The following is a 57671-nucleotide window of genomic DNA, read 5'->3' as shown; positions in this document are numbered from 1 at the left end:
TTCCGCACCCGCGCGCACCGGCCGGGCATCGGAGCGGGCGGCCACCACCAGATAACCGCCGTGCGGCGGCAGATTGAGCTCGCGGGCGGCGCGGGCGGCGAAGGTGGCGTCGTGGGCGCGGCCGGCGAGCAGATCCTCGATGAGCGCGTGCCGGCGGCGTTCGTCGCGGCGAACCTGTTCCAGCTCGGTCTTGCGATACGAGGTGACCAGCGCCGAGGACAGCCCGTCGATGACCGTCCACATCGCGGTGCCGGCCTCGCGGATCTCCTGCGGGCCGACCTGGTTCTCCGGGGTCAGATCGGCCTTGTCCAGCAGCGCCGCCCACACGATGCCGCCGCCGAGCCGGAACGTCCGCTGCATCGCCTCCAGCGGAACACCCTGTTCGGCGCGTTCCCGGCCGATCGAGGCCGCCACGTCGTCGTGTTCCGGATCGGAGGTCTCGCCACCGAGCAGATCCAGGATCCGGGTCAGGTATCGACGGCAGCCGTCGCGCAGCGCCGCGCGGGGAACGGAGGTGTAGTCGGTCCACTCCGGGTTGTCGGTGAAGATCGCGGACAGCAGCCGCTTGGTCAGCTCCGGGATCTCCGGCCGGCACGCCTCGGCCAGCCTCCGGGTACCGGAGGTGGACAGAACGCGGTGCGGAACGGCCATAACGCCTCACGCTACCTGCGCCGACCGTGCCGCCGGACGGCGACGTTGGAGATTCCGCCGAGTCGCGGACGGGATAACGGGCGTGTTTCGGGCGGATCGGTGACTGGCGACGGCGAGCCGATACCGATGTACTGGCCCGGCGGGCAATCGTGGTGCGGATACCGCGGTCCCGCGAGCCGGAAGGAGTGGCGGTGCTGGTCATCGAGAACGGATATCTCGCGCCGGTGGTGGGTGCGGAGATCGCGTCCGGACATGTCGTGGTGGCGGACGGCCGGATCACCGCCCTGGGCCCGGGAGCCGCGCCGCCGCTGGCCAGGGCGCAGCGGATCGACGCCACCGGCTGCCTGGTCACACCCGGCCTGGTGAACACCCATCACCACCTGTACCAGTGGGCCACCCAGGGCCTGTTCCAGGAATCCACCCTGTTCGAATGGCTGACCGGCTCGTACCGGATCTGGGCGGGGATGGACGCCGAGGTCGTGCACGGCGCCGCCGCGGCCGGGCTGGCCTGGCTGGCCCTCGGCGGCTGCACCACCTCCAGCGATCATCATTACGTGTTCCCCACCGGGCGCGGCGACCTGTTCGAGGCGGAGGTGCTGGCCGCCCGTGAGGTCGGGCTGCGGTTCCAGCCGTGCCGGGGATCGATGGACCGCGGCGCCGCCCAGGGCGGCCTGCCCCCGGACGAGGTGGTCGAGGACCGCGACACCGTGCTGGCCGCGACCGCCGCGGCGATCGACCGCTTCCACGATCCGGCGTTCGATTCGATGCTGCGGGTGTCGGTCGCACCGTGCTCGCCGTTCTCGGTGAGCGAGGGCCTGATGCTGGATGCGGCGGAACTGGCCCGTTCCCGCGGCCTGCGCCTGCACACCCATCTCGCCGAGACCCTCGACGAGGAGCACCTGTGCCTGCGGCAGACCGGCCGCACCCCGGTGGACTATCTGGACGAACTCGGCTGGCTCGGCCCGGATGTCTGGTTCGCCCACGCGATCCACCTGCACGACAAGGACATTCGCCGCTTCGCCGAGGCCGGCACCGGGGTCGCGCACTGCCCGAGCTCCAACGGCCGCCTGGGCGCGGGGATCGCGCGGGTGGTGGATATGCTGGCCGCGGGCGTGCCGGTCGGGCTCGGCGTCGACGGCGCCGCCTCCAGCGAACTGACCTCCTTGGCCGGTGAGATGCGCCAGGCCCTGCTGTTCCAGCGCGCCCTGCACGGTCCCGCCGCGCTCACCGCCCGGCAGGCCCTGGAACTGGGCACCCTCGGCGGCGCGCGAAACCTGGGCCGCGAGGCCGAGATCGGCAGCCTGGAGCCCGGCAAACTGGCCGACATCGCGATCTGGCGGGTGGACGGTTTCCGCGATGCCGTGGCGGACCCGTTGTGCGCCTTGGTCTTCGGGCCGACCCCGCCGCTGGCGCGCCTGCTGGTCGGCGGCCGCACGGTGGTGGCCGACGGCGAATTGCGCACCGCGAACCAGGAAACGATGGCCCGGCTCGGCGTCGCCGCACGGGACAGATTGCTGCGCAACGAATCCCGGTAGACGCCGATTCAGTGGCTGGCGAGATAGTCCGCGCCGCCGACGTAGACGGTGTGTCCGGGTCCGGCATCGGCGATGGTCGCGTCCGCGACGGCGGCCGCGAACTCCGTCACGGTGGGCAGCGGGCCGTGTTCGGTGCGGGCGCTGACGGCGTCCGGATCGCGGCGCTGCAACAGCCGGACGATGATCGTGCCGTCGATCATGTCGCCGGACACCACGGTGAAACCGATTCCGCGCGAGCCGAATTCGGGTATCATCGCGCGCAGCGCGTCCTCACCGGCGCGCTTGCTCGCGGCGATCGGCAGGTAGGCGTCGGGCACCGGCTTGCGGCCGTGGAAATGCGCCTGATGGCTGGTGACGAACACGATCCGGCCACCGACCGGCAGGTGCGGCAGCGCCAGCCGGACCAGGCGCGACTGCGCGTCCCGGTTCACGGTCATCGGATAGTCGTCCGGCGCGCCGAGTTCGAGACCGCCGGATGCGTTGAGCACCAGCACATCCAGGCGGCCCAGCTGCCGGACCACACCGTCGACGAGTTCCGCGGCCGCGGCGGCATCGGTGAGATCCGCCCCCGCGATCGATGCGCTGCCGCCGGCCGCGGTGAACTCGGCGGCGAGTTTCTCTGCGCGCGAGCGCTTCTCGCGATAGTTGAGCACCACGTGGTCGCCGCGGGCCGCGAGGATCCGGGCGGTCTCCGCGCCGATGCCGCGGGACGCACCCGTCACCAGAACCACTCGCCTCGGGGTCATGGTCGCACTCCCTCCGTCATCGCTTCTATTTCAGAATCACTATCGTGGTTCGGAATGAGAAGTGCAAGACAGCCGGCCATACCGCGCCGGGCGGATCCCGCCGCCGTGTCCGCGCAGGCCGCCATGGAATTGCTGGGCCAACGCTGGATGCTGCGGGTGATCTGGGAGCTGGAGCCGGGCCCGCTCGGTTTCCTGGAGCTGCGCCGCCGGATGGGCAACTGCTCGTCGAGCATGTTGTCGGTGCGGTTGCAGGCGCTGCAGAACGCCGGGCTGGTGGTGAAGCGGCCGGACAAGTCGTACGAACTGGCCCGGCCCGGAACGGAACTCGGCCGAGCGCTGGAACCGCTGTGGAGCTGGTCGCAGCGCTGGATCGCCGACGCCGCGGGCGCGGACCCCGGCGCATCGTGATCGGACCGGCGGTGCGATGTCACCGGCGGTGACGGCATCGGCCGGAGTTCCGACAGCGAATTCCGACCGCCGGGTCGGCAGCCGCCGGGTGCGCTAGTCTTCCCGCAAGACCACGCCCGCCGGGTCGGCAATTTCGATTGCGATAAATTTGCGGAGCCTCCGAGGCGGGGGAGTAGCCTGACGTGACGGCAGTGATCGGACGGGCTCGACGAAGGGGTATGGGGTGCGGACGACCGGAATTACCACTGTTCGCGAATACCGGCGCCTGGGTGCGATGGCGTTGCTGGCGGCCGCGGCGATGATCCTCACCGGCGGCTGCGGCTCCGAATCGAACGGCGCCACGCTGACCGCGCACACCGCCGGCGTGCCGCAGGTCATCGACTGCCCGTTCAACCAGGCGGTGACCCGGCCGGACAAACTCATCCTCGCCTGCGCCGACCTCGGCGCGGTGGTTGAGCAGATCACCTGGAGCTCCTGGGGTCCCGAGGGCGCCGAGGGCGACGGCACCGAGCGCGACAACCTCTGCGATCCGAACTGCGCCGCCGGCAACATGGTCACCAAACCGGTGCACGTGGTGCTCTCCGGGCTGATCCAGCCGGGCAATGTGTTCACCCAGGCGACCACCGTCGATGCCGAGGGGCAGCAGTTGGTCCGCCCGTTGACCAAGCGCTGACCGGCCGACTCTAGCTGTAACTCCGGGTTCCATATAGCGGGGCATTATTGCTACGCTCGTGTAGCAACGGCGATCCTCGCCGGAAACGAGCACCTGGAGTACCGATGAAGTTACTTCCCCTTCGGGCACTTCCCGCGATCGGCGATCCGGGGGAGGTGGCGCTGCAGGCGCGGAACGTGCGGTTCGACTGGACGGATACGCCGCTGCGCTGGATGCCGGCCGAACCGATCGCCTCGCACGTCGTCAACGCGCTGAATCTGTTGCTCCCCGAGGGGGAACGGATGTTCTGCCAGGCCTTCGCCGAGGCGCTGCCGCTGGTTCGCGACGAGCGGTTGCGCGAGCAGATGCTCGGCTTCGTCGGCCAGGAGGCGATGCACGCGCAGACCCACCACGGGGTGCTCGAGGAGGTGTTCGCGGCGCACGGTGTCGACGTGGAACCCTATGTGCGGCAGATGGAATACCTGTTCCGCACCACCCTCGGCCCGCGTCCGGGCCGCAATCCCCGGGCGGAGTACCAGATCCTGGTCGAGCGGCTCGGATTCATCGCCACCCTGGAACATTTCTTCGCCTTCCTCGGGGACTGGGTGCTCAACGCCGAGCTGGAGCGTTTCGACGCGGATCCGCGAGTGCTGGACCTGTTCCGGTGGCACGGCGCCGAGGAGGTCGAGCACCGGTTCGTCGCCCACGATGTCGCCTGCTATTTCGAGATCGGCTATCTGCGCCGCGGCGCGCTGATGCTGATCACCTTCCCGATTTTCCTGGCGCTGGTCTTCCGCGGCGCGAGATACCTTGTGCGACAGGACCCCTCGCTGCCGGATCGGAGTTACCCGCGGCTGCTGGCGGAGGTCTGCGGCGCGATGTGGCGCGGTGCGCTGCCCGGGGTGCCCGCGCTGCTGCGCAGCGCGCTGTCCACCTTCCGGCCCGGCTACACCCCGGCCGGCGTCGGCTCCACCGCACAGGCGGTCGCCTATCTGGCGAAATCCCCTGCGGCCCAGGCGATGGCCTCGTGACGTCCGTTCCCGCCGACCTGTTCGGCCGCCGCCACCCGGATCGCGCGATCCGGGTGTTCAGCGGGGTGGCCGAGACGCGGCTGCGGTGGTCGGCGCTGATCCATCGGCGCGTTCCCGGCGGCCGGGTCGACGATCACCGGCTCGTCCTGACCGTGGCACAGCGGCGGGTGGAGGCCCGCGACGCCGACGTGGTCGGGCTGCTGCTCGTCGCACCCGGCGGCCGCGCGTTGCCGCCGTGGCGGCCCGGCGCGCATCTGGATCTGGAACTGCCTTCCGGACGGTTGCGGCAGTACTCGCTGTGCGGGGATCCCGCCGACCGGCACGTCTATCGGATCGCGGTCCGGCGCATCCCGGACGGGGGCGGCGGCTCGATCGAGGTGCACGACGAACTTCCCGTCGGCGCGCGGGTCACCGTGCGCGGCCCGCGCAATGCCTTCCCGTTCGTGCCGCCGGGACGCGGATCCGCCGCTGCCCGAGTGCATTTCATCGCCGGGGGGATCGGGGTCACGCCGATCCTGCCGATGGTGCGGGCGGCGCATCGGCTGGGCGCGGACTGGTCCCTGGTCTACACCGGGCGGCACCGCGACGCCCTGCCCTTCCTGGACGAGCTGACCGGCTTCGGTGACCGGGTCACCGTCCGCACCGACGACGAGTCCGGCCTGCCCGCCGCCGCCGACCTGCTGGCCGGCGCCGGTCCCGGCGTCGCGGTCTACTGCTGCGGACCGGCGCCGATGACCGCGGCCGTCGCCGCGCTGGTGCGCGAAAGACCCGGCACCGAACTGCATTCCGAACGATTCTCCGCGCCACCGGTGCTCGACGGCCGGCCGTTCCGGGTGCGGCTGGCCCGCACCGGCGAGGAGTTCACCGTGCCCGCCGACCGCACCCTGCTGTCGGAAGTGCTTGCCCGGCGGCCGGATACGCCGTACTCCTGCCGGCAGGGTTTCTGCCGCACCTGCCGGGTCCGGGTGCTGGCGGGTGCGGCCGAGCACCGCGACACCGTGCTGACCCCCGCCGAGCGCGCCGCCGGCGACCTGCTGCCCTGCGTCTCCCGTTGTGCCGGAGACCTTCTGGAATTGGATCTGTGACATGCCCGCGCGTACCACTTCGAGTGCCGAGGAGATGGCGTTGACCGACTCGACCCCCGTCCCGGATGCCGAACGGATCGTCCACCACGACGGATTCGACCTGGCCGTCTACGAATACGGCGATCCCGCCGCCGACACCGTGGTGCTGGTCCACGGCTGGCCCGACGACCACCACCTGTGGGATCGGGTGATCCCGTTGCTGGCCGGGCGTTTTCACGTCGTCGCCTACGACACCCGCGGCCACGGCCGGTCCACCCGCACCGACCGCACCGCGGACTACCGGCTGGATCGGTTCGCCGGGGACTTCTTCGCGGTGGCCGCCGCGGTCAGTCCGGATCGGCCCGTGCACGTCCTCGCCCACGATTGGGGTTCGGTGCAGATGTGGACGGCGGTGTGCCTGCCCGAGGCGGCCGGCCGGATCGCGTCGTTCACCTCGGTATCCGGACCGAACCTCGATCACCTCTCGCGCTGGGCGTGGCGCAAACTCTTCCGCGGCGCGGTGTGGGCGCCGTTCACCCAGATGGTGTCCTCGGCCTACACGCTGCTGTTCATGACGCCCGGACTGCCGCGCGTGGTGCTGCGGCCGGTGGCGACCGAGCGGGTGTGGCGGCAGTTCGTCGCCATGATGAACGAGACCTCACCGGCGAACGTGACCCTCGGGCCGCTGTTCCGCCAGGACTTCTTCGACGGTATGCGGATCTATCGGGCGAACATCTTCCGCCGCGCGTTCGTGCCGCGCCGCCGCCACACCGAGGTGCCGGTACAGCTGATCATCGCGCGCCGGGATGTCGCGGTGCGCCCCGCCGGATACGAGGACACGCCCCGGTGGACCGCCCAGCTGTGGCGCCGCGAGGTGGGCGGCGGGCACTGGCTGCCGTTCTCCCATCCGGAGCTGCTCGCCACGGCCACCACGGAACTCGTGGAATCCCTGGCCGGCGGCGCCGCGCCGCGGACCCTGCGCCGTGCCGAGGTGGGCCGCCCGGGACGGCCGTTCGACGATCACCTGGTGGTGATCACCGGCGGCGGCAGCGGGATCGGCCGCGAGACGGCCCTCGCGTTCGCCCGGCTCGGCGCCGAGATCGTCCTGTCCGATATCGATCCCGACGCGGCGAAGGACACCGCCGCCCTGGTGGCCGCGGCGGGCGGCGTCGCCCACCCCTACGCCGTGGACGTGGCCGACGAGGCGGCCGTCGCGGCGCACTGCGCCACCGTGACCGCCACTCACGGCGTGCCGGACATCCTGATCAACAACGCCGGCGTCGGGCAGGCGGGCGACTTCTTCGACACCACCTCGGCCGACTTCGACCGGGTGCTGCGCATCAACCTGGGCGGTGTGGTGCACGGCTGCCGCACCTTCGGCGCGGCGATGGCCGAGCGTGGCCTCGGCGGCCACATCGTGAATCTGTCCAGCATGGCCGCCTACACCCCGCAGCGCGGTTTCAGTGCGTACTCGACGAGCAAGTCGGCGGTGTTCATGTTCTCCGACTGCCTGCGCGCGGAACTGGCCGGCCGCGGGATCTCGGTGCACACCGTGTGCCCGGGTATCGTGCACACGAATATCGTTGCCACCACCCGATTCTCGGGCCTGTCCGCGACCGATGAGGCCGACCGCCAGGCCCACTACGACGCCCTGTACCGCCGTCGCGGCTACGGCCCGGAGAAGGTCGCCGAGCAGATCGTGCGGGCGGTGGCGAACGACCGGGCGGTCGTCCCCGTGACCCCGGAGGCGCATCTCCAGTACCACGTCAACCGCCTGGCCCCCGCCCTGGTGCGGTTCGCCGCGTCCCGGGTGAAGCTGACCTGAGTCGGGTTGTGCTGTCCGGCAACGATTCTCAGAGTTTCGTATAGCCCGGATGCAGCAGCGGCGTCAGCCCCTGTTCCGCGGCCACCCGTTGCAGCAGGGACTGCAGGGTGGTGCGCTCCTCGGCGCTGAGCGCCGCGCACACGGCCTGTTCGTGGGCCATCCCGACCTCGCGGAGGCGGCCGAGTAGCGCCTCGCCCCGCGCGGTCAGATGGATCGCGTGCAGCCGCCGGTCCTCGGGGTTGCGGCGGCGTTCGATGAGCCCGCGCTGTTCCATCGCGTCCGCGAACGGGACGAACCGGCTCGGTGGCAACCCCAGCGCATCGGCGAGTTCGCGCTGGCTGCGGCCCGGTGTCGCGGCCAGCAGCCGCAACAGTCCGGCCTGCGGCGGGGTCAGATCGAGTTCGGCGACCCGTTCGGCGAATCGGGTGGTGGCGTGCGCGCCGAGCTGCGCGAGCAGGAAGGCGACGCCACCGCCCCGGGGCGGCCCACCGGTCTCACTGTTCGTTTCCACCCGGGCATCATAGCGCCTTGACAATCGTTACAGATTGTAATCATTATTTCTGTATACGGTTGTTCCCGCTCGAGCCAGGAGGACTCCATGACCACCGACACCGCGCCCCGCACCCGCCGCCGCCCGCAGGCCGGGCCGCCGCTGTGGATACCCACCCTCGCGTTCACGGCCCTCACCGTCGCGTACGTGATCCTCAACCGATCCACCCCGCATCCCGACGCCTCCGGCGCCGACGTATTGCGTTATGCCCTGGACCATTCGGGCACGCAGAAGGCAGGCGCATTCCTGATCCTGGTCTCCGCGATGCCGCTGACGATCGTCACCGCGGTGGTCTACCGCCGGCTGCGCGCCCTCGGGATCACCGCACCCGGTTCGGCCATCGCGCTGCTCGGCGGCACCCTCGCCGCCGTCGCGCTCGCCCTGTCCGGCCTGTTCGGCTGGGCCGGGGCCCGCCTGGGCGAGGATGCGGGCCCGGCGTTGGCCCGCGCCCTGGCCGATCTGTCGTTCGTCGCCGGCGGCCCGCTGTACGCGGCGGGTTTCGGCCTGCTCATCGCCGGTATCGCGGTACCGGGACTGCTGGCCCGTCTGGTGCCGCCCGCGCTGGCCTGGATCGGCCTGGCGATCGCCGTGGTGGGTGCGGTCGCCACGCTGGGCCTGCTGGTCGACGCGCTGACCTATCTGCTGCCCGTCGTGCGGTTCGGCGGCCTGCTCTGGTTGCTGGTGACCGCCTTCCGCCTGCCGCTGCACCGCCGCGACGCCTGACCCGAAACCGGTTGCCCACGAGGGGAATTCCCATGCTCAGCACCTATTCCGACCTCGACGGCAAGGTTGCCGTCGTCACCGGTGGCTCCCGGGGGATCGGCGCGCGGACCGCTCGCCTGCTCGCCGCCCAGGGCACCGCGGTCTGCGTCGTCGGCCGCGACGAGAACGCCCTCGCGGGGGTCGTCGCCGATATCACCGCCGCGGGCGGCACCGCGCTCGGCAGAGTCGCGGACGTGACGAATCCCGATGCCCTGGCCGAACTGGGCCCGATCGTCGAATCCGAACTCGGCCCGGCCGACATCCTGGCCGCCTTCGCGGGCGGACAGGGGTTCCCGACACCGAGTCACCGGCTGAGTGTCGAGCGCTGGTACGAGGTCCTCGACTCCGATCTGACCTCGGCCTTCCTCACCATCCGGACATTCCTGCCGGCCATGCTGGAACGCCGGCGCGGGGTGATCGTCACCATGGCCTCCGCCGCGGGCCGCCAGCCCAGCCAGGCCAATCTGGCCTACGGCGTCGCCAACGCGGGCCTGATCATGCTCACCCGCCACCTGGCCACCGAACTGGGACCCGACGGGATCCGGATCAACGCCATCGCGCCGTCGTCGATCCGTACCGAGAAGGTCGCCGCGAACATGCCCGAGCCGGTCCAGCAGCGGGTGGCCGAGATGCATCCGCTGCGCCGCCTCGGCACCACCGACGACGTCGCCCAGACCGCCCTGTTCCTTGCCTCGGACGCCTCGGCCTATCTCAGCGGAATCACCGTCGACGTCGCCGGCGGCCGGATCACCAACTGAGTACGGCGTTGCGCGGCAGCCGATCCCGGTTGCCGCGCGGCACGGCGCTCACCGGGTCCGGGCGGTTCCGGAATCGGTTGCGCGCAGGGCCTTTTCGATGGCGTCGACCCGCTCGCGGGGGACACCCCAGGGCCGGTCGACGCCCACCACGGTGTCGAGATCCCACAGCACGCATCGCTCACCGGGGTGGGCCACCAGCGACCAGGCGACCACCGTGCGGCCGAGCTGATCGGACATCGAATCGGCTGTGCCGCCGCCGAATCCGTCACCCTCCGGAAAATGGTGCAGGAAGCGGCCGTAGGCGTCGTCGCAGAAGCGAGCGTAGCGGCCGGTGCAGAGGATCAGGCCGTGCCAGGCCTCGTCCACGGCATGCGACGGCATGCCGATCCGCCTGCCGTCGCGCATCGCCGCGCCGCAGCAGCGCAGCCATTGCCGCAGGCCGGTTTCCACCAGTGCGCGCGGTTGCCACGGCGAGGTCTTGAAGACCGCCTCGGACAGTTCCAGCGCCTCGACGGCCCGGTGCATCCGGGGCAGGTCGATGCGCCGCATCGGGTTCGCGGCGGTGCGCGGAAAACGTTGCCACAGCACACCTCACGGTAGAGCCGGGCGGACCCGGTGGGCAACCGTGCGGCGCTCCCCCGGAATTCGGTGGTTGACGGGCGGCGGCGGTGCCGCGAAGCTGCATATATGAGCGTCATCCTGGTCATGGGCCTGTTCGTGTTCGGGCCCGTGATCCTGGTTTTCATCATCATTCGCGTGGCCGTCCGGTCCGGGGCCCGGCGCGCGTCCCGGCGTGGTCGGGTGCGGCGTTACGGCGCCGGGGGTTCGGACTATTACAGCGGCAGCGACGACGACTTCTCGCGCAACGCCGCGCTGTGGGCCGCCGGTGAGTCGGCGGGCTGGTCCGGCGGCCATCACTCGCACGGCGGTCATCACGACAGCGGCCCGGGGTCGACGCATCACCACGACAGCGGTTCGCACCACGGCGGCAGTTCGCACCACGACGGTGGTTCGCATCACAGCAGCAGTTGCGGTGGTGGGAGCAGCTGCGGGGGCGGCAGCAGTTGTGGCGGGGGCAGTAGCTGCGGTGGCGGGAGCAGTTGCGGCGGCGGCAGCTGACGGCGCCGCCGCCGTAGTGCAGCGGTGAGAACCGCTGCGGCGCAGCGGAAGTCGAGCCGGTCCCGGCTCAGGCGGTGCGATCCCGGGTCGCGTACAGGCTGGTGGCCGTGACCACGCCGAGCGCCCCGACGATCACCAGAAGCGAGGCCACGGTGGGGATCTCGGGCACCGAGACGCCGGTGTCGTGCAGCCATTCCAGCACCAGCTTCAGGCCGATGAAGCCCAGGATCGCCGCCAGTCCGTAGGCGAGGTGCACCAGCCGCGCCAGCGCCGCGTGCAGCACGAAATACAGGGCCCGCAGACCCAGCAGCGCGAAGGCGTTGGTGGCGAACACCAGATACGGATCACCGGTCACCCCGTACACCGCGGGTACCGAATCCACCGCGAAGATCAGATCGGTGGTCATCACCGCGACCACCACCAGCGCCAGGGGCGTGACCGCCCGCCGTCCCGCGACCCGCCCGAACATCCGCGGCCCCTGATATTCGTCGGTCACCGGCACCAGCCGGCGCAGCAGCCGCACCGAACGCATCCGGCCGACCTCCACGGTCTGCTCGTGCCCGGTCACCGCGTCGCGGATCAACTTCCCGGCGGTGAACAGGAGTATCACCCCGAACAGCAGGAACGCCCAGTCGAAGGCGGCCAGCGCACCGGCACCCACCGCGATGAACACCCCGCGCAACACCAGCGCACCGGCGATCCCGTACAGCAGCACCCGCTGGGCCAGCGCGGCCGGCACCGCGAAGGCGGACAGCAACAGCATGAAGACGAACAGATTGTCGACCGACAGCGATTTCTCCACGAGATAGCCGGTGACGAATTCACCCGCCGGTTTTCCCCCGAATACGGCCCACAGCAAACCCGCGAATCCGAACGGCAGCGCCAGATAGAAGACCGTCCACTTCAGCGCCTCACGGGTCGACACCTCGTGCGGCCGCCGGGTGACGGCGAAATCCAGAACCAGCAGCGCCAGCACTCCGGCGATCGTGGCGAACCACAACCAAGGCGACGCAACGGTGTGCAGCGTGTTCTCGGACGACGACGCGGACGCTGCCACGATGGAAAGCATGAGACTCCTCGGGTACCACAAATGACCCGAGGTCTCCTTCACCCGTAATGGGTGGCCGCCCGGGGATCCCGCCGGTGGAATCCGTACTGACCGAGTCGGCGCTTGAGAAGTACTCCCCTCGACCTGCCACAGTAGCGAAGATTTTGCCGGAATGCCACCCGGAGCGGCCCGGACCGTTCAGTCCACGCCGGAAATGCCTGCGACATGGCGTAATTGGGCCAGGAATTCCTCGTGATCGTCGGCGGCGACCAGATAGTGGGAGACCGCGAGCCGGACGATCGTGCCCGCGATGACCGCGGGATCGCCGTGCGGCACCAGCGGCGCGAGCAGGTCGCGCATGATCGGCACGATCCGATTCATCTGGGAGAGAACGTGATCCGGCTCGATGTGCACGAGGCTGGTCAGCCGATACGTGCTCTGCGAGGCGACGATGGACCGGAGTACGGCATCGAGGCGGTCGGCCTCGGTCGGTCCCGTCGCGGCGCGCCGCAACGCCTTCTCCACATTGTGCAGTTCGTATTCGCCGAAGGCGGCGAGCAGTTCCTCCTTGGAGGAGAACAGCCGGTAGAGCGTGGGGCGGGAGATCTTCGCCTGGGTGGCCACGTCGGACAGGCTCAGCTTGCCGTAACCCCTGCGGCTGAGCACCTCGTAGGTCGCGCGCAGGATGCGCGTGCGGGTGCCGGTGTCGCGGTTGCCGGAAGTCGAGTCCACTTTACAACCTTTACAGTTTTTGTAAGAAGTGTAATACTAGCCGCGGTCGAGCGGCCCGGTCCGTTCCTTCGCTCGTTGTCGAATCCTAGGTGTCTCCTGCCTGTTCACGGGGGAAGCGGGTGCCTCGGCCGCACGAGAGAGAGGCATCATGACCGACACGCTCGTCTCCGACGACGCCATCGACTTCGACCCGTTCGCCGCGCACTTCCACGAGGATCCGCACCCGATCTACCGCCGGTTGCGCGACGAGGCTCCCGTCTATCACAACCCCCGCTACGGCTTCTACGCCCTGTCCCGCTACGCCGACGTGGCGCCGGCGATGAAGGATTTCGACGCGTACTCCTCCGCCCGCGGCGTCACCCTCGAACAGGTGCTCGCCCCGGAGCCCCCGGACCAGCGCATCCCGATGATCATCATGATGGATCCGCCGGAACACACCCGGATGCGCAAGCTGGTCAACAAGGTCTTCACCCCGCGTGCCATCGCGGAACTGGAACCGATGATCACCGCGACCGTGCGCGAATTCGCCGAACGCCTGGATCCCGAGCGATTCGACCTGGTCGAGGACTTCTCCACGTTGTTCCCGATCGAGGTCATCACCACCATGCTCGGCGTGCCGCGGGAGGATCGGCAGCAACTGCGCGCCTGGCTGGCCGCACCGCTCGAGCGCGCCCCCGGCCAGATGGAACTCAGCGAGGAGGGGAAGGCCGCGGTCATCGAATCCACCATGTTCTACGCGCGGCTGATCGCCGAACGCCGCGCGAATCCGCAGGACGACATGATCAGCCGCCTGATCGAGGTCGAGGTGGACCGCGAGGACGGCAGCAGCACCCGGCTCAGCGACCGCGAGATCCTCGGCTTCGCCGCGCTGCTGGCCGGCGCCGGCGCGGAAACCGTCGCCAAGGTGCTGGGCATCGCCACGGTGGTCTTCGCCGATCATCCGGACCAGTGGCAGGCGATGCGCGCCGATCGCTCCCTGATCCCCGGCGCCTTCGAGGAACTGCTGCGCTACGACGGCCCGGTCCAGTACGACGTGCGCTACAGCCGCCGCGACATCACCCTGCACGACCGCACGATTCCGGCCGAGAGTCCGGTCCTGATGCTGCTGGCCTCGGCGACCCGGGATCCGCGCAGCTTCACCGACGCCGAGCGTTTCGACATCACCCGCCCCTTCACCGGCAACAACCTGGGTCTCGGCTACGGCATCCACCGGTGTCTCGGCGCGGCCCTGGCCCGGCTCGAGGGCCGAATCGCGCTGGACGCCATGCTCGATCTGATGCCGGAATACGAACTGGACCGCTCCGGCCTGCGCCGCGCTCACGTCACCAGCGTCGGCGGCTGGACCAACGTACCCGTCCGGGTACACCGCTGACCGGCGGATATCGCCGTCCCGCTTGACCTCGAGCATTGTTGAGGTAGCAGCCTGGTCGAATCGTGCTCTGACGAAAGGAAAACGATCGACATGCGTGCTGTGCAAGCGAATTCGTTCGGCGGTCCCGAGGTGCTCACCCCCGGCCCGGTCCCCGACCCGGTGGCCGGCCCGGGGGAGGTGCTCGTCGACGTCGCGGCCGCCGACGTCATGTTCCTCGACACCCTGCTGCGCAGCGGCTGGGGCACCGACTTCTTCCCGGTGCGGCCCCCCTACATCCCCGGCGGCGCCGTCGCGGGCGTGGTGTCCGCGGTCGGCGCCGGGGTGGACCCCTCCTGGCTGGGCAAGCGGGTCGCCACCCAGACCGCCGCCAGCGGGATCGGCGGCGGCGTCCCGACGGGCGGCTACGCCGAGAAGGCCCTGGCCAAGGAACAAACCCTGAACGAGGTCCCCGCCGACCTGGACCTCACCACCGCCGCCGCCCTGGTCCACGACGGCCGCACCGCCCTGGCCCTGTTCGAGGCGGCGGCGATCCGCCCCGGCGACCGCATCCTGATCACCGCCGCAGGCGGCGGCCTCGGCACCCTGCTCACCCAATTGGCCGCCGCCGCAGGCGCGAAGGTGATCGCCGCCGCCAGAGGCGAAGCGAAACTGGCCCTGGCGCAACGCCTGGGCGCCACCACCCTGGTCGACTACAGCGAATCCGATTGGGCGGAGCAGGTTCTGAAGGCCACCGGCGGCGAGGGCGCCGACATCGTCTTCGACGGCGCCGGCGGCCCACTGGGCCGGGCCGCGGTGGACGCCACCGCATCCGGCGCCCGCTTCCTCGCCTTCGGCAGCGCCGCAGGCGGTTTCGCGATCGACGAGGAGACGGCGACGGCCCGCGACATCACGCTGATCCCGCTGCGCTCGGTCACGGCCGGCGGCCTCGACTGGAAGGAGATCGGCGCTCGCGCCCTCGCCGAGGCCGCCGCCGGGCGCCTCACCGTCACCGTGGGCGGCCTCTTCGCCCTGGAACAGGCCGCCGAGGCCCACGCCGCCATGGCGGCCCGCACCACCCTCGGCCGTACGATCCTGACGGTCTGATCAGGCGGTACGCGGACTGAGTACCACCACCGAGATCGGCCGCTCGGTCCGCTGCTGATACGCGGTGTAGCGCCCCTGGTTGACCTTGTCGACCAGGGCCCACCGCCGCGCATAATCCGGATCCTCCGGATAGGTCGCCCGCGCCGTGACCGGCACCCGCCGCCGCCCGACCTGGATCTCCACCTCCGGCGCCGCCTTCAGATTCGCGAGCCACCCCGGCGGCCGCGGCGCCCCGCCGTTGGAGGCGGTCACCAGCCAATCCTCGCCGTCGCGCGCGTAGGTCAGCGCGCTGACCCGCGACTGCCCCGACTTCCGCCCCACGGTCCGCAGCAACAACGTCGGATTCCCGAACAACACCCGATGCCCCACCAGCCCATCGGAAGCCTCGTAGATCTTCTGGTGCACCCGCAACACATTCCCGAACAGACTCGCCATCGCCGCCTCCTGTGTCGTCGCGGCCACCCTATCGGTTTCGCCCGTTCCCCCGAATACGGCGCCGATACCATCCGCGAGCCCCTCGGGCCCGAATACCTCTGTGGTGTCCGGCGGCGGCTTGCGCGGCCCGCCGGACACATCTCGGATACGACCGGTGCTGGTGATCGAACGCCCCGAGCCGCTGACGCTCACCAGCACCGGTGTCGAACCCGGTCGGCTCCCGAGCAAGGCCAACCGGGTCATCTCACCAAAGCCCCCGGATCACCCGGAGATCACCAACGATCAGGCGGTGACGAGATCCCAGGTGCCGTCCTGCGCCTGGGTGCAGGTGTACTGCGAGCCACCGGTCTTCGGCGACGCACCGTCGGCGGCACACGCCTCCTGGGTGGCGTAGTTGCCGATGTAGTCGCTGTGCACGACAACCGGGTGAGCGGAGGCGACACCGACACCGGCGGTGGCGACAGCCGCGCCGAGAATCCCGGCGGCAACGAGGGTCTTGATCATGAACACTTCATCCTTTCGATGTGGCGCGAGTTTCCGCGCCGCAGAGAGGGTATCGCCTCCGAACCGGTTTGTCGGAGTTCCGCGCCGAAGTCCACCCACCCCCCACGCGGTGCCAGTTACCAACCGGCACCGCCCGTTTCGAGTACTCACCATGATCAACTCGGATGTGGGGATCGATCCGAGTGCTCGGAGGTTAGTTCGGCGAGGGATCTGTATCGCGGGCCGTGCCACATCCCCTCCGCCTGAGCGCGAGGTGAGCCGCGCCGCCGCCCGCTCGCGCGGTGCCCGCTCGCGCCGCCGCTGCTGCTCGCGGCGGCCCACCGACGATTCGCACCCGGGCCTCGGCCCAGCTACAGCCGCCCCCGGAGCCCGAACACAGCAAGACCCGCCATCCGCTGCCACCCCGACCCGACGGGCATCTTTTGTCGCCACACCTCCGACTTGCTATCGTCCGGGGCATGCCCCTGTAGCTCAGTCGGTTAGAGCTGGGAACTCATAATTCCTCGGTCGCAGGTTCGAGCCCTGCCGGGGGCACGTACAGCATCTGCACAACCGGTGTCCGCCGTGTAGGCAGGCATTGGTTGTGCGGTATGTATGGTGTTGGTGATCCTTTCCGCCGCGTGGGCGATGTCGGGGAGTTGGTCAGCGGGCAGTGTGACGGTGATGGTGACTTGGTCTTCGTCGTCGTGCAACCGGACGGCGAGTCCGGTGATCTCGAACAATCTGCGTAGCAACGGTTCTGGCGCATGGGCGAGATTGAGCGCCAGGTAGGGCAGGGCGTCGAGGAGTGCGATGTCGGCGCTGCCGGGCCGGTGGGGTTCGGTGCCGTCGGCGGCGTCGAGTTGGGAGATGACGGCCAGCGCGGCGGTCTTCTCGGCATCGAGGTCGTTGTAGGTGCCGCGCAGCCTCTTGGTGAAGGGGTCGTCGGGGTCGCCGTCCTGGGCTTGCCGCAACACTGCATTCTGCCGCCGGGTCACATCTGCCACCACTCGTTGGAGCCGTTCCCGCTCGGCTTGACGATCCCGCACGGCCCGGTCGTCGAGACCGTCGAGGTCGGCCGCGAGGAGATCATGGCGGTGCGGGCCGAACACCCGGTCGGCGAAGAATCCGGTGATCGCGTCCAGGAGGGCGTCTTCGCGGAGGTAGACAGCTTTGGGGTGGCCGGCGTACTTGTCCGGGCGGCCCCGGTTGTTGTTGCGGGGGTAACACATGTAGTAACCGCTGTCGTGGCGATGGTTGCCGAACATCCGCCGTCCGCACCCGCAGAACACCATGCCGCGTAGCAGGTAGGTGCGGCGGGTCGCCGGGTGGGTGTTGGGAATGTTGCCGTCACGGGAACCGCGCCGGGCCGAGCGCCGAGCGGCGAGTTCGTCGTACATCCATTTCGGGATCAACGGCTCGTGCGCGGGCTCGGTCGACCACACCCACTTCACCGGATCGTTGACCTTCCCGTGCCTCGACCGCGACGCGCGCCGGTTGAACACCTGATACCCGGTGTATTTCGGGTTCTTCAGTATCTCGAACACGCTCGTCTTGCCCCAGGCGCCACGGGCGCGTTCGCGCCCGGGTGGCACAGGTGGGGGATATTTCACCGGGTCGGTGTTGAGGCGGTCGGCGATGGTGTCGTAGCCGAGACCTTCGTGGTAGCGCCACAACGCGATCTGGGTGACAGTTTCCCCGCGCACCCCGTCGGGCTCCAGCCGGGTCTTGGCCTGTCCCTTCGCTGCCTTGGTCGGGTTGGGATGCCGGTAGGTCTTCGCCTTGTACCCGTAGGGCGGTTTGCCGATGTTCCAGCCCTCACGCACATGGGTGCACAGTCCGCCCCAGGATTGTTCGAGAGTGTTGAGGACTTCGTATTCGGCCACGGACTGGTTGATCCGCCGTTGCAGGATCCGCTGGGCGCGGCTGCCGGTCAACGTGATCGGCTCGTTCGCGGCGAACAGCGGTACCTCGGCGGATTCGAGCTCACGTTCGATCGACAGGCCCTCGAAGGTGCGCCGGGCGACGCGGGAGACGGCTTCGCAGATCACCACGTCGAAGCGGCGGCCGGGGTGGGCGGCCTCGTCGCGGAGATCAGCGACACCGCCGTCTCGGGCGATCGGGATGGCGAAGCGTTCGTAGTCGCTGCCGTGGCCACGGTCGTCGAGTTCCATCCGGCCGGACTCGACGTCGTAGAAGTGCGCCACGATCACCCACGAGTCGGGGATCGCGGTCTTGCAGTTGTTCAGCTGCCGCAGCATCGACTGACGCGGGTCCTGCTGGTCCTCGGTGGAGGTGCGGCCCAGAAACGCCACCCGGACCTCGTCACGCAGCACCGCGACCGGAACACCCAGCGGGGACACCGCGTAGTCGGACAACCCCGACGGCCCCGACACGGGCACGGTCGCCGACAGGGATGCGGCCCGGTGAGCCAGTGCGGGGGCGGGCGGGTTCACGGGCGGATCGTCGGGGGTCATGCGGCTGCACCATCCTGCCTGGCATTATCGGATTGTTGTTGCACAGCCCACTCCAACAATTGCTGAGTGACATCGGCGAGTTCGCCACGCAATTGTTCGGCGCGGGGACCGTGAACATATCTGACACGACCGGCATAGTGCCGGTCGGCACTGCGTTTCCTGACCTGATCGTAGTGCCAAACCGGCTGTTCAGGATCGGTTTCATGGCGTTTTTCACGGTTATTGTCAAGGTTATTCCGGAGTGCTTTTCGCCGTAGTGGAATCACTACGGCGCCCGGGTTGTCGTCCGGGTTGCCGGGGGTGGTGTCGGGCGTGCGCATGGGTGCCTCCACTGCTCGCGGTCCCCTGCTTGTGGGAGGGTGTCGCGGGGTTGGTTGTGGTTGTTGCCGTTTCCCTGTGCCGCTTCGACTCCTCGACTGCCGTGGCACGCGTCGAGGCCAGCGATCACGCTGATGCAGTTGTGGTCCCAGCTTGACGAACCATCACCGGCCCCATACTCTCTACTGCTATTCTTGGGTCTGTTCTGTAGGCCCGGTCGACACACTGGGTCCTGCAAAATACCTCGTTGCGAGGGTTCTGTAAACCCCTTTCTAGCAACTTTTTCCGATTCTTCGCATCCGTGCTGGCTGCGGTCGCTCGCAGAGGTGCTGCCGAGACCGGCGAGCATGGTGCGGGACCGGGGTGTCTCGCTCATTTGCCTGGTCTCGGTGTCTCCGCGATGTTCTCGTGAACGCCGCTACGATGCGGAGGGCGCTGTCGGCGCGCGTCGCCCGCGGCAGAGCGCCGAGGACAAGACACGCAGGACATGGCAACCGGGAAACGGTTGGTTGTCGTCGGTGCTTACAAGCTCCTGAGGATCTCGGCATCTATGGGTGCGAGATAATCCCCTTTACGCTCCAACAGCTCAAACCGGCAATCCCGTCGAAGGGTGCATCATCGAAGGTGTTGACCCGAACCGTCTACGGGGAGGGGTGATGCCGTCCATGATTGGGTGATGGGGAAGAATCCCGCGCTGCTGAATCGGGCTCAGATCGCTGTCCTCGAATGGATCCTGAACGGGTGTCCCGACGGCGTGTTCACCGGCTATGAGCACCGGGCAACTGCCCGCCGCCTTGGAGCGCCGTGGTCTGGTCACCGTCAGAGGGAAGAGCCGGACCTGGACAGCGGCGATCACCGACGCCGGGCGGAAGTGGCATTCGGCACAGCCTGCCGGGCTGCTGCCCGATGAGTCGGACGCAGACCACCTGATCGCTCGTGTTCAGGCGGCGGGTGGGCGGCTTGTTCTGGAGAAGGATCACGATATCGTCGCATCTCACGAGCGGCTCGTTGCGATGAGCTTGAAGTCTCCGGCGCGACCGAGGGGCAAGAAACTGACCATTGTCTCGACAGGGCAATGGGGTTCCGGTCCGAAAGCGGTCGTATTCACCGAACACTTCGACGATCTGATCGACCCCCGTCCGGTACCCATTCCTGAGCACATCGCAAAGTACCATCCGGCTGTCAAAGCCTATGTGGCAGAAAAGGACTGGCACTTCGTTAGCGAAGACCACGTACTGCGCGCAGCACGGATCCTGCAGGCGATCGCCACCGAGGCAGGTGTTCGCGGCATAGATGCCACAACGGCAGCTGCCGCCGGCCAGGATGCGGACGTCCGCGGAAGGCGTTTCCTGAGTAATCCTCACCTGGTACTGCAGACATCAGCTGGGCCTTACCGTCTCCAGATCAAGGAGATCTCCGCTTCGGGCGCGCCACGAGTTGACCCAGGGGCGTGGCGGGAGCGTAAGCGACTGCCTGCGTGGATCAGGCACCGCGATTGGGAGTTCATCGGTACCGGAAAGCTGGAGTTGGTGGTCGAAGGACGAGGCAGTAGCCGCAACGGCGATCACTATCGTGACGCGAAAACCATCACAGTCGAGGACAAGCTCCCCGAGGTGTTCCGGGCATTCGAGATCCACAAGCTCCGCGCTGATTGGCAGGAGCAGCAACGCCAGCGTGAGGAGACTCAACGTCAGCATCGCTGGGAAGCGGCGATGGAAGTTGCGAGAGAACGCTACTTCGAGCAGGCGCGATGGGAGCACTTCAAGGGCTGCTCAGGCGAATGGCAGGCGGTCAACCGGCACCGCCGATTCCTTGCCGCAGCCAGGATATCCGCTGAAGAGTACGATGGCGGCGACCGCGACATTATTGTGCAGCGCCTCGATGATGCCGAACGACACCTGGACAGGCTGGACCCGATCCTCCAGCTATCACGTATCGCATCGAGCATACCGGATCCGAAGGCAGAGGACCTCAAACCCTTTCTTCAAGGCTGGAGCCCACATGGGCCGAACGGGTTGCGCTGGTAGTAGTATTCACGTAGACCACTGCAACTCAATCTAATTGAGCCTTCTTCAGTGGCTTGCGCAGCCATTTGACCGCGCTCGCCGATTGTCGTTGAATTCACAGCGAAAAAAGCGATAGTTGCTCTTGGTCGGGCACCTGGCGGCGGGAAGTTGATTGAGCCTGGGTGGGCGCTGAAAGCGTAGTCCGTCGAGACGTCTTGGTAGTCGGCCGAGGTTGAACACTGAATGGCTGGGTGTGTGCCCGCCGTGACTGATCGCTGTTTGGTATCGCGGTGGACTGCGACGCGCAGGTGGGGATATCGTCGGCAACCGTACGTGAAGAGAGTTGTTGGCCGCAGTGGATGCACTGTACCAGTTGCTGTTTCGCGTTCGGGCGCCGGAGTTGTGGTGCATCTTCGTAGGCGATTACATGGCCGACGTTCATGAACCGATTCTGAAGTTCGATCCAATGCAGTTGAGTGATTGCGGCCATGTCGATGGATGGGCGAGGCTTCGCTGGAGAAACGACTTTTTCACCAAAGGACGAGACGGATTCTGTCCAGTGTGTGCGCTTGTCCGGGTCGTGATCCTGCTCCGAGCTTCTGAGCACTCGGTTGTTTTCGTGTACGAACTCCACAGCCAATTCTTCCTTCAGGGCTGTAGGGATCGGTGGACCGTTCCCGGTTTGGTGGACACGAGGGTCGAAGCTGCCCGGTAGGACGGGAGTTCGGTGTTGGGATCGACGCGGCGTAGGTTTACTGATGAGTACAGGGCTCAGGCGGTAGGATTCGTCCGGGATGAAGGTCGGCCGGTGGCTGAGGTGGCGCGGAATATCGGTGTCCACGAGATGACGTTGAGGAATTGGTTGAAGAAGGCGAAGGAATCCGGTGGCGGTGATTCCGCTGATCGGGATTTGACCGACTCGGAGCGGGCCGAGTTGGAGCGTTTGCGTGCGGAGAACGCGGAGCTGAAGATGCAGGTCGCGTTCGCAAAAAAAGTTGCGACCTGGTTCGCGAAAGACCAGCGGTAAAGTTCGCTGCGATCGCGGGCTGGGTCGAGTCCGGGGATTTCGGTGTCGAATTCATGTGCCGGGAACTGGGTGTTTCCCGGTCGGGGTATTACGCGTGGCGTGGCCGGGCCGTGTCCGGCCGGGACCGGGAGGATGTCACGCTGACCGGGCTGATCGCGGCGATGTTCGAGAAGCTGCGCGGTAATCCGGGTGTGCGCCGGATCCATGCCGGCCTGGCGGTGGCGGGGTGGCGGGTGTCACGTAAGCGGGTGTGGCGGTTGATGCGGGCCGCGGGCCTGCAAGGACGACATCCGAAGTCGTTCCGGCGGACCACGATTGCGGGTACGCGACCGGTCGGCGCGCCGGATCTGATCGGCCGGGACTTCGCTACCGGGGGCGGTGCGGGCCGGCGCTGGTGTGGCGACATCACGTATGTGAAGACCTGGTCCGGGTGGGCGTACATGGCCACGGTGATCGATGTACACGACCGGTCGGTGATCGGGTGGGCCGTGGCGGATCATATGCGTACAAGCCTGGTTTTGGAGGCCCTGGATATGGCGCTCGGGCGTCGCCGGCCGGAGCCGGGTATCATTTTTCACAGCGACCGGGGAGCGCAATATACCTCACGAGAGTTCGACCGGTATTGCCGCCGGAACGGTATCCGCCGTTCCCTCGGTCGGACTGGATCTTGTTTCGATAATGCCGTATCGGAATCACTGTTCGCGACCTACAAGAAAGAGCTGATCCATACCCGTCCGTGGCCGACGGTCGAGGTTCTCCGGAAGGCGACGTTCGGCTGGATCGAGAACTACTACAACGTTCAGCGCAGGCATTCAGCTCTCAACTATTTGACACCAATGGAATATGCGTTAGGATTCAGGGAAATCAGTCAGATCGCGGCTTGATCCGGTGTCCATTCAACCGGGAACACTCCACGGGATGCCCTGCGAGGTCAGAGTGAGCTCGTCCAGCGAGCACCGGAGCGGTATCAGCTCATCGTGCATGCATGGCGGCAAGTGCCGGACCCGATGGACGATGTCGTCCTGAGTTGCTGGGTCGGGCCATAGAGTTCGATGTGGCGCGCCCACGAACAAGGTGACGGATTGTTGGTCAGGGTCGAAGGTCCACAGCTGCTGTCGAGGGTCGCCATCGCTGAGGACGATCCGGTGCGGTCGGATATCGGGGCGCCACAGCCAGACGTCGACCACGCCGTTGTGCTGGTAGTCACGGTGCCGGTTGACCCACTCGGCGTCGGACAGCGGATAGCCCTGGATCTCGATGGCGACCTTGTGCCCGTCGGCGAACACCATATGGACATCGGCACGGCGTTCGTGATTCGGTAACCACACCTCGTTGCGGACGTCTACCACGCCAGGTTGCCTCCGTGCCCATGCTGCCAGCATCGACTTGCTGGTCAGATGCCACATAGTCTCGGGGTTGTGCCGTCCTTCGGGCGGTGCGCAGCCTGAAGGGTGAGCGAAATGCGGTCGGCGTTGGCCGGCTACTCGGGCCTTGACGACGACGGAAACCCGCCGGTCGCGTTCGGCGTAGCAGAGAGCACATACCAGTGTCCGGTCACCGCTGAAGCTCTTTGCTCTAAGTTCTTGCACGCGTGGGTCGGCCGGATCCGTTGGCATGCAGACGTATTGCCTACATGTCAAATCGAGCGCGACCACGAGCTGTTCGGAGGAACCCACCTTGGAACACCTCTATCGAATAGGGTGGCGGGCCATCCGGCGATGGCCGGAAGGCTTTGGCGGGCTTCGCTATTCGAAGAGGTATGAGTTTCGGCGGGTGTGAGTAGAGGAGCCTCGAACGGCTGATGTCAGTACGAATATGTATCGCCGAGTATGTTCAGGGTGGGGTTGTTCATGCTGCGTGGCCCGCATCACCAGGATAGGGACATCTGGGGCGGTTGTCGACATCCGTTGTGGGCGGACTCATTTCGACAACGGGCTCGCTGATTGCCTGCTCCTGAGGTATGGGATGACGGCATAGTTGGTGGATGGAGGATGAGCAGGAACACGGATCGACGGTCTCGGTGCCGGGAGCGCGCGAGATCGACATCGATCCGCCGGTTCGCGTTCGCGCCGAGGGAATTTCGACAAATCAGTTGCTGTAACGGCCTGAGTTGCAAACGTCGGCGTTGGCATCTGGTGTTGACGGCTGGCCACTCGATGGCGACGAGGATAGGCTACTAAAACGCAACTGAAAATGACGCATGGTCAGCGTCGATCTGCCACTACCGTCGAGCCTTTCGAGTCGCGGCATACTGTTCTCCGGAAAAGTCCCCGGTCCATAAATCTTCATTTAGGAGTAACAGGACATCCCGTTCGGTATCTTTATTTAAAATGAGTTGGTTTCCGTCCATCAACTTTTCCGGATCGAGTCCGCGACTCTCCATCTTTTCTCGCAACACATCATTAGTAAGCTGATGTAAATATTCACTCTTCAAAATACTCTGCACGCGCCGCCTCATGACAGACGTTTGCCGAAGTCGATTGGATAGCCATTCGACACTTTCTGCCAATATCGGCAGGGCCTTACCTAAACTCTCGGCCCACTCGGATGTCTTGGCCAGCACAGCCTCACTCTCCTTGAATAAAGTCTCAAAATTCTTTTGATGGAGGATGTGTACCTGACTCGGCCTAATTATCACGTCGTAAAATGTATCGAATGCGAGTAGCGGCTTTTCTACGCGCGTCAGAGTTTGGTCAAACAAAGCGACCAGACTTTTCTTCGCCAACTGCACCGGGTTACCTTTTCTGACGAATGCAGTAAGCTTATCGGGATCATTTCCTATAACAAGTGCATAGAGCGCTATCGAGTGACTTCGGAGATCGTCATCGATAGCTTGTGACAATGAGGCTGCCTTGAAAATTGTGTCGAGAAGTGCCGTATCCAGCAGCTCTTCACGATCGGTGTCGAGATACGAGCACTCATCGTCTTGCTCGTCGCTTGGGTCGTATCGACGTCCTTCGGTACTATCGATCTTGTTGAGCGCCCCCATCGCGTATCGACGCAGACTGGATGTGACATCCCCGCCGGCTTTCAGTGCGCGTCCATGTGCGTTGCGGCCGGAACGCCATGCAACTACCAGTGTGGCCGTGTCTTCGTTACCAAACTCAAGCATTGTCAATGCCGGTATGCCCCTTTCGTCCCGTTCGATCAACGAGGACCCCGTCTCGAAATCGAGTCGCGGCCACGGATTGACCGATCTCGATCTTACGCCGGGTAATGAGATATGCTTCCAGACCGTTACTGTCAGTGATCTGCAGTACCCGATAGCCGAGAATGTACAGCATAGGGTTGATTTGGACCAGAGAAGAATGAAGGTAGATCGCTGCCGAAACAACGATGAAGGCGCAGTATGCAAGGATGTCTCGTAGATTCGGTGTGGTGACCGTTACGAATGGGAGCAGATAGGCACCCAGATATGCTCCGGCCTCCGTGCCAGCGTCTTTCACTTGCTGCAGGCGGTGTATCCCAGGTGTCGCTCGAGCATCGAGGACAAGCAGCAGTATCAGTGAGGTTGCTCCAAGTAGCGCCAGGATCGCACATCCCGCAAGGAGTGTGAGCGGCTGAAATCGGATCGCGAGCAGGGCAAACAACGGCGCATAACCCGACAAGAAAAGCAAAGGCTTGCCTAGCATGGTTCCCCCCGGCAGGTTGGTTTCCCGGCACTCGTCGTTGAGTCTGCCGCAGAGGACCGACACGAACGCCTGGTGTCAGGTACCCCCGTCGACATATCGGGCGCCGCTACACCCGAGGGCCGCGCCGTCACCGGATGGTGCAGCAGCCCCACCAGCGGGCAGTACACGGTAGTCCAAGCAGCCGGCGCCTGCCGGGATCCACATGACCAGAGACTGCTCACACATCTGTCTGCTGATCGAGCGCGGCCTCGTAGAAGGCGTCTGCGAGCGCAATTATGACAGCGCTGATGCCAGGGCCGTCGCTGAAGAAGTAGTCGGCCATGGTGTTGTGGGCCTCCTGGTTGTCGATGACCGCGTCAGTGACCGCTGCTTGGAAGTCCTGCGATTCCATGAACTGCTTCTTCGAGTTCACCTTGGTCTGGTTGACCAAGTCTGGGTAGGCGAGCAGCCGCTGCACCAAGCCTTGCACGAACTCACGGACCTGCGATGCGGTGAACGATTCGGCGCCGAAGAGGTCGTTCATCTTGTCGATGACTACCTGTAGTGCGACATACTTCGGCTCTTTCCGGGTGCCGGTGCCCGCGGCGCCGATGCCCTTGAGCTCACCGTCACCGGTCAGCGAGATGTCGACCGCAGTCCCCTTGGTGTGCTTGACCCCGACCAGGACCACGTCGGAAAGATCGACCTCCGCGGCCCAGGAGGAGTCCGCGATGACCTTCTCCAGCAGCCGCAGAAAGATCGATAGCATCTCCATGTACGGGTCGCCATAGTCGACGATTTGGCTCATGAAGTCGTAGAGCCGGACGTAGGTGGAGACGTCCTTGCGGAACAGGTCGAGGGTGTTGAGGGTGACTTTGTCGTCGGCCTCGATCGCTGCCGCGTAGCGGCGGGCGAAGTCGTTCTTGGCCGGGCTGATCGCGGCCGAGAGCGCGTTGTTGCCCTTGCGAGTGACCCACAGTTCGGCGACCTCACGAACCTGTTCCGGCGTATAGATCCCGGCCTGGGCGAGCTTTGTGGCGAGGTGGACGACAACGTATGGATCGGTCTCCATCTCCAGGGTGGCATTAGTGAAGTACGGCTCGAACGCAGCCTGGATATCTTCAGGCTCGTTCACGAAGTCGATGACGAACGTCTTGCGCTTCTGCTCCCCACCCGCAGTACGATGGGTGCGATTGAGCCGGGAAAGCGTCTGCACGGCAGTAACGCCAGAGAGCTTCTTGTCGACGTACATCGCTGAGAGCAGCGGCTGGTCGAACCCTGTCTGGAACTTGTTGGCGACTAGCATGATCTTGTACGTCGCACCCTTGAAGGCGGCGGCCAGGTCTGAGCCGGCGCCAGGGTTCAGGTTAACCTCGGTGAACTCGTCGTCCTTGCTCGGCTGCGGCCCCCAGTCTGAAGCCCACTTCTCGTCCTCAGCCATCGTCACCGAGCCGGAGAAGGCGACCAAGGTGCGGTAGTTGTATGAGGCGTCCATCGCGGCCCGTTTGGCGATGTAGACATCGATCGCTTTCTTGTATTTCACCGCAGCCTTGCGCGAGTCGGTCACGACCATCGCCTTCGCCTTGCCCTCCAACAGGTGGGCGACGTTGGCGTGGAAGTGCTCGACGATGATCTGCACCTTCTGGCTGATGTTGGTCGGATGCAGTTTCACCCATCGCATCAGCCCCTTACGTGCCGCGACCTCCTCCACCTCGCCGTCGCCGCTCTCGGCCTTGCCGGCGATCTTCAGTGCGGTGTCGTAGGTCTGGTAGCCCTTGAGCACGTCGAGGATGTAGCCCTCCTCGATCGCCTGCCGCATCGAGTAGAGGTGGAACTCGACCGGCTTGCCGTCAGGACCTTTGCGACCGAAGAGCTCCAGGGTCTTGTTCTTCGGTGTCGCGGTGAATGCGAAGTAGGAGATGTTCTCCGATTCGGCCCGCTCGGTCATCTCCGAGGCCAGGATCGCCTCGACGTCGACCGCACCGCCCTCCTCGATCTCCTTGAGCTCTTCCGCGGTCAGCACAGCCTTGAGCTTGGAGGAGATCTGGCCGGACTGTGAGGAGTGCGCCTCGTCCGCGATCACCGCGAACCGGCGCCCCCTCAACGACGAGTCGGCCCGGATCTCGTCGAGGGTGAACGGGAACGTCTGCACCGTCACCGCGATGATCAGTTCCCCGTTCTTCAAAGCTGTTGCCAGCAGCCCGGATTTCGACTTCGCTCCCGCTTTGCGAACATCCTCCAGGCTGATCGTGGCCACGATCTTCCCCGACCCGTCGATCTGCCGGATCGCCTCCTGCAGCTGCCCGTCAAGCACGGTGCGGTCCACGACCACGATCACCGAGTCGAAGACCTTCTCGTCCCTCACGTGCAGCCGCGCTAGTCGATGCGCGGTCCAGGCGATGGTGTTCGTTTTCCCCGACCCTGCCGAGTGCTCGATCAGATAGCGATGCCCCACCCCCTCCTCGCTCACTCCAGCCACGATGTTCGTCACGGCCTCCCACTGGTGAAACCGAGGGAACAGCATGCTCGTACGCCGCACCGACGTCCCAGTTGCAACATCCCACTCCTGCTTGGTCTCCACGATCATCAGCCGGCCGATGATATTGAGCCAGGCATCCTTCTCCCAGACCCGATCCCACAGGTACGCCGTTGCCGACTTTCCCTCGGCACCAGGCGGGTTGCCCGCACCACCATCGTGACCGATGTTGAACGGCAGGAACTGCGTCTTCTCCCCCTCAAGTCGGGTGGTCATCGCAGCCAGATCGTTGGAAACCGCGAAATGCACCAGCGCGCGATGCCCGAACGACAACAGCGGCTCCGACCGCCCGTTGGTCAGCGGATGCCGGCTCTTGCGGTACTGATTGATCGCGTCATCGAGGGACTGGGTGAAGTCGGTCTTCAACTCGACGGTGGCGACCGGCAGCCCGTTGACGAAGAAGACCAGATCGATGCTGCGCTGGTCAGCGGTGGAGAAATGCACCTGCCGCATCACCCGCACCCGCATCGCCGCGTACTGCTCGTTGGTGGTCGCGTTCAGGCTGGTCTCGGGGCGGAACTGGGCCATCTTTAGTCGGCCACCGCCGATGTAGTGCACCCCGTTGCGCAGGATATTCAACGTCCCTCCGCCGTGTTCGAGAGGCTTGTCGAGCGCCGTGGTCAGCACGTCGAGGAACTTCGCCTTCGAGCCTGCGGCTTTCAAAGCCTTCTCGTACGCCGGCTGCTGGGTCTGTTCCAGCCAAGCGAACAGATCCTCGGGGAAGAACGCCCGCTCCCGGTCGTAGCCAGCGTCGTCCGCCGAGTACAGCCACCCGTGGGCGTTCAAATACGCACAGATCTCGGACTCGAAGACAGCCTCGTTGTGGTCGGCTATCACATCATCTCCTGCACGTCGATCTGACCAGTCACCGCCGCCGTGATCAACGCCGACCGACGCTCGCGGGCGAGCTCGATGAACCGCCGCGTCTCGGCGATCAGCGCGTCGATCTTCGCGGTTTGCTCGTCGAGGTATGTCGCAATGGCCTGCTGCTCGTCGAGTGGCGGGAGATGAAGTTCGATTTCCCTCAGCTTCTCGCCAGTGAGGTGAACGAATGAGACCGACCCGTAATGATTGGCGTAGTAGGCAGACTCGTAGAGGCGGAGCATCGACCAATATACGAACCGAGCATCCACCCGTGGCCCGACCCGCAGGCGGTTGACGGTCTTCTGGAAGGCGATCCCCGGTGCCGACTCGACCATGAACCCTGGACGACCCACCGTGGCGCCGCCCTCGATTAAGAGAACGTCGCCCGCGCGGAGGTCGAAAACTTCCATCTCTGCGTCGGAAAACGGCATCTCGTTGAGGTCCACGAGGTTCACAGAGCCGTCTGCACGAACATCCGCCGCCCGGACGTACGCCCTTGGCTGGTCTCCATCGCGTATCGCACGGCCCGCGTCGAGCATCTTCCCCAGGCTGGTCTCACCGATGTGCTTGATCCTGTGACATGTCCACGAGTCGGTCGGTGCCAAGGCTGATGAGATGACTGCTGCCCGCCGTTCGCTGAGCATCCCGATCAGCTGCTGCTGCTCCTCGATAAGCGTGTCGATACGGGCGGTCTCGCGGTCGAGGTAGTCGGCGATTGCGCACTGCTCGTCCAGCGGAGGAACAAGCCACGGCGCGTCGGCCAACTCTTCGCGGTTGACCTTCGGCATCTTGACGCGCATTGAGATGATCGTCGCAAATGTGTGGAACGGCCGCGCCAAGAAGTAGTAGAGAGCGAATCGCGGCTCGACCTTATCGGCGAATGATATGCCGTACATATCGGCGCTGCATAGCGCTTCCGTCTCAGCGATCGCCGCCTTGTTGAGCGCTGGCCGGATCTTCGAATACACGAGTTGTCCCTGCGCGACGAGGTACTTACCGCTGTCGGCGCCCTGCTCTTCTGCCGTTTCGACGCCGATGATTTTGCCCGTGTTGCTCTCGATGTGGTTGGGAGCAATCAGCGTCATCCTGCTCCACGGCTCTTCGCGAGGGTCTACCTGCCCGCCGTTGATCACCGCCTCAAAGCGGAAACGGCTGACCTCCCAATGCGCTGGCACCTCGCCCAGCCACGGGGAGTTTGTTGGCTTCATCTCGGCATAGAACTTCATCAGTCCTCGACCTCCCGCAGCAGATCGAGGATCTTGGCGACCTGCTTCTCCAGATCGGCATCAATCTCGGCGAGGGAACGCGGTGGGATGTACTTGTAGAAGTGGCGGGTGAAGGGAATTTCGTAGCCAGTCCTGATCTTGCCCCAGTCAATCCAGGCGTCGGGCACATGGGGCTTCACCTCGGCGTCAAAATACGCCCGGATGACCTCGACTCTACTGGCCGCGCCAGCTGTCGAGCCGCCATAGGTAAACGGGACGTTCTCAGTATCGCGCTTCTTCGTGTCCGGCTTGGGCTTGCCTTTGCGGTCGACGACGGGGTTGCCGGACTCATCAAGGAGCGGGCGCTCGACAGTGATGGTCCAGTAGCCGAACTCGTCGTTGCGGAGCACCTTGGAATAATCCGGATCGGCGTCGGTGAAGTCGGTGTACAAACGCACCACCTTGGCGCGGTCACCCTTGCTGAGCTCACGGTTCTTTGCGCCGAGGTTCTTACGCATCTTGGTCCAGAACGACGTGCCGTCGATGAGTTGGACCAGGCCCTGGCGATCGGGACGCTTGGTGTTGTCGAGAATCCAGATGTAGGTGGCGATACCGGTGTTGAAGAACATGTTTGTCGGCAGCGCGACGATGGCATCAACGAGATCGTGCTCCAGCAGCCACTTGCGAATGTTGGAGGGGCCGGACTCGGTGGCACCGTTGAAGAGCGGCGAGCCGTTCATGACGATGCCTACTCGGCCGCCGCCGTCCTCGCGGGCGCGCATCTTGTGAGCCAGGTGGAGCAGAAACAGCATCTGCCCATCCGAGGTCGCCGGTAGGCCAGGGGCGAACCGGCCATAAGGACCCGCTTCGTTGTGCTCTTTCGTGATTGCCTTGGCATACTGCTTCCAGTCAACGCCGTACGGCGGATTGGACATGCAGAAGTCGAACTGGCGGCCCCTGAACGCGTCATCGGTGAGCGTGTTACCGAAGGCGATGTTGGTCGCGTCGTGTCCCTTGGCCAGTAGATCCGATTTGCAGATCGCGTACGACTGCGGGTTGTACTCCTGGCCGTACAGGCTCAGCTTCGCGTCGGGATTCTGTGCGAGCAGGTGCTCCTCGGCCAAGGCGAGCATGCCGCCGGTGCCCGCGGTCGGATCGTACAGCGTGCGGACGATGCCAGCCTCGGTCAGGTCGGCGTCCTTCTCGGCAAAGAGCAGGTCGACCAGCAGCCGGATCGCGTCCCGCGGGGTGTAGTGGTCACCGGAGGTCTCGTTCGCGGCCTCGTTGAACTTGCGGATGATGTACTCGAACGCATCACCCATATCGGCGTTGGAGACAACGTCCGGATGCAGGTCGACGGCCTTGAAGGACTTGACGACCTCACGCAGCAGCTCCGCCTTCTCCAGGGCGAGGATCTCCTTCTTGAAGTCGAAGTACTCGAACACATCGACATCAGGCGAGAACCGGTCGATGTAGTCGGCAAGGTTGTCCGCCAGCCCGTCAGCGTCAGCCAGCAGATTGGCGAAGGAGTAGTTCGAGGTGTTGTAGAACGGCCGCCCAGTGGCCTTCTTGACCTCGATCTTGAGCCGGTTGGGGTTGTCGTACTTCGCCGCCAGCTCGCGCACAATCTCCAGGTCGGGTTCGAGGATGCAGTCTAGGCGCCGCAGGATCGTGAGCGGGAGGATCACGTTGCCGTACTGGTTGGGGCGGTAGGGACCCCGAAGTTGGTCGGCAATCGACCAAATGAAGCTACCGAGGGTGCTCACACGGCTCCTTACAGGGCTCACTCGACGATGGATGTTGGACGCCCAGCGCGAGCCCGTGCGCGCCGTCCGAACAGGCGCACAGTCTGCAGCAGCCGGTGCGTCACGAGAACATCATCGCGTATCACGGCACCCTGTGTGGCACGAGGTCGGCAGTGGCCCGCTCAGCGAATCCTTCGCGCTACGACCATCTCGACGGGTAGTGCGACGATTTCTTCTCAGATTGTCGTAAGGCTCCCCTCTTGGTCGGATCCGATCAGACCCACAGTGGCGCAAGAAGGTTCGGCGACGAACCAGGCGCCCGGACGGCGTACAGAGATGGACCCGGACACGGCTTGCGTGCAAGCGTGGGAGAGCCTGATCATTATGACAATGTGCCAGGCCATGCCTCGAAATCGTTCGAGAGCTGGAGATCCATTGGCCGCCTCGGCGCGGCAAGATTTCGCGCAGTTGGGGTTTGCGGTGGTTACGCCGCTGATCCCCGCTCAGGTCCGGCATGCGGTAGGTGTGGAAGCTGTTGGCTTGGCTAGGGACGCAGGTGTTCGCCGTGAGCTTTCGATACCTGAATCTGGGTGTACCCCGCGGCGCATGTGGAACGTCACGCGCGCAGCGATCAAGGCAGGGGGATCGGTGATTCCGTCCCTGTACCGATCCACCGTCATGTTGGACTGGCTGACGATAGTGGTCGGTGAGCCCGTGCACCGCTGTCCGTATGAGCCGGAGCAGTTTGTGATCACACAGCTCGATCGGGCCGGCGACACTCACGGATGGCACTGGGACGACTACAGTTTCGCGCTCGTGTGGGTAGCCGAGTGCCCCCCGCCGGCCGATGGCGGGTTCGTCGAGTGCGTGCCTGACACCGCCTGGGACAAGGCGCGCCCGGATGTGGAAGAAACCCTTCGTGAGCGTAAGGTGCGTCGGCTCGACGTGCTGGCTGGCGATGTCTACGTGATGCGGACGAACACCACTCTGCATCGGGTACACCCGATTGCTCGCGGTCGCCGGACGATCGTCAACATGACGTTCGCGTCGTCGCGCGAATTGTGCACTGTGGTGTCTCACGAGACGATGGATGCTCTGTGGGCGACGTCGGATGACCGTGGAAACGGAGTCGGTGGATGCAACGTGTCGAGTTGATCTCAGTGGATGGAATACGGCTGGAGGCTGCGCTGCACCCGGCTGTGAGCTCGCCGTGCCGCGGTGTCGTCCTGTTGGTGCACGGCGTCACCGTGGACATGGATGAGGGAGGAGGCATGTTCGTCCGGCTGGCGGAGCGACTGGTGGCGGCCGGTTTCGACGTGGCCCGCTTCTCGTTTCGTGGCCACGGCGGCAGCGGTGGAACGCAGCGCGGGGTGACGATCGCGGGCGAGTGCCTCGATCTGCAGGCCGCTGTGACTCTTGTGGCCGAGCGCTTCACGGGACCGGTGTCGGTCGTGGCGGCCAGCTTCGGTGCTGTCTCCACAGCGTTGTCGCTGCCGTGGTTGGAGGATCGTCTTCATCGGCTTGTGCTGTGGAATCCGGTGCTGGACCTTCGTCATACCTTCTTGGCGCCGGAGTTGCCCTGGGGCGTAGAGAATTTCGGGCCCGAGGCGCAGGAGCGTCTGCGCGACAGAGGGTTTCTGGTCGTGGATGGTGCGTTCGAGCTCGGACGAGTGCTGTTCTGCGAGTTCGACCGCTACCGGCCGTCGGAGCAGTTCCTGGCCAGCAGTGTCCCGGCCTTGATCGTGCACGGCGACAAAGATTCGGCGGTCTCGTATCCGATCGCCGCAGATGCTGCTGGTAGGCGGGAGAAGGTGTTGCTGCACACCATCTCCGGCTCTGATCATGGCTTCGATTCACGAGAGCGGGAGGACGAAGCGATCTCGGTGACGACCGATTGGCTGGTGGAGCAGTCTGCGGTGATGGCATGAACCTTCAGAGCCTGTATGCGCCGGTCCGCCTCGGCGAGGCAGCGGTTGTGGGCGAGCACTGCGTGTTCGGGTATCCGAAAGAAGCCCGCATTCGGGCGGCTCAACGTGGTGAAAGCTCGATTGGCGATCCGGTGGTGATGGGCGATCGCTGCCTGGTCTTCAACCATGTCATTGTCCACGAGGGCACCCGATTCGGTATCGACTGCGTGGTCGAGGATCGTGCTCGGATCGGCTACGGCTGTAGGTTCGGGGACCGGACCCGCGTCGTTCACGGTGCGTATATCTGCGATCGGGTCCAAGTCGGGCAGGATGCCTGTGTTGCCGGATTCATCTGCGACGCAACGGTTATCGGTGACCGCGCCACGGTTATGGGCGACTTGGTGCACGAATATTCGCGACCGGACTTGGGCTGGTGGGGCGTTGACGAGGCCCCGCCGGTTATCGCCGCCGACTCGATAGTTGGTTTCGGTGCCAGGGTGGTCGGTGGTGTGGCGGTCGGGCCACGGAGTTATGTCGCTGCTGGCGCTGTGGTGACCAAGGACGTCCCACCGGAGCACGTCGTGACCGGTCTCAATCGGCATACACCGATCGAGAAGTGGTCGGGTCGAAGGCTTTCCGCGCTGATCGCACACTGGTCTGGCCAGTCACGAGCTTAGCCTGAATCCACTGACGGGGGTTTCGTGCTGGTCCGCGCGCCTGCGGCGCGCGGACCAGCGGGTTTCGGGCGTGGGGTAGCCGCTGGCCTGGCCAGCTTTTCCACGTGAGTCCTCGGTTCGGGCCCGTCGGGCGGGGATGGTCAGATGCTGTCGGGTTGTGGTGGTGTGTAACCGATTGTGTTGTGCCACAACGTGAGCCATGCGTCCGCCCAGGGCCAGCAGCGGGGCAGGTGCAGGATGGGACGCCGTTGAGGGCGAGCGAGCCGGGCGGGGATGGTGATGATTTTGCGGCGCAGGGTCGATCCGCGGGCCCGGCCGAGTCGGCCACCGGCCAGTATTCCGGCGGTGCGCAGCAGGTTGTGGGCGATCGCGGCGCACAGGACCCAGGCGAAGTTGGCGCCGAATTTCCCGGACGGAATGTGAGCCAGTGGCCCGTCGATCAGGTCGGCGAACACGGTTTCGATGATGGCGTGTTTGCGGTGGGTGATGTCGGCATCGGCGACGGGCTCGGTGGAGTTGGTGAAGAACGGGTGATACCGCCAGACCGGGAACAGGGCATCGGGGTATCGGGCGTCTTTCACCCGGCGCACGATCAGCCTCGCGGTGGTCCGGTCTTTCGTGGAAGCGAAAGCGGTATAAGAGATTTCGGCGACCTCGGCGTCGGAGATCCACTCACCGGTATCGGGATCACGCACGGCACCGGGATACCGCACCGGAGTCCATTGGTCTTCGCCGATCGCGGTGATCGCGGCGTTGACCGCCGAATTCTTGGTCAGTACCAGCGAGAACTGTGCCCCGGCGCGCAACGCGGCGCACACGACTTTGCGGGTGCCGTATGCGGAGTCCCCACGCACCAGCACGATGCCGGTGGCGCGGGCGGCACGAGCGGTGCCGATCGCGGCGGTAACCATCGATGCGGCACCTTTGCCCGAGCCGGTCTTACCTGCGCGTAGCCGTATCCCGGCGATCACCGGTGCCGCCAGGTCGGTGCTGATCGTGGTTGCCAGGGGTGAAAGTCCTTTGCGGAGAACCTTTTTCCCAGCAATCTTCGTGTGCCCGTACGACGCGCCCTGCTTCTGGTGGCCATAGACCGGGCGCAGCAGCGAATCGATATCGACGAAGGTCCGCACAGCCGCACCGGGCAACAGATCCGCGCGCGCGGTCAAGGCCAGCAGATGCTCGCGCATCACCGACTCCAACTGCTTGGCGTGACCGAATGTGAACTCCCGCAACAGAGTCCCGACCGTCGAGGGCGCATACACGCCACTGAACAGCGTCTTGCACCCGCCGCTGCGCAGCAGACCGATATCGTCGATGCTGTCCGCACCCGCACACATCCCGGCGATCAACGTGGCCAGTTTCGGTGCCGGGTTCACCGACCCGGACTTGACTCGTGGCGCGTCGATGGCAATTTTCTCGGTCAACAGCCTGGTCAGACCCGTCTGCTCGGCCAGGGTCATCACCGGAACCAACCCCGCCACCGACACGAGGCCATCATCATCGAACCTCGCCGAGGACTCGGCGAACCTGTGGAACAATCGCACTGAAAGTGTCTTTCGGAACTTGTCTTGGTTGTTGTGTGGTAACTCCAATCATCCCAGGTCAGAAGGCACTTTCTTCATTTCGACACACCCAAATACACCGAATTCATCGGTGGATTCAGGCTTAGACCGTGTCTCATGTGGATGATTTCGCCAGTTTCTTGTGGCAGGTCAGTGCTGCGGCGAGGGTGAGGAACGCGAGGAAGTGGGTGTGCTTGCGGTCGTAGCGGAGGTTGAGCCGGTGGTAGCCGGTCAGCCAGGAGATCGTCCGTTCGATCACCCACCGCTGCCGGCCCAGACGTTCGGAGGATTCGACGCCCTTGCGGGCGATGCGGACGCCGATGCCTCGACCGCGCACCCATTCGCGTAGTTCGGCAGTGTCGTATGCCTTGTCGGCGTGCAGTTTTCCCGGCCTGCGGCGGCGTGGGCCGCGTCGTGACCGGACCGCGGGTATCGCTTTCACCAGCGGTTTCAATGCCTCTGCGTCGTTGGTGTTGGCGGCCGAAATGCCTACTGACAGGGGGATTCCCATGCGATCGGACAAGACGTGGATCTTCGAACCGGACTTGCCGCGGTCGACCGGGCTCGGCCCGGTCAGAGCGCCCCTTTTTTCGCCCGGACACTGGCCGCATCGACGACGGCTCGCGACCAGTCGATCAATCCCCGGCTGCCGAGTTCGTCGAGCACGGCCCGGTGCAGCCGCCGCCACAAGCCGGCTTCGGTCCACGCGGCGAACCGGCGGTGCGCGGTCGGCACGGTCACCCCGAACGACGGCGGCAGCATCCGCCACGCGCAGCCACTGGTCAGCACGAACACCACCGCGGTGAACACCGCACGCTCATCGGCCGGCGCCGTCCCGCCGCCCTGCGGCCGCGGCTCGAACCCCGGCAGCAACGGCTCGACCAATCTCCACAACTCGTCCGGTACAAGACGTTTCGACAACTCATCGACCACAAGCCGAACATCATGCCGCACAACCAGATCCAGCACACACCGAACGAATCACAACCACGTAAGACACGGTCTTAGGCTCCGCTGTGCGCGGATGTATCGATGAAGCCGGAGTCCTCGGTATCGCTGCCGGCGACCTCTTTCGGGCGCTGGGTAACCAGCGGCGGATCGAACGCCAATGCAGTGAGCTGAGGTGGAAACCGTGTGCGCAGGTCCTCGCGGGGATGTGGAACGTAGAGCGCGGGAAGGAACTCGTCGACTGGGACGATGGCCTGCCGCAAGCCGACGGCAAGTAGCGTCGCGAGAGCGGTCCGGGTGAATAGGTAGGCGTAGCTGCAGTGGCTATACCCAGGAACCACGAACCCCGGGACAGCAGCCTGGCGATCAGGTTCGAGGGGGTACCGGCCCAGATACAGCAGCTCGAACGGCGCCGCCTCCTGCCGGAGGCGATTCAGTCCGTGCAGTAGGTTCTCGGTGAACGCGGTGCCCAGGACGGCATCGTCTTCGAGGACGAGAACGTATGGCTGGTCGGTGTGGTCGGCTGCGTGCGACCAGCAGGCCAGATGGGCAAGGGTGCAGCCGATTTCGCCGAACTTCAGAGGGCGGTTCCACCATGGGTTGCTGGAGTCGATTTGCCAGTCGAACAGTTCGATGCCGTCTGCTTCGAGGTCAGCGAGGGCGAGGTGTCGGCCGTCGAAGCTGCGATCGAAGTCCGAGGTGTAGGTGACGGTGAGGTCGTCCGGGAGACTTGCGTGGATCCAGGCTCGCCGGTCCTGCCTGCGCGGCAGGTTCACCACGTAGGTGGCGATGTCACGAACGGTGATCACAGTGCTCAGCTTCCGGTGTGCTGTCGGCCGGCGAACCGTTTGGTGTTGTCGGTGACCACTCCCCAACCTTCGCCGGCACTGCGGGCGATGACCAAGAGCGGCTCGATCATCGTCAAGTCGGCGACATCGGTGATGCCGCCGACGCGCCGCACCTCGGTGACGAGCACGAAGTCGTCGTCGCCGAGCCGATCGGTGAGATAGGCGGCGTTGACCGGGCCGCGGTCGGCATCCATCAGGCAACGGGCCGCGCCGAGCACGCCGAGAGTGAGGCACCCGCCGAGCAGGAACACGGTGGTGCCCTGGACAGTGAGGCGGGTCAATACCGTCAGGTCTTCGATCAGTTCACCTCGGGATGTCCAGCGAGGGGCGAGGGAAAGGCCGTCGAGTGCAGGGACCACCAAGGGATCGTCCTCGCCGAGTGGGTGCGGTTCGAAGTGGAACGGCAACTGCGGCAGAAACTCTCGAAATTTGGCGTTCCAGGGTGGCCCTCCGATCACGACCAGGACGTCCGCGTGAGTGTCGTAGTGCTCCGAGGGTGCGAAGTCGCGCACAACCACGGTCGGGGCGAGCTGGGCCAGCCGTGTCCGGATATAGATCAAAGTGTCGAGATCGGCGAATTTCGCGTACCGGAGGTAGTTCCGGTCGGCCGGCGACGCGTAGTCGGGTCGTTCGTCGGCGGGTATTTCGGAGCACACGATATCGACCTTCGCGTTCGGACTGAGGCGCCAGAATGCGCGGAGCGTATCGGCGAGGTTCTCGGGACCGGCGGCGGGTTCGGGCCGGGATTCGGCCGGCTCCTGTCCGGCGGGCGGGAGCTTCGTTTCCGTTGTACCGCTGGCGATCAGGAGGTAGGCGAGGGTGTCCAGCGCTCTGGCGGCGTGCCGGCGCACGGTCTTTGCTGCGCATTTCTGATGGCTGGCCAGCGACTCCTGACGTTCGGTCAGTGTCGGGAAGCGATGGTCGTTGACGAGGTTGAAATCCACCTCAGCAAACTGTCGCTCGGTGTCGGAGAGCAGTCCGATGGCCGATCGGATGGTCGCGTCGAGTTGCGCCACCTGTTCTGCGGACCCGGGAATGTGCGGCCGCCCGTGAGAGAGGTAGTCGCGGACCGGCGTATCCAGCGCGGTCAGCAACGTGGTCGGACGTGCGAGCGCCGGGCCCTGGCGCAATTTGATCAAGCACTCTTTGACCTGGTCGATCGACGGCGGCGAGCTGAGCACCATCTGTCCACGATATGTCCAACCGACTTCGCCTGTACCGCCGATATTCCATCGCCACGCCAACCGCGTGTCCAGAAATTGTCCAGAACTGGCGTCCGGTGTCCACGGATACGGCAGCCGGAGGGGATGGCTCGATACGACCGGGCCCGCGAGACTCGGCAGGGTCCGTATCACCTGGGAAGGAGGGAACCATGGACGAGGAGATCGCTGCCGTCACCGGCGAGTACGAGTCGCCGGAGGTCGAGACGAAGCTGCTCATCAGCCGCCAGTGCAACTGACCTGCTCACTCGGGCCCAGATGACCCGGCTCGAAGGTTGTTGTTACTCAAGATGTTTGACGTAATCCGGATCGGAGGGAGCCTCATGCTGATCTTGTACATTGGCGATCTGCACTTTTCGGGATGGTCGATGCGTGGCCGAATAGCCGTGCGGGAGAAGCAGGTTCCCTTCGTGGAACGTCTCGTCGAACTGGACTGGCCGACCACCGAGACGTCCGAGGGCGTGCTCACCGTCGACGACACACCACCGGAACGCGAGTCCCGCGCGGGCTGCCATTGCCAGTTCACCGGCCTGCAGGCCCTCGATGCCGAGGGCCTGCTCGCCGGATCCGTGATCGAGACACTGCCGCGGGTCCCGGTACTGGTCGACACCGACACACACGCCGTGGCTGGTGACGTTCTCGCGATCGCCGAGTACCTCGACGACATCGCGTCGACCTCCGGGTGTTCTCTGCTCGGGACGACCGCGGACCAGCGTGCTGAGGTGCGGTCATTGTGTGCATGGGCTGCTCAGGATCTGCCCGTGCTGATGAACGATGCCACCTACGCGAAATCGCTACAACCGAAGCGGTTTTCGAGGCCGGAGCCGTCGGCGGTGGAGCAGGCACACTGGGTCTGCGACACGGTCGCGGCACTTCTCGATCGGCATGGCGGACCGTACACGGTCGGTGCCTTCAGCCTGGTCGATGTGATGTTGTCGACCTACTTCCAACAGATGATCGGCTGGGGAATCACGATCACCGACCTCCCCGTCGCGGACTATGCGCAGCGCCTGCTGGATCGGCGGTCGGTTCGTGGCCACCTTGACGAAGCCAAGGCCATCTACCGGGCGATCGATGCTGCGGAACCCGGTAGCCCGCAATGGATTGCGCGTCACTACCGATACCGCCGCGCCGACCAGCTGTTGCACAACTGGCAGACCGACAACTGCCTGCGCCTCACCAACGCCTCCGCAGCTCGCGCGGTCGACCTCGCCTACGCCGGCCGCACAGCCGAGGAAATCGCGATTACCCTCGCGGCCGAATACCGGGCACCGGCCACTCGAGTCGCCGCCGATGTCCGGGCGCTGTTCGCCCGCCTCGATCCACGCCACGAAAGCCGGGCCGCATCATGACCACCACATTCGACACCGTTCCTTCGATGCTGCGCTACCGCCCCGACCTGGGACTGCTGTTCGACCCCCGGGCCGGGGTCTTCCACCGGCTGCGCAACACCGTCGCCAAGCAGATGATTGACGAAATCTTCGCCGGCAGCGACCGGGACACCATCGTCAGCACCCTCAGCCAGCGATTTCACGCCAACTCGGGTCAAGTCGCCGCCGACCTCGACGCCCTTGTCGCGGCACTGACGACACCACCGGCACCGAGGACGGACAGCCACGACCGGTCGCTACTGGAGATAGACAAGCGCTTCGACACGACCTTGGACTTCCCACTGCGCCTGGAGATCGAGCTCACCGCGGTCTGCAACTGGAACTGCGGCTTCTGCTACAACGTGTGGAAGATCGATCCGACACTGTCCGACAACGACATTCGAAAAGCCGTCCGCCAGATCCCGGAAAAACACCTGCCTACCGATCTGGCCATCGAGATCCTGGACCAGTGCGCCGCGCAAGGCTGCTACGTCATCCGCTACAGCGGCGGCGAAACACTGCTGCATCCCGACGCCATGCACATCTTCGAGCACGGTGGCCGGCTCGGCCTGTACCAGGTGGTGTTCACCAACGGCCACTTCATCACCGCCGACCGCGCCGCGCGCCTCGCCGCCGCCAACGTCCGCTGCGCCCTGGTCTCCATCCATGGCGACCGTGACCAGCACAACGATCTCACCGGGCATCCCCGCGCCTACGACAAGGCCATCACCGCCATGCAATTGCTGCTGGACGCAGGGATCAACGTGGTCGCCGAGCTCACCCTCGTCAAAGAGAACATCCCCGGGGTGCTCGACGTCATCCGCGACGCGTACCGCCTCGGCGTCCGTGAATTCGGCATCATGCGGTACGTACCGACCGGACGCCACGACGACCGCTACGGTGTGCCGGTCTCGGTGACCCTGCCGTTGATGCGCGAGATCGACGATCTCACCGCCACCGAATGCCCCGGGATGACCGTCGCCTGGCCCTGCGCACAGAAACTCTGCGCCGCCGACACCGATACCCCGCTGCACGCCGACGACCCCACTCTCGCACTGCGGTTCTCCCAACTCGTGGGGCACTGCGAATCCGGAATGGTATGGGCCAGCGTCAGTTACGACGGCCAGCTGCGCAACTGCCCGCACAGCAATGTCTACTTCGGCCGCCTCGCCGAACACCGGCTGGCCGACCTCTGGCCTACGCTCACCGACCGCGTCCACACGGCCGTCACCACCCGGTCCACTTGCGCTGGGTGCGCCGTGGCCGACGCGTGCCGCGGAGGGTGTCACCTGCCCAGCTTCTTCACCGCGAAAACCGGTACCAGCCTCGGCATTCCGAGTGTGGGCAGTGTCTCGACCGCCACGACCGACCGATAGGATCACGCGATGGCCGCCGACGCGCACCTCCGCCCTGAGTCGCCTGTGACTCTGTCCATGCAAGACGCGATCCTCCGCCTGCAGAACTACTGGGCCGGTCATGGTTGCGTCATCGCGCAGCCGTTCAACACCGAGGTCGGCGCCGGCACCATGAACCCGGCCACCCTGCTCAGCGTGCTCGGTCCCGAACCGTGGAAGGTCGCCTACGTCGAACCGTCGGTTCGGCCCGACGACAGCCGCTACGGCGAAAACCCGAACCGGTTGCAGACCCATACCCAGTTCCAGGTGATCATCAAACCCGAACCGGGTAACCCGCAGGAGCTCTACCTCGGGTCACTGGCCGCACTCGGCATCGACCTGCATGCCCACGACGTGCGGTTCGTCGAAGACAACTGGGCACAGCCGGCCATCGGCGCTTGGGGCCTGGGCTGGGAAGTCTGGCTCGACGGCATGGAGATCACCCAGTTCACCTACTTCCAGCAGGTCGGTGGCCATACCCTCGACCCGGTGCCGGTCGAGATCACCTATGGCCTCGAACGCATCCTCATGGCTGTGCAGAAGGTCACCCACTTCAAAGAACTCCTGTACGCGCCCGGCGTCACCTACGGGGAATTCCTCGGCCAATCCGAATACGAGATGTCGCGGTACTACCTCGACGATGCCGACGTCGACGCCACCCGCGCCCTGCTCGATCTCTACTCTCGCGAAGCCGACCACCTCATCGAACGACGACTGCCTATCCCCGCCCACACCTTCGTGCTGAAAAGCTCGCACGCCTTCAACGTTCTTGACGCCCGCGGCGCCATCTCCACCACCGAACGCGCGAAATGGTTCCAGACCATGCGCACCCAATCCCGTGCCGTCGCCGGCCTATGGGTCGAGCTTCGCGCCGAAGCCGGACACCCACGCGGCAGCTATCAGCCCCTGCCGCTCGCTAAGCCGGCCTCCGACCCGGCCGAGCTGCCCGCGCACGGTGGGACGCTGGTATTCGAGATCGGCACCGAGGAACTACCGCCGCATATCGTCGACGACACCGTCGCCGCAGTCGAACGAGAAATCGTTCGACTGCTGGCCGAAACATCGCTGCACCACAGCGAGATTCGCGTCGACGCCACACCACGCCGGATCGTCGTCCGCATCGATGACATCGCGGACCGGGAACCCGACAGCCGCCAAATCCGCCGCGGTCCCAAGGTCGCATCTGCGTACGACGAACACGGATCTCCGACACGCGCCCTCCAGGGTTTCCTCAACGCGCAGGGGGTTACCGCGGACGACCTGATCCGGGTGGAGGCCAACGGCGCCGAGCATGTCGCCGCCGAATCCCTGCGTTCCGGCCGCACCGCCCCGGACGTCCTCACGTCGATCCTGTCGCAGGTCGTCACCAGTCTTCACGCGGACAAGAACATGCACTGGAACGACCCCGCCCTCAGCTTCAGCCGGCCGATCCGCTGGCTGCTGGCTCTGCTCGGCGACACCGTGCTCCCTGTCACCGCTGGTGCACTGACCGCCAACCGCATCACCCGCACCCATCGCAACGCCACCCACCCCGAGATCAGCATCGGACGCGCCACCGACCATGCCGCGGTACTGCGCTCCGAGGGAATCGTCCTCGACCGGGAGGAACGTCGGCAAGCAGTCATTCGAGCCGCGTCCGACCTCGCCACCCAGCACTCCGGCATGGTCGATATCGACAACGAGACGGGCCTGGTCGACGAAATCACCAACCTCGTCGAAACACCGACGGGCATTCTCGGCCGGTTCGACGCACGGTACCTGGAGTTGCCCGAGCAGATCCTGACCACCGTGATGCGCAAGCATCAGCGGTACCTTCCCGTCCGAGCCGCCGACGGCACTCTGCTGCCGATGTTCATCACCCTCGCCAACGGCGCCTGCGATCCGGAGGTCGTCCGGGACGGCAACCAGAACGTCGTGCGGGCCCGCTTCGAAGACGCCGCTTTCTTCTGGAACACCGATCTGCGCACAACGCCGGACCAGTTCCGCGCCAAGCTGTCCGGGCTCACCTTCGAACAACGCCTCGGATCGATGGCGGATCGTACGGACCGGATCGCCGCCGTCGCACAAGAACTGGCAGCGCGAATTGATCTGTCCAACAACGACTCTGCCACGCTAGCCCGTGCCGGTCAGCTGGTGAAGTTCGACCTGGCCACCCAGATGGTCATCGAAATGACTTCTCTCGCAGGCACTATGGCCCATGAATACGCGCGCAAAGCCGGAGAACCCGAATCGGTCGCGCAGGCGCTGTTCGAAGCCGAACTGCCACGCCATCACACCGACCAGCTCCCCGCCACCCTCCCCGGTGCGCTACTGGCCCTCGCCGACCGATTCGATCTGCTCGTCGCCATGCTCGCCATCGGCGCCAAACTCACGGGAACGTCCGACCCCTACGGACTTCGGCGAGCCGCGCTCGGCATCGTCCGCATCCTTCGCGATCAGACCGACCTGGAAGACCTCACCTACCGTGACGGGCTCGAAGTCGCCGCGCACAAACTCCGCACGCAGGGCATCGCTGTCAACGACAGCGTCCTCGACACCGCGGAAGAACTCCTCATCACCCGCTACGAACAACGGCTGCGCGACGAGAACATCCCCCTCGCGCTCATCGAGGGCACGCGGCCGACCGCAGGCAACCCACTGCGCGCCGACCGGCTCCGCCTCGCGATCCAGGCGGCCCGCTCCGAAAACGACGAGCAGTTCGCAGATCTGGTCGAAGAACTGCAGCGGATCATGCGAATTCTTCCGCCGGACACCAGCGCAACCTACGATTCGGACCTGCTTACCGAGTCGGCTGAGCGCGCCCTGCTTCGAGCGGTGACAGATCTGGGAGACTCCCAGCGTCTACTCCTTCCGGAGTGGGTGCCGACCGCCGGCCCCCTGGCCGAAGCTCTTCATCGTTTCTTCGATGAGATCCTTGTCATGACCGACAATCTCGAACTACGCACTGCACGGCTCGGGCTGCTGGCTACCGCCTTGAACACTGCACCGGCCGGAGTGGATTGGAAGGCAATTCACACAATGCGCCACGCCCACATCGATTCCACCGCAGATCCAGTGAAGGTGTAGCGCTACCCGAATTTTTCACCCACGCTAATCCATTTGCGTAACAGTGTTGTTCGATCACCGCTCCCGATAAGCCAAGGGTTGTCGGGAGCGGATTTCTGTCGAAAACGCGTAGGATCAGCATGCCTTTCGTGCCAGATTTACTACATGCAAATTTTACTGAAGCGGTCGTCCTACGATCCTGAATTAACTCACGCCCGACGTACCCGGCGCCGTGAAAGTCCATAGCCGGTTTCTGTCACGCGCGGTAGGACCTCCGTATCGTCGCAGTGCCGCCGCACGGCCCGATTCGTGCCCGGTGGCAGGCCCGCCGTTTGAATCTCAGCGCGGCCAGAGTTGTCCGGCGGTCCGGTGGCCCACGGGTCCTGCCGAGACACCATATCCGCGCGGTGTCGGCCGATCGTGACGGTGGCGTGCCGGGAAACCCCGAGGCGGTAGCTCACCACTGCGGTGAACAGCACCGAGCTTGGCCAGAGGGTCAGCAGAAGCGGAAGCGACATCGGTTCAACCGCTTTCGTCTGTCAACAGCATTGTCGCTGTTTGGAGGTGGACTACACATTCGTCCGGAGGATGGAACCGGTGGATACGCCGGAGCTGCCGTGCCCGTGCCGGTGTCAGACCCATCAAGTACACCTGGCACATGTACTCCGGCAATAGACTGTCGGCGTCGCAAAAAGTTTTGGGGCACACAGGATCAGATAAAGTCATCTGCATTTCTCGCGGCTCTGGCCACCGGTATCCGGGGTGAATGTTTTCGGCGGATAGATGTCGGTTGCGCGTTCGGGCAGTCGGACCCGGCCTTCCTGGACGTCGGCGACCAGTCGGTCGAATGCTTCGATGTGTCGTACCAGTTGGTTGGCGTCGTGTTCGCGGTGTGCGGGCAGGTCCTGGCGCAGGGCGGCGAGCAGGTATTTCCATGCCAGCCAGGACACCATCTCGCCGAACGAGCTGGGGTTGACCGGAGTGTCGGCGGTGACCGGAATCTGCAAAGTGTGTGCGGCGGCTTCTCTGTCGATGGCGAAGGTCAGCAGGGCCAGTTGTTCGTGGACGGTGTCGGGAGCGTCGCGGCCTTGGTCGTAGATCACCCGCCAGATGCCGATGTATCCCAGGGCGTAGTGCAGCATCATTGCGCCCGGTTTCTCGGTGCCCGAGAACGCTCGCAGAAACGGCCCGGTATCGGGCAGAGGCCAGCCGGGCTTGGCCTCGACCGGTGGCAGTGCGTACGCACCCGGTACCGAACCGATGGGACGGAAGGACGGCATTATGTGAAACTCCTTGGTAACGAAAGACATTGAGGACGAGACCATGACGGCGCGTCCCACAGTTCGGCGCACGGCAACGGCGGCATGTCGGGGCGGACGTTGTTGTCGATAGTGACCACCAGTTCCAGTGCGGCCAACGGTCCGCTGCCCAGTTCCTCGGCCACCTGCCGGGGTGTGGGGCCGGGCTGCATCGGGATCAGCGCGGGTGCCGGGTGGAAACAACGAGTCGGCCGGCGGTGACGAGAGCGCGCAGCGCCGCTGCTTTCCGTGGACACTTCCTGGCCCGGCAGGCGAGGTGATATCGCATCACCGTGTGCGCTTGGTCGACAGTGAACGGCTGGCCGGGGTCTCGGTGAGTTTCTTGGCCGGACAGGACCACCGTCTGGTGGATAGCGAGGGTTGCGTACGGCATCGGTGCGCCTTCCGGTGGATCGGATCGGTCAGCGGCGCCCGGTACCAAGGGCTTTTGCCACCAATCCCCAGCTCGCCGGGTCCGATGCGCCGCCAGAGGGGATACGGCGTCGGCTTGGTACCGGGGCCGGATCCACCGTAAAACCAAGAAAATACCTGGTAGGCATGGATATTTGTGTTGCTAGTCAGATATACGGAATTCCATATACCGTTGCCGGGCAATGCTTTTCATCTCGCAACCGCTGGGACATATGCGGCGGAGTGTAATCAGCAGTGTCACAGTTCGACGGTGTGACCCGCTCTGCGGACGACTTTGCGCTGGTTGCCGCCTGTACCAGGGGCACCAGCTGTAGTTGATCGAGCTGTTCCACTTTGTGGAATCTGTTCCAGGGTCAGGCGCGCGTTCACCCGAGTACATACGCGGCATCGAGCCGTATCACACGCGTCAGATGTGCGCTGCGCGCAGTCCCAGAAATTCTTTCACTTCCGAGACTGCGATGTGGGGTCGCACGGTGGCGGCGATAGCGTCGAGCGCGGACTGGAGCCGTGCCGATGCCACGTTGTTCACCTGGTCGATGTGGTCGACGAGCGTCCGGCATCCTGCGGCGATGTCACCGCCTTTGATGCTGTTCTCCGCCAGCATTATTCGCCAGCCAGTGTTCTCGCGAGGCCACGGCGCAGTACCGTCGACCGCCGTTTGCAGATACGTGGTCGCTGTGTGGTGGTCGCCGAGCCGCGAATACGCTCCGCCGGTCATTCCAGCCAAGGCCGCAGGCGGCAGGTACACCCAGTCAGGATCGTATCCACGGCTGGATTCGTATGCGCGATGCGCCCGGGACACCGCGTTCACTGTGGCACCGGTGTCGCCCATGACGCCGTGAGCCACCGCCTCGTAGATCGCTGCCAGGGCACGCAATTTCGGCCCTCCGTCGCGGCGGGCGGCGTTTTGCGCGGCAGTCGCCAGATTGACACCGTCGCGGGGGCGCGCGTCCTTGGTGGGCTCTGATGGTCCGAAACCGCCTTGGGCGCTTTGCAGGGCGGCGTTGAGGAGGGCGTGCGACGCTGCGATGCCGTCGTTCGCGGCCGTTGCAGTCTGCGCTGCCTCAGCGTAGTAGCGGCGGGCCTGGTTCAGGCGTCCCGCGTCGAAGTGCACCCACCCGGCGGCGGTCATCATTTCGGCAGCAGTGCTGGTGAGCTGCCGTCCGACAGCCTCGCTGTAGCTCGCCGCGTCGAGTAGGTGCTCGACGTAGCGGACTTCGTCGGCGGCCACGCGGCACAACCGATCACCGCCGACGAGCAGGTCGAGTTCGTGTATCTCGTTCACACTGGCAGTGATCTCGGTGACATCAGCAGCGCCGATCTGAACGCTTCCTCTCGACGACACCGGTACGGCCGCGCGTGCTGCGGCACCGGCGGTGAGGGTCGCTCCCGCAGCGAGAGCGCTGGCTCGTAGGAAATTGCGACGGTGCACATCCGCCTCCTCATCCGACTCCACTACCAGTATGGCAAGTGGTACGTGGAGCGCTTGGGCGATGCGTCGCAGGACCCGTACATCGTGTACGGCGGCACTGTCGTGTTCGAGTTGCGAGATAAGTGGCTGACTGTAGCCGAGGATTGCTCCCAGCTCGGCTTGTGTCATACCGAGTGACTTGCGGATCCGGCGGATGACCTCTCCGGTCGTCATGTGCATCCAGTACCCCCACTGTCTGTTGAACGTGCATCTGCAAGTCCGGCCTGCAAGCCCGAGATCCGTTGGTGGTCAAGGAATTTGACCTTCGACGACACCCTATACGAGCCTCCCGGATATTATCCAGGTTCCACCGGATTCGCGCCACCAGGCATTTCGATGCCCGTACTACAACCGGCGATATTTCCATTTCAGGGGAACGTTTATTCTTCTCATGTATCGATTTGGCGCATCAGACCGCCTTTGCTGCACCGGGCGTCATCAAGTCGACAGTCGAAGAGTTCGTGGGGCTGCATGCGCCGCAGCTTGATGCCCGGTGTTCGGATTGGGATCGGTGAAAAGTCGATCTATGCGGAGTCCGCGCTTGATTCCCATGGTGTGTCTTCGCGGAGGCGCAGTCCTGCCTTGTGCCGGATCTGGCACCGCACTCCAAGACCGCCGTTTCTGCACGGCAAGCGCATTGATGTCGGCTGTCCACAGATTTTGTGCCAATCACCGGTGTGCTCGTTGCGCGCCAGGAAGAACCGGAACCGTGAAACATTCCGGAGCGGGCCGCATCCCGGCCGGGATATGACCAATCAAACCGAGCCTATCGATTCGAAGGAAGTCATGTCCGCAACCTCATTGGAAACCATCCGCGCCGACAGCGAGGACGCCCTGTGGCAGGCTCTGAATACTCAGCCCATGGCGACTACCGCCGAACTGTCTGCCGCAGCGGGGATTACGGTGTCCAGCGCCCGCAAGATCCTGGCCCGGTGGGTCGACGACAACACGGTCATCCGCCACGCCGATGACTCCAACAGCCCGCACCGCTGGGCCGTGGCCACCGGCGACGCCGTGGCACCACCGGTTCCGGGCACGGTCGAAGAAGGCACGGTCCCTGCAACCCCACCGGCGGCCCCAGGCACCGATACCCCGGGCACCGATATCACCGCCCAGGGCACGGACACGCCGCCCGCCGAACCGGCCACCCACGTCGTGCCCCCGGCCGATGTACCCGCCGCACCCGAACCGGCCCCTGAGCCCGCCGAGAACGCCACGCCGGACGACACGGATCCGGCCGGGCTGCCAGAAGACGACAGCGGTTCGGTGTTCGGTGCGTCGTGCCCGATCTCGGTCGGTGACGAGGTCGCTAATCGGTACCACCGGTCCTGGCGCGGGCGGGTGACCGAGGTGCTGTGCCGCGATGGTATCGCCGGGTGCATCATCGAAGCCCCTGATGGCGCGCAGAGTTCCATTCCGCCGTGGGCGCTGGTGCCCGCCGGGCCGGACGGTGTCCCCGAGCAGTGGCAGCAGCAGATGGACGCGCTGATCGCCGCCCAGCACGACCGCGCGGTCCAGGGGTTGCAGGACCGGTCGACCGCCGCGCGCGAATACCTCGAGCACCTGGCCCAGCGGCTCGGCGGCATAGCGACGGCACTGGGCAACGGAACCGCCGCGCACGACGACGACACCGCCCCGATCGCGGAGTACGCGGCCCACCTCAAGGCCGCCCTGCTGGATCTGAACAGCTTCCGCGCCCGGGTCACCGACTCGGGACTGCTGACCGGCGAGGAAATCAAGCGGGCCGCCGCCCGCCCCGCCAGCGCCCGCTCTACCGGCATGCGTTCCACCGCTACTGGCAGCACCTCGAATGACAGCACGGCCGGGAAGCTGCCCTCGGGTGGTTTGCGCGGCATGGTGGAGGACGTCCTGCGCGACAACCCGGGCCGCAGCTTCACCACCACCGAGCTCAAGCGCGTGCTGGACAAGGAGTACGAGCGGAACATCTCCAGTGGCGCGATGAGCAACGCCCTGGACAAGCTGACCGGACAAGGGGTAGCGCGCCGCATCAGCGACACTCCCCGCACCTGGGCACTGGCCTAGAACCCCTGACAACCGCCCCCCTGGTGGGGAACCGGCACCGGCCGGTTCCCCACCAACCCATCGCGCCGATTGTGTGGGCCGACCCCGTGCCGACCACGACCGGTTGACCGGCGAACCTATATCGGGGCGGCGTCGGTGCCCGCATTCAACGGACATGATCGTCACCGGGTCGGAAGCTGGATGTCCAAATTCATTCAGTACGACGTCGGCGGTGCGGGGCGGGTCTGGTTGGGGTAGAGAAGGTTTTGGATCTGGGGGTCGTCGTGGTCGAAGGCTGCCTCGTTGCAGGGCTGCTCGGTGCTGGTGTGGTGGGCGATTCTCGGGCCGCGTTCGGGGAGATCGGCCAGCCGTAGCTGCTCGGGGACAGCGTCGCCGCGCTCAGGTGTCCACAGCGCCCATACCGGGCCTGCCGGGCCGTCGGGGTGGGTCAGGTCGCGACTGGTGGTCGCGATCACCAGGCTGGGGCCGTAGGTGCCGAACGCGCGGGCCAGCGCGGTGCGTAACCCGGCCTCGCGGCGGGTCGAATGCACAGAGAACAACAGGATCCCGAACCTGTCGGTCGGGAACCCTTGGTAGTCAGCGAATTTGGCGATCACGGTTTTCAACGACTCTGTGCCGGTGTCGTATTCGAGGAAAAATCGCACCACGCGGCCGTGCTGTTCCCAGCAGCCGTACCCATCGGGATGGAGTTGATCCTCGCCGGAGGCGTGGGTCCAGAACATCTCGGCGCATCGGCGCTCGGACCACCACTGGGTCAGCCCCGGCACCGAATCCGGCTCCATCGGATCGCGACGGCGAGCCCGGTTGCGGTGGGCGGCCAGGGCAGCGAAGAACCCGTTCACACCCAGCCGGTGGCCGAGCATCGGCGAGCACGCTAGCCGCTCCAACCCGAGCGCGTACTTGGCTGGTGTGGGCGGGGTCTGCGCGCGCTGAGCTGCGATCAGGCGTGCGCCGGCATATCCGAGCGCGTGCCGTGTCTGGCTGGTGCCGCCGCCGTAGAGGGACTCGCGGAAGGCGAATAGCATGCCCATCTCCCGCAGCTTGCGCAGCCGATCCTGCGCGCGGCGCACCGACGCGAATTCCAGCGCCGCGATCTGGTCGGTGGTGAAGACCTTGTGCTCGGCAAGCAAGGCCAGCAGGCGCCGGTCACGATCGAGCAGGCGGAACCATGCACCCGTGTCCGGATGCCCGCCACGATGCACACTGCGTCCGCCACGCCGCCCGACGGGGGAGTACGTCCGAGTTCTAGTACTCATTCTGGAATCCGTTCCGTTGCCTCGAATACGTGCCCGACCGGCCCGAACGTGCTGGCTGTCTTCGGCGTGTGGGGCGGCGGTTATAGGACGCCGAGCACCCGCCACCCCCTCCGCGCCACCAACCGCCACCCCATCCGCAGCTCTGCTGTCGTCGCGGCCGATCACCGGGCATCACCACCGGCCGACTGGCCCGTGCCGACCGCCGGCGGCAGAACCTCCGGCCCGTCGAGGCCCACCATGAGACTGGCCTGCCGGGCCGTCGGGTTCGCCGGCGAACGGCCTGCCGTCCGCCACCGCCGCAGCACCTTGCGGCCGTAGTTGTTCGTGCCCGCGATCCGGTCCAGCTCCGCGCCGGTCGGTGTCCGCCCCCGCGACCGCTCGCTGCGGTAGTACGCCCACATCCGCTGCTCGGCAGTCCACTCCGCGGGTGGACCAGACCCTGCCGAGACCGGCACGAGACCTGCGACCGGCGGCACCGGTTCCGCGGTCCCGGTCGTCTCGTTGGTCTCGGTGGTGGTCTCGTCCCTGGACTCGGGCGGTCTCGTGGTGGTGGCGCTTCAGTGCCCGGTTCAACAGTTCGACCGCCAGCAGCAACGCCACCGGCGGGCACGCGGCCACCACGACGCTGAACACGCTCAGCACCGGGGCCGCCGCGATATTCGCGCACAACGACAAGCAGATCCCGAACGCGAACGCCGACCACGCCGCCCACCGGCCGCCCCCGCTGCGATCCTGCCCGGTCTTCCACAGTTCGACCGTCGCCAAGGTCAGCAGTCCGTCCACGATCACCGGCCAGATGCCTGCCGTCGTAGGGTCCGCGCCGAACCGCAGCGCGAACTCCCGGCCGTGCCGATACGAGGCGTACGCCGCACCGACTGCGACCACGGCGGTACAGGCACACTGGATCCACAACGTCCGATCACGACGATCCGAGATGGAGGTGCTCATCCCAGCGCACCTCCCGCCCGGCACACATCTCCCACACCGCAAGAGGCACAAGCAAACAGCCGCGACCCGACGATCGAACGGCCGACCGGCATGTACGGAGCACGGACGCGGAGACAGTCAGCCCCGCGCACCACGCAGACCAGCCCATCGGGCTGCAACGGATTCAATCCGGTGATGATCCGGTCGGCGGTCACTGCGCACCACCGCCGGAACGACGACGCCGCCGGACAATGTCAACGGTGGCGGAAACCCGCAGTTCACGACGGGTACGGTTACGTGCAGATGCTGTACGCGCCGCGCCAGGGGCACCACCGGAAATGCCACTCCACCAGCGCGTATGTGATCGGTGGACTCGGTCGCTGGGGGTTGGCTGTAGCTTACGAGCCCTCTTCGAATGCCCAGCTCACCGCGGAATCGTGTGGCTGTCGCTTCCGCCTGAAGACTGACCCTCTGGTTCCAGGTGAATGCTGCCGCACCCCGTGAACGGTCTCGAGACCGAACGCGGAATACGGGTTACGTTCGCCGCAGTGCTGAGCTCCCATATCGGGGCTTCCCGGCACTTCACCATCATGACTGGCCGACACCCGCCCCGGCGGGACGTGCGAGATCCTGACCTCATCACCTCAGAACCGTTGCAGCGCAACAGCAATCATCTCCTGTGGGTGGATCTGCACCAACCGAGTACCGACGATTTGATCATCAGTCGGGTTTGAAGAAGTGACCTCATAGAGAGATTTTCGGGGTGGTCGGTTTGTGAATTGGTCGTAACGTCGGCGGGTATGGGGATAGCGATTCTGGCCGCGTCAGCTGCGATCGGGGGCTTTTCGGTGAGAATTGTGCCGTGATCGGGTGGGCATGTGCCGTCGGCGCGGATCCAGGATCTCGAAATGGTGCGCGGCGCGGTCAGTGATGGCCGAAAGGGTAACTTACGCCGGTCAGTTGTTCGGACAGTTCCCACAGGCGTTGTTGGGCGTCGGTGTCATGGGATTGGGGGGTGGATCGGACCTCGACGGGATATCCGGTCCATTCGTTGCGGCCGTCGGGGCCGTAGTACGTACCGCCGGTCGCGGTGGGATCGACGGCGGCGCGAACGATGGGTAGTGCGGCTGTCGCCGGATCCTGCAGCATCCACCAGGTGAGCAGTCGCAGCCGGGGGCTGGTGAAGATCCGGATCGGGAGTTGGTCTCCGCCGAAGGCGGTGCGGGCATTGCCGGGATGGGCCGCTACGGCTGTCGTCGGCGCTCCGGCTGCGGCGAGTCGACGCTGCAGTTCATAGGTGAACAGGAGATTGGCCAGCTTGGACCGGAAGTAGGCCTGGTTGAAGCGGTATCCATTGGTGAAGTGGAGGTCGTCGAAATCCATCACGCCACGTTTGTGGCCGACGCTGCTCACCGTCACCACCCGCGAACCCGGGGTATCGAGCAGTCGTTCCAGGATCCGTCCGGTGAACGCGAAGGCGCCGAGATGATTTGTCGCCAAGGTTTTTTCGAACCCGTCCTCGGTGACTTCACGGTGACGGATCACCGCTCCGGCATTGTTGATCAGCAGATCAACCCGGGCATGGTCTCGGATGACCCGATCGGCGGCCCGGCGGACCGATGCCAGCGAGCACAGGTCCAATTCCAGTGTTCGCACCGATGCTGCCGGGACTTCGGTGCGGATCCGTTCCCTGGCTTCGTCGGCTTTGCCGATGTCGCGGCAGGCCAATACCACCACCATGTTCCGGCGAGCGAATACTCGTGCGGCCTCGAAGCCCAGACCGGAATTCGCTCCGGTGATGAGGACGGTACGACCGTCCTGGTCGGGGACTTCGCGTTCGGTCCAACGACTGGCCATGGTTCTCGCATCCTCCTGGGTGCTGCGGCATAATCGGGACGACCATCCCGGTTGAAACTATCCGGGATGGCCATCCCGTTTGTCAATCGGTCGACGCGAGAGGAGTTGCGGTGACCCGTGCGTCTCGGCCGTTGCGATCCGATGCCCAGCGCAACCGTGAACAGGTGCTCCGCGCCGCGGCGGAAGCCTTTGCCGCGGAAGGGTTGTCGGTGCCGGTGCACGAGATAGCCCGGCGTGCGGGCGTCGGTACCGGCACGGTGAGTCGGCACTTCCCCACCAAGGAGTCGCTCTACGCCGCGGTCCTGCTGGAGCGGATGCAACAGCTCACCGACTACGCAGACGCTCTGGCTGCCGAGAACGACCCTGGCACTGCGTTTTTCGCACTCCTGACCAAGCTGGTCCGTGAGGCCGTCGGTCATCGGGGCTTGGCGGAGGCGCTGGCGGGCAGTGGATTCGACATCGAGGCCGCGGCAACGGCTGCCGGATGCAATGTCTCCGATCGGCTGCGCGGTCTGTTGCTCGCGGCGCAACAGGCCGGCGCGGTCGATCCCTTCGTCACCTTCGCCGATGTCAAGGCTCTGACGGCCGGTTGCCTGGCCTACGACGGTCCCGACCCGGACCGGGTCATCGGAGTGATCTGCCGCGGGCTCCGCCCGATGTCCGATTGACCCACCCCTCGCTCTTGCCTTCGAGCGCGCTCGAAGCCATACCGTCGCCGGCATGACTACGGACGCAACCCAGACCTGGATCATCACCGGTGCTTCGAAGGGGTTCGGGCGCGCGCTGGCGGTGGCGGCGCTCGCGGCGGGTGACAATGTCGTTGCGGCGGTGCGCAATCCGGACAGTGTGGCCGATCTGGCGGCCGCGTATTCCGGCAGCTGTCTGGTCGCTCGCTTCGATGCGCGCGATACGCAGGCGGCCGCCGGTCTGGTGAGTACCGCCCTCGACCGGTTCGGTCGTCTCGACGTGCTCGTGAACAATGCCGGCCGGGCCGTGATCGGCGCGATCGAGGAGGTCGGTGATGCGCAGTTGCGGGACCTGATGGACCTGCACCTGTTCGGTCCGGCGGCGCTCGTGCGGGCCGCGCTGCCCGTGCTGCGCGGCCAGAGGAGTGGCACGATCGTGCAGATGAGCAGCCAGGGCGGACGGGTGGCGTTTCCCGGTGTGTCGGCCTATTGCGCCTCGAAGTTCGCGCTCGAGGGCTGGTCCGAATCCCTCGCGGCCGAGGTCGCGCCGTTCGGGGTGCGCGTGCTGATCGTCGAGCCGAGCCGGTTCCGTACCGCGTTCAACGCGGAGCTCGAGTTCAGCGTGGTGTCGGAGAGCTACCGTGACACGCTCGCCGCGCTGCGGGCCGATATGGCCGGCGCCGACGGCATCCAGGAAGGCGATCCGGCGCGAGCGGCCGACATCATCGTGCGCCTCGCGCACGGCGAGGACGTCCCGCTGCGCCTGCCGCTCGGGCACGAGGCGATCGAACGGCTGGCCGGCGCATATCGTCGCGGCCTGCACGAGGTCGAGCAGTGGGCTGAGACCGCCCGCAGCGCCGATTTCGACGACGCCGTCGCCTCGGTTCGCCCTGTCTAGGCTGGATGGTATGGCGACCGACGACTTGATGGAACGGGCGCTGGCAATGCTCGGCGACGAGGACGACGACCCGGCCTCGATCGAGGTGATCCAGCGTCTCTCGAATGCCGCGGACATCGAGGCGCCGATGACCATCGCCGACGTCGCGGACATGCTCGACCTCTCGCCGCACACCCTGCGCTACTACGAGCGCGCGGGACTGGTCGAGGTCGGCCGCGACAGCAGCGGTTACCGCGCCTACGACGCCGAAGCGGTACGGAGGTTGGTGTTCCTGACCCGAATGCGGTTGTCCGGCATGCCGATGCGCGATCTTCAGCACTACATCGCGCTCGTCGACGCCGGCGAGGACACCGTGCCGGAACGGCTCGACATGCTGATCGAACACCGCGACATGATCCGCCGCCGGATCCGCGAACTGACCCTGTCGCTCGCCGCGACGGAGTACAAGATCGCCACCTATGGCGGCCGCACCGGCCCGGACGTCTGAGTTCGCCCGTTGCGCCGCAACCGTTTCACCGACAGCTCGGCCGCGCACGGTGAACGCGATTCCGGCCGTTGACAGGTCCATACGCTGCGGGCATTCTGATGGGCGCATCGACTCGACGGTGCCTCGGGGGAGGGGCGGTGCCCGGTTGGCAGCAGCCCGCCGGTCGACCCGTGTTCTGGAGGGGTACCACCCGATGGTCGAGATCAATACTCGGAATTCGTTCAAATCCGCCAACTTTCCGGACCATTTCATACGGCACAGCAATTTCGCGGGTGAGTTGGCCACGATCGGCAACGACACCGACCGGCTCGATGCCACTTTCGATGTCGTGGGCGGGCTGGCGGACGACATCGTCTCGGTTTCGCTGCGTTCCGCCAATTTCCCGAATCACTATCTGAGGTACCAGAACACGCGGCTCGTGCTGTCGGAATACGCCGACAACGATCTCCTGCGTCACGAAGCCTCGTTCCGTTCCGTGAGCGGCCTCATGTGGCCTTTGCAGACTTCGTTCGCCGCACTGGACTTTCCCGGCCGATACCTCCGGCATCGCGACATGCATCTGTGGGTCGAGGACGTGAATCCGCACGGCAGCGATACCGAGCGCAGCGACGCGACCTTCGACGCGGTCACCCCGTTCGTCCCGACCCCGCAACCGCTTCGTTTGCTGGAACTGGTGAACACGTCGCGGATTTTCGATGTCGTGGGTCCGCGCGCACCGATGTTGCGGCTCGAGCAACGCTTGGTGAGCACGGCGCAGGCACACAGTGACGATCTGGCGGCCCACCCCGGGCTGTGGGAGCGCCTGCTGAACAATTTCCCGGGGCATTACGGCTCGGACGGCGGCACCTTCCACGACCGCATCTCGCGGGCGATGGGATCGGACGGCAACGAGAACGTCTACATCGAATGGTATTACGGCCAGGTCCCGCCCCCCGACGTCCAGCGCGCCTTCGACTTCTGGAAATACCGGAGCCCCCGGCACAAGGAGACCATGCTCAGCTCGGAATACCGTTGTGCCGGAGTCGGTATCGGCACCGGCGACGGAGTCGTCCCCGCGGGACAGACCGGCGAGGGCCAAGCCGCCACCTTCCACCACTACACGATGAACTTCCACGCCTCTCGATAACACCCGTCGCCGGAAAACCGGACCGAGCACTCGGCGGTCACCACGTGACGGGCAGGGCCTCGACGCCGTAGATCTCTTGTGTGTTGCGGAATCTCAGTTCTTCGGACGGGACCGCGAGGCGCAGTCCGGGCAGTCTGCGTGCCAGACTGACCAGTGCGATCTGCAATTCGGCGCGC

The 57671-nt window shown here is 65.6% G+C and carries 52 protein-coding genes, 1 tRNA gene and 1 pseudogene (2 of these 54 running past the window's edge); 27 read left to right on the top strand and 27 right to left on the bottom strand.

What is annotated here, in order from left to right:
• On the bottom strand, nt 1–651 hold the 5' portion of the coding sequence (locus tag G361_RS0118510) for a CdaR family transcriptional regulator (RefSeq protein ID WP_019928594.1). It extends 570 nt beyond the left edge of the window; the window shows 651 of its 1221 coding nt (coding positions 1–651); its start codon is at nt 649–651; its stop codon lies beyond the left edge, outside the window.
• Between the two features lie 185 nt (nt 652–836).
• Between G361_RS0118510 and G361_RS0118505 the strand changes: the two genes are divergently transcribed.
• Nucleotides 837–2186: an 8-oxoguanine deaminase gene (locus tag G361_RS0118505; protein WP_155981499.1), complete on the top strand. Its 1350-nt coding sequence runs from the start codon at nt 837–839 to the stop codon at nt 2184–2186.
• 8 nt (nt 2187–2194) lie between these two features.
• Here the strand turns inward: G361_RS0118505 and G361_RS0118500 are convergent, their stop codons facing one another.
• A complete protein-coding gene (locus G361_RS0118500; RefSeq protein WP_026343197.1) occupies nt 2195–2932 on the bottom strand; it encodes an SDR family oxidoreductase in 738 nt (245 codons plus the stop codon).
• 54 nt (nt 2933–2986) lie between these two features.
• Between G361_RS0118500 and G361_RS0118495 the strand changes: the two genes are divergently transcribed.
• The 5 genes from G361_RS0118495 (at nt 2987) to G361_RS0118475 (ending at nt 7912) form a co-directional block, all read left to right on the top strand.
• Nucleotides 2987–3340: a helix-turn-helix domain-containing protein gene (locus tag G361_RS0118495; RefSeq protein ID WP_026343196.1), complete on the top strand. Its 354-nt coding sequence runs from the start codon at nt 2987–2989 to the stop codon at nt 3338–3340.
• Nucleotides 3341–3563: 223 nt separating this feature from the next.
• Complete coding sequence (locus tag G361_RS47040; RefSeq protein WP_019928590.1) at nt 3564–4013, top strand: hypothetical protein; 450 nt, start codon at nt 3564–3566, stop codon at nt 4011–4013.
• Nucleotides 4014–4117: 104 nt separating this feature from the next.
• On the top strand, nt 4118–5023 hold the full coding sequence (locus G361_RS0118485; RefSeq protein ID WP_026343195.1) for a metal-dependent hydrolase: 906 nt from the start codon (nt 4118–4120) through the stop codon (nt 5021–5023).
• Entirely contained in the window at nt 5020–6108 is a 1089-nt protein-coding gene (locus tag G361_RS0118480) for a PDR/VanB family oxidoreductase (RefSeq protein ID WP_019928588.1), read from the top strand. The genes G361_RS0118485 and G361_RS0118480 overlap by 4 nt, the downstream gene beginning before the upstream one ends.
• Nucleotides 6109–6142: 34 nt before the next feature.
• Complete coding sequence (locus tag G361_RS0118475; RefSeq protein ID WP_019928587.1) at nt 6143–7912, top strand: SDR family oxidoreductase; 1770 nt, start codon at nt 6143–6145, stop codon at nt 7910–7912.
• A 28-nt stretch (nt 7913–7940) separates the two neighbouring features.
• Here G361_RS0118475 and G361_RS0118470 read toward each other — a convergent pair whose 3' ends face one another.
• The gene (locus G361_RS0118470; RefSeq protein ID WP_019928586.1) at nt 7941–8423 is read right to left on the bottom strand and encodes a MarR family winged helix-turn-helix transcriptional regulator; all 483 of its coding nucleotides are present in this window, start codon (nt 8421–8423) and stop codon (nt 7941–7943) included.
• A gap of 87 nt (nt 8424–8510) precedes the next feature.
• Between G361_RS0118470 and G361_RS0118465 the strand changes: the two genes are divergently transcribed.
• Together G361_RS0118465 and G361_RS0118460 are read left to right on the top strand one after the other, a co-directional pair.
• Complete coding sequence (locus G361_RS0118465) at nt 8511–9185, top strand: hypothetical protein (RefSeq protein ID WP_019928585.1); 675 nt, start codon at nt 8511–8513, stop codon at nt 9183–9185.
• 32 nt (nt 9186–9217) lie between these two features.
• Nucleotides 9218–9982 carry an SDR family NAD(P)-dependent oxidoreductase gene (locus G361_RS0118460; RefSeq protein WP_019928584.1) on the top strand — a complete coding sequence of 255 codons (765 nt, stop codon included), beginning with the start codon at nt 9218–9220 and terminating at the stop codon, nt 9980–9982.
• 48 nt (nt 9983–10030) lie between these two features.
• Here the strand turns inward: G361_RS0118460 and G361_RS0118455 are convergent, their stop codons facing one another.
• Complete coding sequence (locus G361_RS0118455) at nt 10031–10531, bottom strand: hypothetical protein (protein ID WP_036495211.1); 501 nt, start codon at nt 10529–10531, stop codon at nt 10031–10033.
• A 138-nt stretch (nt 10532–10669) separates the two neighbouring features.
• Here G361_RS0118455 and G361_RS47780 point away from each other — a divergent pair, with 138 nt between their 5' ends.
• Nucleotides 10670–11101, top strand: coding sequence for a hypothetical protein (locus tag G361_RS47780; protein ID WP_019928582.1), 432 nt, complete (start codon nt 10670–10672; stop codon nt 11099–11101).
• Nucleotides 11102–11168: 67 nt separating this feature from the next.
• Here G361_RS47780 and G361_RS0118445 read toward each other — a convergent pair whose 3' ends face one another.
• Both G361_RS0118445 and G361_RS0118440 read right to left on the bottom strand, forming a co-directional pair.
• A complete protein-coding gene (locus G361_RS0118445; protein ID WP_036494158.1) occupies nt 11169–12170 on the bottom strand; it encodes a TerC/Alx family metal homeostasis membrane protein in 1002 nt (333 codons plus the stop codon).
• 177 nt (nt 12171–12347) lie between these two features.
• Nucleotides 12348–12881 (bottom strand): TetR/AcrR family transcriptional regulator, encoded by a 534-nt coding sequence (locus G361_RS0118440; protein WP_019928580.1) that lies wholly within the window; start codon nt 12879–12881, stop codon nt 12348–12350.
• A gap of 148 nt (nt 12882–13029) precedes the next feature.
• On the opposite strand from G361_RS0118440, the gene G361_RS0118435 reads away from it, so the two are divergent.
• Nucleotides 13030–14253, top strand: coding sequence for a cytochrome P450 (locus G361_RS0118435; RefSeq protein WP_019928579.1), 1224 nt, complete (start codon nt 13030–13032; stop codon nt 14251–14253).
• A 90-nt stretch (nt 14254–14343) separates the two neighbouring features.
• Nucleotides 14344–15336: a zinc-binding dehydrogenase gene (locus G361_RS0118430; RefSeq protein ID WP_026343191.1), complete on the top strand. Its 993-nt coding sequence runs from the start codon at nt 14344–14346 to the stop codon at nt 15334–15336.
• Here G361_RS0118430 and G361_RS0118425 read toward each other — a convergent pair whose 3' ends face one another.
• Nucleotides 15337–15771: a nitroreductase family deazaflavin-dependent oxidoreductase gene (locus G361_RS0118425; RefSeq protein ID WP_026343190.1), complete on the bottom strand. Its 435-nt coding sequence runs from the start codon at nt 15769–15771 to the stop codon at nt 15337–15339.
• A gap of 282 nt (nt 15772–16053) precedes the next feature.
• Nucleotides 16054–16275 carry a hypothetical protein gene (locus tag G361_RS44055; RefSeq protein WP_036495210.1) on the bottom strand — a complete coding sequence of 74 codons (222 nt, stop codon included), beginning with the start codon at nt 16273–16275 and terminating at the stop codon, nt 16054–16056.
• Nucleotides 16276–16735: 460 nt separating this feature from the next.
• Here G361_RS44055 and G361_RS0118415 point away from each other — a divergent pair.
• Together G361_RS0118415 and G361_RS51005 are read left to right on the top strand one after the other, a co-directional pair.
• Nucleotides 16736–16809: transfer RNA gene (locus tag G361_RS0118415), tRNA-Ile, on the top strand.
• Nucleotides 16810–17021: 212 nt separating this feature from the next.
• Entirely contained in the window at nt 17022–17558 is a 537-nt protein-coding gene (locus tag G361_RS51005) for a hypothetical protein (protein WP_026343189.1), read from the top strand.
• Here G361_RS51005 and G361_RS51835 read toward each other — a convergent pair.
• Nucleotides 17445–18428, bottom strand: a pseudogene (locus G361_RS51835) (recombinase family protein); the annotation flags it as partial. The gene G361_RS51005 and the pseudogene G361_RS51835 overlap by 114 nt on opposite strands.
• Before the next feature lie 299 nt (nt 18429–18727).
• Nucleotides 18728–19051: a hypothetical protein gene (locus tag G361_RS49520; RefSeq protein WP_155981498.1), complete on the bottom strand. Its 324-nt coding sequence runs from the start codon at nt 19049–19051 to the stop codon at nt 18728–18730.
• Between the two features lie 765 nt (nt 19052–19816).
• Here G361_RS49520 and G361_RS49515 point away from each other — a divergent pair.
• The gene (locus G361_RS49515) at nt 19817–21076 is read left to right on the top strand and encodes a hypothetical protein (RefSeq protein ID WP_155981497.1); all 1260 of its coding nucleotides are present in this window, start codon (nt 19817–19819) and stop codon (nt 21074–21076) included.
• Nucleotides 21077–21170: 94 nt separating this feature from the next.
• Here the strand turns inward: G361_RS49515 and G361_RS49510 are convergent, their stop codons facing one another.
• The gene (locus G361_RS49510; protein WP_155981496.1) at nt 21171–21689 is read right to left on the bottom strand and encodes a hypothetical protein; all 519 of its coding nucleotides are present in this window, start codon (nt 21687–21689) and stop codon (nt 21171–21173) included.
• A gap of 93 nt (nt 21690–21782) precedes the next feature.
• On the opposite strand from G361_RS49510, the gene G361_RS50390 reads away from it, so the two are divergent.
• Complete coding sequence (locus G361_RS50390) at nt 21783–22082, top strand: transposase (RefSeq protein WP_196814393.1); 300 nt, start codon at nt 21783–21785, stop codon at nt 22080–22082.
• On the top strand, nt 22058–22966 hold the full coding sequence (locus G361_RS0118380; RefSeq protein ID WP_196814543.1) for an IS3 family transposase: 909 nt from the start codon (nt 22058–22060) through the stop codon (nt 22964–22966). The genes G361_RS50390 and G361_RS0118380 overlap by 25 nt, the downstream gene beginning before the upstream one ends.
• 12 nt (nt 22967–22978) lie before the next feature.
• Here G361_RS0118380 and G361_RS48405 read toward each other — a convergent pair whose 3' ends face one another.
• From G361_RS48405 to G361_RS0118355, 6 genes are all read right to left on the bottom strand, one after another.
• On the bottom strand, nt 22979–23758 hold the full coding sequence (locus G361_RS48405) for a competence protein CoiA family protein (protein WP_081635418.1): 780 nt from the start codon (nt 23756–23758) through the stop codon (nt 22979–22981).
• A gap of 545 nt (nt 23759–24303) precedes the next feature.
• On the bottom strand, nt 24304–25233 hold the full coding sequence (locus G361_RS49505; protein ID WP_155981495.1) for a Kiwa anti-phage protein KwaB-like domain-containing protein: 930 nt from the start codon (nt 25231–25233) through the stop codon (nt 24304–24306).
• On the bottom strand, nt 25187–25777 hold the full coding sequence (locus G361_RS49500) for a hypothetical protein (RefSeq protein ID WP_155981494.1): 591 nt from the start codon (nt 25775–25777) through the stop codon (nt 25187–25189). The genes G361_RS49505 and G361_RS49500 overlap by 47 nt, the downstream gene beginning before the upstream one ends.
• A gap of 154 nt (nt 25778–25931) precedes the next feature.
• Nucleotides 25932–29063 carry a type I restriction endonuclease subunit R gene (locus G361_RS0118365; RefSeq protein WP_026343187.1) on the bottom strand — a complete coding sequence of 1044 codons (3132 nt, stop codon included), beginning with the start codon at nt 29061–29063 and terminating at the stop codon, nt 25932–25934.
• Complete coding sequence (locus tag G361_RS47030) at nt 29063–30319, bottom strand: restriction endonuclease subunit S (RefSeq protein WP_019928569.1); 1257 nt, start codon at nt 30317–30319, stop codon at nt 29063–29065. Before G361_RS47030 ends, G361_RS0118365 begins: the two co-directional genes overlap by 1 nt.
• Complete coding sequence (locus G361_RS0118355) at nt 30319–32064, bottom strand: class I SAM-dependent DNA methyltransferase (RefSeq protein ID WP_026343186.1); 1746 nt, start codon at nt 32062–32064, stop codon at nt 30319–30321. Before G361_RS0118355 ends, G361_RS47030 begins: the two co-directional genes overlap by 1 nt.
• A 585-nt stretch (nt 32065–32649) precedes the next feature.
• Between G361_RS0118355 and G361_RS44045 the strand changes: the two genes are divergently transcribed.
• The 3 genes from G361_RS44045 to G361_RS0118340 are packed head-to-tail and all read left to right on the top strand — an operon-like array spanning nt 32650 to nt 34627.
• Nucleotides 32650–33198, top strand: coding sequence for a hypothetical protein (locus tag G361_RS44045; protein ID WP_019928567.1), 549 nt, complete (start codon nt 32650–32652; stop codon nt 33196–33198).
• On the top strand, nt 33180–33971 hold the full coding sequence (locus G361_RS0118345) for an alpha/beta hydrolase (RefSeq protein ID WP_019928566.1): 792 nt from the start codon (nt 33180–33182) through the stop codon (nt 33969–33971). Before G361_RS44045 ends, G361_RS0118345 begins: the two co-directional genes overlap by 19 nt.
• Nucleotides 33968–34627 (top strand): hypothetical protein, encoded by a 660-nt coding sequence (locus G361_RS0118340; RefSeq protein WP_019928565.1) that lies wholly within the window; start codon nt 33968–33970, stop codon nt 34625–34627. Before G361_RS0118345 ends, G361_RS0118340 begins: the two co-directional genes overlap by 4 nt.
• A 140-nt stretch (nt 34628–34767) precedes the next feature.
• On the opposite strand, the gene G361_RS0118335 is transcribed toward G361_RS0118340, so the two are convergent.
• The 4 genes from G361_RS0118335 to G361_RS0118315 all read right to left on the bottom strand — a co-directional run bounded on the left by G361_RS0118335 (nt 34768) and on the right by G361_RS0118315 (nt 39169).
• On the bottom strand, nt 34768–36171 hold the full coding sequence (locus tag G361_RS0118335; protein ID WP_019925568.1) for an IS1380 family transposase: 1404 nt from the start codon (nt 36169–36171) through the stop codon (nt 34768–34770).
• A gap of 133 nt (nt 36172–36304) precedes the next feature.
• Nucleotides 36305–37110 (bottom strand): IS5 family transposase gene (locus G361_RS48400; protein WP_231386913.1). Its coding sequence is split into 2 segments (ribosomal slippage): nt 36305–36772 and nt 36775–37110, totalling 804 coding nucleotides; the frame shifts between segments, so codons are not numbered across the junction.
• Nucleotides 37111–37193: 83 nt separating this feature from the next.
• Entirely contained in the window at nt 37194–37946 is a 753-nt protein-coding gene (locus tag G361_RS0118320; RefSeq protein ID WP_019928561.1) for a glycosyltransferase family 25 protein, read from the bottom strand.
• 5 nt (nt 37947–37951) lie between these two features.
• The gene (locus G361_RS0118315) at nt 37952–39169 is read right to left on the bottom strand and encodes a hypothetical protein (protein ID WP_019928560.1); all 1218 of its coding nucleotides are present in this window, start codon (nt 39167–39169) and stop codon (nt 37952–37954) included.
• 311 nt (nt 39170–39480) lie between these two features.
• Between G361_RS0118315 and G361_RS0118305 the strand changes: the two genes are divergently transcribed.
• From G361_RS0118305 to G361_RS0118295, 3 genes are read left to right on the top strand one after another with little or no spacing between them, the layout of a single operon-like run.
• Nucleotides 39481–40557, top strand: a complete 1077-nt coding sequence (locus G361_RS0118305) for a hypothetical protein (RefSeq protein ID WP_155981492.1) — start codon at nt 39481–39483, stop codon at nt 40555–40557.
• Nucleotides 40554–41951 carry a radical SAM/SPASM domain-containing protein gene (locus G361_RS0118300; RefSeq protein WP_019928558.1) on the top strand — a complete coding sequence of 466 codons (1398 nt, stop codon included), beginning with the start codon at nt 40554–40556 and terminating at the stop codon, nt 41949–41951. The genes G361_RS0118305 and G361_RS0118300 overlap by 4 nt, the downstream gene beginning before the upstream one ends.
• 9 nt (nt 41952–41960) lie before the next feature.
• Nucleotides 41961–45035 (top strand): glycine--tRNA ligase, encoded by a 3075-nt coding sequence (locus G361_RS0118295; RefSeq protein WP_019928557.1) that lies wholly within the window; start codon nt 41961–41963, stop codon nt 45033–45035.
• Between the two features lie 701 nt (nt 45036–45736).
• Here the strand turns inward: G361_RS0118295 and G361_RS0118290 are convergent.
• Nucleotides 45737–46354 (bottom strand): hypothetical protein, encoded by a 618-nt coding sequence (locus G361_RS0118290; RefSeq protein ID WP_155981491.1) that lies wholly within the window; start codon nt 46352–46354, stop codon nt 45737–45739.
• A 796-nt stretch (nt 46355–47150) separates the two neighbouring features.
• Nucleotides 47151–48389: a helix-turn-helix domain-containing protein gene (locus G361_RS0118285; protein ID WP_196814503.1), complete on the bottom strand. Its 1239-nt coding sequence runs from the start codon at nt 48387–48389 to the stop codon at nt 47151–47153.
• Between the two features lie 687 nt (nt 48390–49076).
• Here G361_RS0118285 and G361_RS0118275 point away from each other — a divergent pair.
• The gene (locus G361_RS0118275; RefSeq protein ID WP_155981490.1) at nt 49077–50258 is read left to right on the top strand and encodes a hypothetical protein; all 1182 of its coding nucleotides are present in this window, start codon (nt 49077–49079) and stop codon (nt 50256–50258) included.
• A gap of 194 nt (nt 50259–50452) precedes the next feature.
• Here G361_RS0118275 and G361_RS0118270 read toward each other — a convergent pair whose 3' ends face one another.
• The 3 genes from G361_RS0118270 to G361_RS0118260 all read right to left on the bottom strand — a co-directional run bounded on the left by G361_RS0118270 (nt 50453) and on the right by G361_RS0118260 (nt 54298).
• Nucleotides 50453–51460: a replication-relaxation family protein gene (locus tag G361_RS0118270; RefSeq protein ID WP_019928552.1), complete on the bottom strand. Its 1008-nt coding sequence runs from the start codon at nt 51458–51460 to the stop codon at nt 50453–50455.
• 225 nt (nt 51461–51685) lie between these two features.
• Nucleotides 51686–52462 (bottom strand): DUF2637 domain-containing protein, encoded by a 777-nt coding sequence (locus G361_RS48390; protein ID WP_196814502.1) that lies wholly within the window; start codon nt 52460–52462, stop codon nt 51686–51688.
• 903 nt (nt 52463–53365) lie between these two features.
• Nucleotides 53366–54298, bottom strand: coding sequence for an oxidoreductase (locus G361_RS0118260; RefSeq protein ID WP_019928550.1), 933 nt, complete (start codon nt 54296–54298; stop codon nt 53366–53368).
• Between the two features lie 110 nt (nt 54299–54408).
• On the opposite strand from G361_RS0118260, the gene G361_RS0118255 reads away from it, so the two are divergent.
• Genes G361_RS0118255 through G361_RS47025 form a run of 4 tightly spaced genes read left to right on the top strand, consistent with a single transcriptional unit; the run spans nt 54409 to nt 57495 of the window.
• The gene (locus G361_RS0118255) at nt 54409–54966 is read left to right on the top strand and encodes a TetR/AcrR family transcriptional regulator (RefSeq protein ID WP_019928549.1); all 558 of its coding nucleotides are present in this window, start codon (nt 54409–54411) and stop codon (nt 54964–54966) included.
• Between the two features lie 52 nt (nt 54967–55018).
• On the top strand, nt 55019–55882 hold the full coding sequence (locus tag G361_RS0118250) for an SDR family oxidoreductase (RefSeq protein ID WP_019928548.1): 864 nt from the start codon (nt 55019–55021) through the stop codon (nt 55880–55882).
• A gap of 10 nt (nt 55883–55892) precedes the next feature.
• Nucleotides 55893–56369, top strand: coding sequence for a MerR family transcriptional regulator (locus G361_RS0118245; protein WP_019928547.1), 477 nt, complete (start codon nt 55893–55895; stop codon nt 56367–56369).
• The gene (locus G361_RS47025) at nt 56341–57495 is read left to right on the top strand and encodes an AbfB domain-containing protein (protein ID WP_081635414.1); all 1155 of its coding nucleotides are present in this window, start codon (nt 56341–56343) and stop codon (nt 57493–57495) included. Before G361_RS0118245 ends, G361_RS47025 begins: the two co-directional genes overlap by 29 nt.
• Before the next feature lie 37 nt (nt 57496–57532).
• Here the strand turns inward: G361_RS47025 and G361_RS0118235 are convergent, their stop codons facing one another.
• Nucleotides 57533–57671, bottom strand: the final stretch of a protein-coding gene (locus G361_RS0118235) for a cytochrome P450 (protein WP_036494152.1). It continues 1109 nt past the right edge of the window; only the last 139 of its 1248 coding nucleotides appear in the window; its start codon lies off the right edge, out of view; its stop codon occupies nt 57533–57535.

Source organism: Nocardia sp. BMG111209, assembly GCF_000381925.1.
In the GTDB taxonomy this organism is placed as follows: domain Bacteria; phylum Actinomycetota; class Actinomycetes; order Mycobacteriales; family Mycobacteriaceae; genus Nocardia.
The sequence above is the reverse complement of the archived record's forward strand: the minus strand, read 5'-3'. Positions and strand labels throughout refer to the sequence as shown.

Excerpts from the sequence above, each read along its gene's own strand:
- G361_RS0118500 (WP_026343197.1), bottom strand. The coding sequence starts at position 2,932 with ATGACCCCGAGGCGAGTGGTTCTGGTGACGGGTGCGTCCCGCGGCATC.
- G361_RS0118495 (WP_026343196.1), top strand. The coding sequence starts at position 2,987 with ATGAGAAGTGCAAGACAGCCGGCCATACCGCGCCGGGCGGATCCCGCC.
- G361_RS0118485 (WP_026343195.1), top strand. The coding sequence starts at position 4,118 with ATGAAGTTACTTCCCCTTCGGGCACTTCCCGCGATCGGCGATCCGGGG.
- G361_RS0118475 (WP_019928587.1), top strand. The coding sequence starts at position 6,143 with ATGGCGTTGACCGACTCGACCCCCGTCCCGGATGCCGAACGGATCGTC.
- G361_RS0118465 (WP_019928585.1), top strand. The coding sequence starts at position 8,511 with ATGACCACCGACACCGCGCCCCGCACCCGCCGCCGCCCGCAGGCCGGG.
- G361_RS0118460 (WP_019928584.1), top strand. The coding sequence starts at position 9,218 with ATGCTCAGCACCTATTCCGACCTCGACGGCAAGGTTGCCGTCGTCACC.
- G361_RS0118455 (WP_036495211.1), bottom strand. The coding sequence starts at position 10,531 with ATGCGGCGCATCGACCTGCCCCGGATGCACCGGGCCGTCGAGGCGCTG.
- G361_RS47780 (WP_019928582.1), top strand. The coding sequence starts at position 10,670 with ATGAGCGTCATCCTGGTCATGGGCCTGTTCGTGTTCGGGCCCGTGATC.
- G361_RS0118445 (WP_036494158.1), bottom strand. The coding sequence starts at position 12,170 with ATGCTTTCCATCGTGGCAGCGTCCGCGTCGTCGTCCGAGAACACGCTG.
- G361_RS0118435 (WP_019928579.1), top strand. The coding sequence starts at position 13,030 with ATGACCGACACGCTCGTCTCCGACGACGCCATCGACTTCGACCCGTTC.
- G361_RS0118430 (WP_026343191.1), top strand. The coding sequence starts at position 14,344 with ATGCGTGCTGTGCAAGCGAATTCGTTCGGCGGTCCCGAGGTGCTCACC.
- G361_RS0118425 (WP_026343190.1), bottom strand. The coding sequence starts at position 15,771 with ATGGCGAGTCTGTTCGGGAATGTGTTGCGGGTGCACCAGAAGATCTAC.
- G361_RS44055 (WP_036495210.1), bottom strand. The coding sequence starts at position 16,275 with ATGATCAAGACCCTCGTTGCCGCCGGGATTCTCGGCGCGGCTGTCGCC.
- G361_RS51005 (WP_026343189.1), top strand. The coding sequence starts at position 17,022 with ATGGGCGAGATTGAGCGCCAGGTAGGGCAGGGCGTCGAGGAGTGCGAT.
- G361_RS49520 (WP_155981498.1), bottom strand. The coding sequence starts at position 19,051 with ATGCGCACGCCCGACACCACCCCCGGCAACCCGGACGACAACCCGGGC.
- G361_RS49515 (WP_155981497.1), top strand. The coding sequence starts at position 19,817 with ATGAGCACCGGGCAACTGCCCGCCGCCTTGGAGCGCCGTGGTCTGGTC.
- G361_RS47030 (WP_019928569.1), bottom strand. The coding sequence starts at position 30,319 with ATGAAGTTCTATGCCGAGATGAAGCCAACAAACTCCCCGTGGCTGGGC.
- G361_RS44045 (WP_019928567.1), top strand. The coding sequence starts at position 32,650 with ATGTGGAACGTCACGCGCGCAGCGATCAAGGCAGGGGGATCGGTGATT.
- G361_RS0118345 (WP_019928566.1), top strand. The coding sequence starts at position 33,180 with ATGCAACGTGTCGAGTTGATCTCAGTGGATGGAATACGGCTGGAGGCT.
- G361_RS0118340 (WP_019928565.1), top strand. The coding sequence starts at position 33,968 with ATGAACCTTCAGAGCCTGTATGCGCCGGTCCGCCTCGGCGAGGCAGCG.
- G361_RS0118315 (WP_019928560.1), bottom strand. The coding sequence starts at position 39,169 with ATGGTGCTCAGCTCGCCGCCGTCGATCGACCAGGTCAAAGAGTGCTTG.
- G361_RS0118300 (WP_019928558.1), top strand. The coding sequence starts at position 40,554 with ATGACCACCACATTCGACACCGTTCCTTCGATGCTGCGCTACCGCCCC.
- G361_RS0118295 (WP_019928557.1), top strand. The coding sequence starts at position 41,961 with ATGGCCGCCGACGCGCACCTCCGCCCTGAGTCGCCTGTGACTCTGTCC.
- G361_RS0118285 (WP_196814503.1), bottom strand. The coding sequence starts at position 48,389 with ATGACGACCGGAGAGGTCATCCGCCGGATCCGCAAGTCACTCGGTATG.
- G361_RS0118275 (WP_155981490.1), top strand. The coding sequence starts at position 49,077 with ATGGCGACTACCGCCGAACTGTCTGCCGCAGCGGGGATTACGGTGTCC.
- G361_RS48390 (WP_196814502.1), bottom strand. The coding sequence starts at position 52,462 with ATGAGCACCTCCATCTCGGATCGTCGTGATCGGACGTTGTGGATCCAG.
- G361_RS0118260 (WP_019928550.1), bottom strand. The coding sequence starts at position 54,298 with ATGGCCAGTCGTTGGACCGAACGCGAAGTCCCCGACCAGGACGGTCGT.
- G361_RS0118250 (WP_019928548.1), top strand. The coding sequence starts at position 55,019 with ATGACTACGGACGCAACCCAGACCTGGATCATCACCGGTGCTTCGAAG.
- G361_RS0118245 (WP_019928547.1), top strand. The coding sequence starts at position 55,893 with ATGGCGACCGACGACTTGATGGAACGGGCGCTGGCAATGCTCGGCGAC.
- G361_RS47025 (WP_081635414.1), top strand. The coding sequence starts at position 56,341 with ATGGCGGCCGCACCGGCCCGGACGTCTGAGTTCGCCCGTTGCGCCGCA.